The sequence below is a fragment of the Streptomyces sp. MUM 2J genome (genome assembly GCF_022414535.1).
Classification (GTDB): Bacteria; Actinomycetota; Actinomycetes; order Streptomycetales; family Streptomycetaceae; genus Streptomyces.
Window position 1 is genome coordinate 56,995 of record NZ_JADWYM010000026.1, and the last position, 45,405, is coordinate 102,399.

A 45,405-nucleotide genomic window follows, 5' to 3' on the forward strand; every position below is an offset into this window, starting at 1 on the left:
CTGCTGGCCCTGCCGCTGGTGCAGAGCACGGCCCGGGCGATGCACGAGGTGGCGACGTTCGATTCGGCGGGCGTCACCGAGAAGTAGCGGGCGTCACCGAGGAGTAGGCGCGACAGCGGGGGTGGTCCGGTGCCCAGCAGCCGGACCACCCGTGCCGACTGCCCCGCCCACCGCTAAAATCCGCACGTCAGGGCCCGCTCCGGAGCTGCAGCGCGCCCCCACCGCACCGCTGTACGAGGAGCCGCACCTCATGGCCGAACACCCCGCGTACCCCGTAGGCCTCCGCCTCACCGGCCGCACAGTGGTCGTCCTCGGCGGCGGCCAGGTCGCCCAGCGCCGCCTTCCGGCCCTGATCGCGGCAGGCGCGGAGATCCTCCTCGTCTCCCCCGAGGCGACGCCCTCGGTGGAGGCGATGGCGGACGCCGGCGAGATCACCTGGGCGCGGCGCCCGTACGCCGAGGGCGACCTGGCCGACGCCTGGTACGCCCTGATCGCCACCAGCGACACCGAGGCGAACGTCCGCGCCTCCGCCGAGGCGGAGCGGCACCGCGTCTGGTGCGTGCGCTCCGACGACGCCGACGCCGCCACCGCCTGGACCCCGGCGACGGGGCACAGCGAGGGCGTCACCGTCGCCGTGCTGACCACGGACGTCAGGGGCCGTGACCCCCGGCACACCGCCGCCGTCCGCGACGCGGTGGTGGAGGGCCTGCGCGACGGCACTCTCGTCGCCCCGCACCACCGCACCCGGACCCCCGGCGTGGCGCTCGTGGGCGGCGGACCCGGCGACCCGGACCTGATCACCGTCCGCGGGCGCCGCCTGCTCGCCGAGGCGGACGTCGTCATCGCCGACCGCCTGGGCCCGCGCGACCTGCTCGCGGAGCTGCCCCCGCACGTCGAGGTGATCGACGCCGCGAAGATTCCCTACGGCCGCTTCATGGCCCAGGAGGCCATCAACAACGCGCTGATCGAGCATGCCAGGCAGGGCAAGTCCGTCGTCCGGCTCAAGGGCGGCGACCCCTACGTCTTCGGCCGCGGCATGGAGGAGTTGCAGGCCCTCGCGGAAGCGGGCATCCCCTGCACGGTCGTCCCCGGCATCTCCAGTTCCATCTCGGTCCCCGGTGCGGCGGGCATCCCGGTCACGCACCGCGGCGTCGCCCACGAGTTCACCGTCGTCAGCGGCCACGTCGCCCCCGGCGACGAGCGTTCCCTCGTCGACTGGCCGTCCCTGGCCAGGCTGACCGGCACGCTCGTGATCCTCATGGGCGTCGACAAGATAGGGCGGATCGCCGAGACGCTCGTCGCGCACGGCAAGTCCCCCGACACCCCCGTCGCGCTGGTCCAGGAGGGCACCACGGTCGCCCAGCGCCGGGTCGACGCCACGCTCGCCACGGTCGAGCAGGCCGTGCGCGCCGAGGACGTCAAGCCACCGGCGGTCATCGTCGTCGGCGAGGTCGTCGCCGTGGGCCCGCGGCCCGCCGCGTGACCGAAGACGGCCGGAGAGACCGTGCCGCGCCGCCGGCACCGCACCCAGACGAGGCAGTGACACCCGTGGCCGAGCCCATCACCATCGACGACCCGGACGACCCGCGCCTGCGCGACTACACCGGTCTCACCGACGTCGAGCTGCGTCGCAGGCGCGAGCCGGCCGAGGGCCTGTTCATCGCCGAGGGCGAGAAGGTCATCAGGCGGGCCAGGGACGCCGGCTACGCCATGCGCTCGATGCTGCTGTCGGCCAAGTGGATCGACACCATGCGCGACGTCATCGACGAGCTGCCGGCACCCGTGTACACGGTCGCCCCGGAACTCGCCGAGCGCGTCACCGGCTACCACGTGCATCGCGGCGCGCTCGCCTCCATGCAGCGCCGCCCGCTCCCGGCCGCCCGCGATCTGCTGGGGTCCGCCCGCCGGGTGGCGATCATGGAGTCGGTCAACGACCACACCAACATCGGCGCGATCTTCCGTTCGGCCGCGGCCCTCGGCATGGACGCCGTCCTGCTCTCCCCGGACTGCGCGGACCCGCTCTACCGCCGCAGTGTCAAGGTGTCCATGGGGGCGGTCTTCTCCGTGCCCTACGCGCGCCTCGACGTCTGGCCCGGCGGCCTGGAGCCGGTCCGCGCGGCCGGCTTCACACTGCTCGCCCTCACCCCCGACGAGCGGGCCGCGACCCTCGACGAGGTGGCCCCCCACCGCATGGACCGGGTCGCCCTGATGCTGGGCGCCGAGGGCGACGGCCTGTCCCGGCGGGCCCTGGCCGCGGCGGACGACCGGGTCCGCATCCCGATGGCCCACGGCGTCGACTCGCTCAACGTGGGCGCGGCGGCAGCGGTCGCCTTCTACGCGGTGGCGACGGGGCGCCCCACCGCCTGAGCCGGGCACCGAGCCCCAGGAGCCCCGCCGCCCGCTGTCCCCCGGGGATCTTCAGGGGGTTTCGCCGTCCGGAGCCGAGAGCGGGCCCGAAGGGCTCCGCCGTCCGGTCCGGGGGCGGCCTCAGGGGTTCCGCCCGGCTCCGGGCAGCAACCCGGGCCCGGCCTCCGGCCGACGGCCACCGTCCGCCGGGGGCGGACGGCCGGGATCGACCTGCACCCGACGTCCGGAGCCGGGGGCGACGCCGTCGCCCCCGCCGAGACCGCGCGCGGGCCCCTGACAGCCCTGCACCACGGCGATGCCGAGCGCGACCAGCAGGGTCACCACGACGAACACGAACAGGCGCTGACGCAGCAGCCGCGGGTTGGCGGGCCGCAGCCCGGTCCCCGTGCCGCGCGGTGCCGGGCGTCCGGCGCCACTGCGCGGCGCCGGACGGCTCCCCGAACGCGGGCCGCCGCGGGACGGGACGGGAGCCGACCGCGCACCCGGCCGGGACGAGGGGCCGCCGCCCCGCCTGGCACCGGACCCGCCGCGGGTGCCGCCCCCGGTGCCGCCGCGCGACGGCACACCGCCGCGGGCCGCGCCCGCCCGTGAACCGGTCGTGCCCCGGGGCGGCGGGGTTCCGGCGCCGCCCGGCTGGGTGCGGCGCTGGGTACGCTCGGGGTAACTGCCGTCGGTGAGCCGCCCGGTGGTCCGCTCCGCCTCCCCGGTCCGCGGTGTGGGCGGGCGCACGTCCGCCACTCCGTGGTGGGCCTCGCGGGTCGCGATCTCCTTCAGCCGCAACGACAGTTCGAGGGTGCTGGGCCGTTCCTCGGGGTCCTTCGCCAGGCACGTCCGGACCAGCGGTGCGAGCGCGTCCGGCACGCCGTGCAACTGCGGCTCCTCGTGCACCACGCGATACAGCATCACCTCGGAACTGCCGTGCCCGAACGGCGAGTCGGCCATGGAGGCGTACGCGAGCGTGGCACCGAGCGAGAAGACGTCCGTGGCCGGGGTGACCGCGGCTCCGCGCACCTGCTCGGGAGCGAGGAAGCCGGGGGAGCCCACCGCGGTTCCCACGTGGGTGAGTGTGGAGGCGCCGGTCGCCCAGGCGATGCCGAAGTCGATGATCCGCGGCCCCTTGGGGGACAGCAGGATGTTGGACGGCTTCAGGTCGCGGTGCACGACGCCGGCCTCGTGCACCGCGACGAGCCCCTCGGACAGGGCGGCCCCGACGGCGGCGACGTCGGCGGCCCCCAGCGGGCCCTCCGCGGCGACCTTGTCGTGCAGGGACGGACCGGGCACGTACTGCGTGGCGAACCAGGGCCGCTCCGCGTCGAGATCGGCGGCGACGAGGCGCGCCGTGCAGCCCCCGCGGATCCGCCGTGCGGCGGACACCTCCCGCGCGAACCGCGACCGGAACTCCTGGTCCTCCGCGAGATCGGGCCGGATCACCTTCAGGGCGACCCGCTGCCCCTTCTTGTCGGAGCCCAGGTAGACGACACCCATGCCGCCCGCGCCGAGCCGCCGGTGAAGCCTGAACGAGCCGACGACGCGCGGGTCCTCGCGCCTCAGGCGCATCATCGCCATGTTCATCCCCGCTGCCCGGTCCGTGTGACGTGCCACAGCTTACGAGTCCCCGGCCGCTCGCGCGCAGAGGCCGCGCCCTCTCGTCCGGATCGGTTACCGAGGCGCGGCAGGAGACTTGAAGAGGGGTCAGCAAGTCGGCGAACAGGCGGGCAGGGGCCGGCCCCGCCCCTCAACCGCCCTTCGGCATGCCGGGGTTGGACCGGCGCGGGACGACCGTGCGATGGGTGGCCGGGTGACCGGGGATGCGACGCGGACCCGGGATGCCGGGCCCGGCGGGGCGGTGCCCGGGGCGGCGCCGCGGGGGCGCCGGGCCGCCGCGCACGTGAGCGAGATCACTCGAAGCGGCCGAGCCGGTCGTGCCGCCCGGCACGCTCCCGGGACCGGACCCGGGAGGAGCGGTACGTAGGCGCCGGCGGAGGGGCGGGACCGCGCGTCCCGTCCGGGTCGACCCCGAGGCCTGGTCCCCCCGTCTCCACCCAGGGGAGTACGCCGCCGGTGGCGGCTCATCCTCCGGGAGGCCAGGCAATCGGTACGAAGGCATGACGACCGGCCCCCGCCGCGGACCTAGATTTGAGGTCGAGCAGCGGGTGGAGCACTCGTCCCCCGAGGTCCGGCACCCGCCGCTCCCGACGACAACCGGAAACGGTCAGGAGAGGGACCATGGCCCACACGGCACCGCGGAGCACGCTCCGCCGGCCGGGACGCGCGGCGTTCCGCCCCCGCCGTACGGGCCGTCGCCACCCTGTGGTGGCGACCGCGATGGTCCTGCCCCTGGCGGCCCTGCTCGTGTACGCCTTCGGCGGCTGGGAGGCAGTGGTCACACAGGCGTCGTCCGTGGGTGTGATGCTGGGGCGCTGAGCGGCGACCCCAGGCCCGGAAGAGCGGTCCGGGCGGGGACATCCACCCATGAAACCCCGTGGGGACGGGGGTGCGGCGGACGGCAAGGATGCCGGCGCAGCTGGGGAGCTGCGCCGGCATTGCTCCGTGCCCGGCGGCTCCGTGCCACATGTCTGCGCTGTCCACAAGACCTGCGGGGCCCGCCCCACGCGGTGTCCCGACGCGCGCCCCGCACCCCGCACCCGCAACCCCGTACCCTCACCCCCAAGCCCCCGCCGCCCCGCAGAGGACCCATGCCCCCAGAGCTCCTCCCCGCCCTCGCCGCCCGGGCCAGGAGCGCGGCCCACTTTGACGGTGCGCCCTGCGTCCGGTGCCGACCGCCCGTCACCCTCGCCGACCGCCCTGACGCCGCCGTCGTCCGCCACGCCGGCGCCGTCGCCAAGGCGCACGCCCCCGGTACCGACCCCGCCGAGCTCGCCGCCCGCCTCGCCACGGCCGCGCGGCTGCCGGGCATCCTGCTGCCCCCGTGCGGCCCGGACCCCGCCGACGTCAACGGCCGCCTCGTGACCTGCTGGCCCTACGGCGCCCCCGTGGACCCCGAGGACCCGGACGCGGCCCCCTGGGAGGCCGCCGCCACCCTCCTCGCCCGACTGCACCGCACGCAGCCCCCGCCCGGCCTGCCCCCCATGCGCGGCCCGGCCAGGGCGGCACGGGCGGTCGCCCGTCTCGAAGCCGCCGCCGGCCGGGGCAGCGCGGGCCGGGTCCCGGCCCGCGCCGTCCTGCACGCCTGGTCCGTCCTTCCCGCGTGGGCCCGCGCCGAGGGACCCGCGCCCGGGCGCGCCTCCCTGTGCCACGGCGATCTCCACCTCGGCCAGTTGGTGCGCCACCCCGCCCCGGACGGCCCCTGGCTGCTGATCGACGTCGACGACCTCGGTCTCGGCGCGCCCGCCTGGGACCTGGCCCGTCCGGCGGCCTGGTTCGCCTGCGGCCTGCTGCCGCCCGACGAGTGGAACCGGTTCCTGACCGCCTACCGCGAGGCCGGCGGACCGGCGGTCCCCGCGGACGGCGATCCCTGGCCCGCCCTGGACGTTCCGGCGCGCGCCCTCACCGTGCAGGGCGCCGCCCGGGCGCTCGTCAGGGCCGCCGAGGGGCGCCGCCCGCCGGACGAGGTGGAGGAGGCCCTGGTGGACGCCTGCGCCCGCATGAGGTCGGCCCCCCTCGGCAGTTGACCCCGAACTTCCCCGACGTAGGGTGCAACCGACCGGGGCCGGACGGAGTCTGTCCCGGGGACAGCGAAGCCGGAGCGAGGAGTTGAGCCGAACCATGCAGTGTCCGAAGTGCCACGCGCCGATGCACACCTTCACCCGCAGCGGGGTGCAGATCGAGCAGTGCAGCAACTGCCGCGGGATCTTCCTGGACTACGGCGAACTGGAGGCGCTGACCCGCCTGGAGTCGCAGTACGCGCAGCCGGCCCCGCCCCCGCCCGCCGCGCCGCAGGCGTACCCGCCCGCCCCGGCCTGGGGCACGCCGCACCACGGAGGTCACCACGGTGGTCACTACGGGCACCGCCGTCACAAGGGCTTCGGCCGGATGCTGTTCTCCAGCTGACCACACACGACGGAGCCCCGGCCGTTCGAGACGGCCGGGGCTCCGGGCGGTGGACGATACTGGGATTGAACCAGTGACCTCTTCCGTGTCAGGGAAGCGCTCTCCCGCTGAGCTAATCGTCCTCACTGTGACTCCGTGGTCACAGGGCGTGCGCGATACTGGGATTGAACCAGTGACCTCTTCCGTGTCAGGGAAGCGCTCTCCCGCTGAGCTAATCGCGCGGGGGATCCGAAGATCCAGTGGACGATACTGGGATTGAACCAGTGACCTCTTCCGTGTCAGGGAAGCGCTCTCCCGCTGAGCTAATCGTCCTTGGAGGTGGAGACGGGATTTGAACCCGTGTAGACGGCTTTGCAGGCCGTTGCCTCGCCTCTCGGCCACTCCACCAGGAGTGTAGGGGATCGGGACGACCCCTACTTCCTTCGAGCGGACGACGAGGCTCGAACTCGCGACCTCAACCTTGGCAAGGTTGCGCTCTACCAACTGAGCTACGTCCGCTTGTCGTTTCGGTTCCGCTTCCGCGTCCCGGCGACGTGTTGAACTCTAGCGGATTCCTGGGCCAGCACAAAAACGCGTTTGTGCAGCGTGCTGCGGTGCGCCCCCGCAGGGACCCGCTCGGGCCCCGGGCGGGACGGCCGGGGGCCCGCCTCCGGGCCCCCGCCATAGACTCGACAGCGTGCTCGACCTGCCTCCTCTCGCCCGCTTCGGCGACCGCCTCGCCACCGGCCTCCTCGACGTCACCAGCGACCCCGCAGCCCTGGACTCCACCGGCTTCTGGGCCGTCGTCGCGGACTTCGAGGGTCGTCTGACCTGCGCCCGCTTCCGTGACGTGGGTACGGAGCCGGTGCCCGCGCCGGTGCCGGGCCGGTGGCGCGGGCCGGCCGCGGACGGGTGGACCTCCTCCCTCGACCGCGCCGCCTACACCGCGGGCGTGCGCCGCATCCGCGAGCACATCGCGGCCGGCGAGGTCTACCAGGCCAACCTCTGCCGGGTGCTGTCCGCACCCGTCGCACCCGGCGCGGACGTGGACGCCCTGACCGCGCTGCTGGCCCGGGGCAACCCGGCACCGTACGCGGGAACGATTCGGCTCCCCGGGCACGGCGTGGAGATCGCCACCGCCTCCCCCGAGCTGTTCCTCCGCCGCGACGGGCGGATCGTGGAGTCCGGACCGATCAAGGGCACCGGGCGCACGGAGGCGGACCTGCTGACCAAGGACTACGCCGAGAACGTGATGATCGTGGACCTGGTCCGCAACGACCTCTCGCGCGTGAGCGCCACCGGCAGCGTCACCGTGCCCGACCTGTGCGCCGTGGAGAAGCACCCCGGACTCGTCCACCTGGTCTCCACGGTCCGGGGCCGGCTGCGGGACGGCGCCGGCTGGCCGGAGCTGCTGGACGCCGCCTTCCCGCCCGGCTCGGTCACCGGCGCGCCCAAGTCGAGCGCCCTGCGGATCATCGATGCCCTGGAGACGGCACCACGGGGCCCGTACTGCGGCGGCGTCGGATGGGTCGACGCCGACCGGCGGACCGGCCAGCTGGCCGTCGGCATCCGCACCTTCTGGATCGACCGCGCCGCGGGGGCGCTGCGTTTCGGCACCGGGGCGGGGATCACCTGGGGCTCGGACCCCGAGGGGGAGTGGCGGGAGACCGAGCTGAAGGCCTCGCGGCTGCTCGCGGTAGCGTCGGGGGCATACCAGGCGAGTGGAGTGAGTGGAGAGGGACCGGACACGTGAAGATCTGGCTCGACGGCGGGCTGCAGGACATCGAGTCCGCCCGCGTCTCCGTCTTCGACCACGGGCTGACCGTGGGCGACGGCGTCTTCGAGACCGTGAAGGCGGTGGACGGCGCGCCGTTCGCGCTGACCCGGCATCTCGACCGGCTGACCCGCTCCGCGCGCGGCCTCGGTCTGCCCGACCCCGACCTCGACGAGGTCCGCCGCGCCTGCACCGCCGTGCTGCGCGCCAACCCCGTGCCGCTCGGCCGGCTGCGCATCACCTACACCGGCGGCCACGGCCCCCTCGGCTCCGACCGCGGCGAGCACGGGCCCACCCTCGTCGTCGCCGTCGGCGAGACGACCCGCCGCCCCGACTCCACCGCCGTGATCACGGTCCCCTGGACCCGCAACGAGCGCGGCGCGCTCACCGGCCTGAAGACGACCTCGTACGCCGAGAACGTGGTCGCCCTGGCCCGCGCCCACGAACACGGCGCCTCCGAGGCGCTCTTCGCCAACACGGTCGGACGGCTCTGCGAGGGCACCGGCTCCAACGTCTTCGTCGTCCTCGACGGCGAGATCCACACCCCTCCGCTCGCCTCCGGCTGCCTCGCGGGCATCACCCGCCGGCTGGTCGTGGAGTGGACCGGCGCCCGGGAGACCGACCTCCCGATGGACGCCCTGGGCCGCGCCGAGGAGGTCTTCCTGACCTCGACCCTGCGCGACGTGCAGGCCGTCCACAGCGTCGACGGCCGCGAACAGCCGGCCGCGCCCGGTCCGGTGACCGCCAAGGCCATGCGCATCTTCGACGAGCGCTCCGGGTCCGACCTGGACCCGTGAGTCCGGCGTGACCGGGTGACGGGGACCCGGCCGGGCGGGTAGAACACCCGTGATGACCACGACCCTGCGGCCGGCAGAGCCGCTCCAGCGCGTCGCCGACGGTACGCGTTCACGCCACTACCAGGTGTGCGTGAACAGCCGTCCCGTCGGCGCGATACACCTCGGCACCGCCCCCTCCTTCGGCGATTCCACGGCCCGCATCGTCGACCTGCGGATCGACGGGCCGGACCGCCGCCGGGGCCGGGGCACCGTCGCCGCTCTCGCCGCGGAGGAGGTGGCGCGGGGCTGGGGCTGCCGGGAGATCGAGACGAGCGTGCCCGCCGGGGCTGCCGCGGCGCTGCGGCTGTTCGAGACGCTGGGGTACGTGCCGCGCAACCGCGGGATGCGGAAGCGGCTCGCCGGCACCGCGCCCGAGCTGCCCGCCGGCAGCTGCGCGCGCCCCATGACGCCGGCCGAGTTCGAGCCCTGGCACACCCGTTCCCGAGAGGAGTACGCCCGCCTGTGGATCGAGCGCGGTGTGCCCGGGGACGCGGCGTACGCCAAGGCGCGCCGGGACCACGAGACCCTGCTGCCGCGGGGCCGGACCACCGAGGGCATGCTCTTCAGCGTCCTGGAGCACGAGGGCACCCGGGTGGGCACCCTCTGGCTGGCGCTGCGCGACGACGACGCGTACGTCTTCGACGTCGAGGCCGACGCGGCCCACCGGGGGAGGGGGCACGGCCGGGCGCTCATGCTGCTCGCGGAACGCCAGGCGATCGCCGCCGGCCGGCGCGTCCTCGGCCTCAACGTGCACGCCGGGAACACCCCGGCCGAGCGGCTCTACACGTCGCTGGGCTACGAGACGACCCGGTGGACCCTGTGCAAACCGCTGCTGTGACCGGCCGGGCGGGCGCCTGATCAGGCGGGCTGCCCGGCCAGCAGCCGGTCCGTGATCTCCGTGATCCGCTCGAGCAGGCCCTCCTGGCTCGTGCCGCCGTCGAGCCGCTGCCCGCCGATGACGTATGTCGGGGTACCGGTGACGCCGATCGCCTTGCCCTCGGCCTGGTCGGCGTCGACGATCAGGATGTGCCGGCCGTCGATCAGCGCGGTGTCGAACTCCTCGGCGTCCATGCCGAGTTCGCGGGCCACCTCCACCAGGAACGGCTCTCCCCGCCGGTCCAGTTCCTCGACCCGGCCGAGAACCGCCTCCGTGTACGCCCACCCCCGGCCCTGCTCCGCCGCCTCCTCCACGGCCTGCGCCGCGGCGAAGGAGTGCTTGTGCTTCTCCAGCGGGAAGTGCCGCAGCCGCAGCTCCATCCGGTCGCCGTAGCGGGCCCGCAGGGCGCGCAGATCGTCGAGGGCGGCACGGCAGTCCGGGCACTGCAGTTCGCACCAGACGTCGAGGACGACGGGCCCGGACGGCGCGGCGGAGGAGAGAGGGGAGGACTCGTTCATGGGCCCAGTCTTCCAGCCGTGGCGGACAGCACCCAATTCCGGCCGGGTGCGGCACCGCCCCGCGCCGGACCGCCGCACCGTGCTCCGCCGCGGGGCCCTCCCCCGGTGCCAGCTCCGGCCCGGCACCTGCGGAGGACATGACCCGGAGATGTCCCTGATGTCTGCCCGGAGGATGGCCCGGGGGGCCGGGAACGGTGCAGGATGGAAGGGGGAGACGCCCCCGCCCGACCGAGCCCCGCCTGGAGGACCGGATGATTGCCGAAACCGTCTGTTCCGCCGTGTCCGCGGCCGGCCTGGGCATCGCGGCGGTCACCGCCTACCGGAAGCGGTTCCTCGCCGCCGCCCGCATCGCCGCGTATTCCCTGATCCCGATCGGCCTGGTGATGACCGGCACCGTCGAGTGGGCCGCTGACACCGCCTTCAGCCCGACGGCCTGGGCCGGCGTCGTCGTCCTCGGTGCGGCCTGGGCCCTGTTCGCCACCACCCGCGCCGTCGAGCGCCGCCGCGGCGGCACGCGCGACGAGCGCAAGGAGGCCCGCAAGGCGCAGCGCGACGCCGTGGCCCCGGCAGCGTCCGCGCCCTCCCTCGGCCCGGGCGACCGCTCGTCCGGCCGGCCCGCGTCCGCGGGGCGCGCGGACTCCTCGGACGACTTCTCCGACATCGAGGCCATTCTCAAGAAGCACGGCATCTGAGGGGCGGCGCTCCGGACGGAGACACAGAAGGATCACTCCGTACCGAAAGCGGTCACGGTCGGTGCACGGCCTGATCGCGGTGTGATCGCGCCGTGAAGCGGACATCACGGAATCCGGCGAACTCCCGCTCTTTCCGGGCGTGTTGATCGCGCGAGGCGGTCGGATTGCGCCATCATCGCCCGCGAGATGCTGGACACGACACAGAGCGACGCCGCGCCACCTCAGGACGAGCCGCGCGGATGCCTCTTCGCCCTTTCCCAGCCACCGCTGATGATCTTTCTTGCGGTGATCGGGTGTCTGCTGCTCATGGGTGCGCTGCACGACCTGCTGCTGCTGTGAGCCGTACCCGCGGTCCCCGGCGCCACCCGCCGGGTACCGCGATCCACCAGCCGGCGGGCTTTCGTGGGGCTCTCGCGCCGCACCGCGACGCGGACACGTCAGCCCGCGGCTTCCTTGCGGCGTGCCCGGTAGGCCGCCACGTGCAGCCGGTTGCCGCAGGTGCGGCTGTCGCAGTAGCGGCGCGAGCGGTTGCGCGAGAGATCGACGAAGGCCCGCCGGCAGTCCGGGGCCTCGCAGCGGCGGAGCCGCTCCTGCTCACCGGCGACCACGAAGAACGCCAGCGCCATCCCGCCGTCGGCCGCCAGGTGGTCGGCGACCGACGCGCCCGGGGCGAAGTAGTGCACATGCCAGTCGTAACCGTCGTGGTCCGTCAGCCGGGGGGTGGTGCCCGCGGCGGCGACCAGTTCGTTGATGAGGCCGGCCGTGGTCCGTGCGTCAGGCGCCGCGAAGATGCCCGCGAACCGTCCGCGGACCCTGCGGACGGCCGACAGGTCGAACTCCGACAGCGTCCCGACGTCGCTGACCTGGTGGTTCCGCACGAAATCCGTGAGGGCCGCGATGTCCGGCAGCCCGTCCGCCGCCGTGTCGTCCTCCGGCGCGGTGTTCACCAGATCCACCACGGCTTCCAGCGCACACCGGGTGTCGTGGGTGATCAGCACGATTCGCTCCCTGGCCTGGGGGTCGGGCGGGCGCCCGCTGATGCTGGCCGATGGTAGTGGCTCGCGGCCTGGGAGCACCGGGCGAGTCCCCGCCCCGGGATGACCGTAGAACGCGGCGGACGGCGCAGACGTTCCCGTGGCGGGCCCGGGGCGTCCGGCCACCGGCCGCCCGTACGGGACGGCGCCGCCCCGCGGAGATCCCGCGGGACGGCGCCGTCGCTCACCGTATGTGGTTGTCCGGGCCCGTGCCGTCTCCCCGAGTGGACGGCGCCGGGCGGCTTGGTGGGGGTTTCGGTCCCTAGCTCTCCGCGAGGATGTGGGAGAGCTCCTGGTCGAGATCGAAATGGCGGTGCTCCGTACCGGGCGGCACCGCCGCATCGGTCCGCTTCAGGAAGGACTCCAGGGCCCGCGCCGGGGCCTCGAGCAGGGCCTCACCCTCCGGAGAGCTCAGGGCGATGCAGACGACGCCCTGGCCGTGGCTGCGCGACGGCCAGACACGGACGTCGCCCGTGCCGGTGGGACGGTGAAGCCCCTCGGCGAGGAGGTCGCGGGCGAACACCCACTCGACGGTCTCCTCGGCTCCGGTGTGGAAGGTGGCGTGCACGGCGTAGGGGTCGGCCGTGTCGTACCGCAGGCCTGCGGGGACAGGCAGGGAGGACTCGCTCGACACAACGAGGCGCAGGTGCAGCTCGCAGCTGACCGTGGTGTTCATAAGCGCCAGGGCCTTTCGCTCAGTGTGCGCTCGGGGATTCGCACGTCGGCGAAATCGACATGCCACCTACGGTGCCGTTGTAAACCCCTCTGAGTGTTTTGCCTGTCTTTACGTAACTCTTCCGGCCGAGGACCCGTTCGCCCACTACGGCCATTCCGGTGACCGGTTTCTCTCCGGTAGGGTTTCGACGTATGAATACGGGGAGTGACGAGCCGGGCGAGGCGGCCGTGGCGACAGACGGGGCGAAGGTGGGCGAGGACGAGACCGGCGGGACGGCCGGCGAGCAGGGGCTCGGTTCGCGGGCGCCGGAGTTCGTCAAGGCGCGGCGGGCGCTGCACGTCAGCTGGCAGGTCGGGGTCTTCGTCGTCGGCCTGGCGGTCGTCGTGGCCGGCGTCATCATGCTGCCGCTGCCCGGCCCCGGCTGGGTCGTGATCTTCGGCGGCATGGCGATCTGGGCGACGGAGTTCGTCTGGGCCCAGCTGGTGCTCCGCTGGACCAAGCGCAAGGTCACCGAGGCAGCCCAACGCGCCCTGGACCCAGAGGTGCGGCGCCGCAACATCATCCTCACGGCGACCGGTCTGGTGATCGTGGTCGCCATCGTCGGCGTCTACCTGTGGAAGTTCGGTCTCGTGATGCCCTGGAAGATCGAGGACCAGTGACCGGCAGGTCGGGCGACGGTACCCGGCCCGGCCGTGACCTGGGGCGAGGGCCGGTGGCAAGGGCCGCGTCCCTGCCTCCGCCGCACCCGCCGGGGGTGGTCACAGGCACCCCCTGACATGGGGTAATGTTCTTCCTGCGTCCGGGCGATTAGCTCAGTGGGAGAGCGCTTCGTTCACACCGAAGAGGTCACTGGTTCGAACCCAGTATCGCCCACCCAAAACACCGGCCCACCTGCCAGACGGCAGGTGGGCCGGTGTCGTCGTTCACGCGGAGTGGCGCCGTACCGCGGTGATCCGGCTCCCTCGCCGACCGGTCGGGATGCCACCCCTGCCGCCCCGCCCGCCCCGACCGGCTCCGTCCCCGCCCCTGCCCGGCCGTCACCCGGAGCGCGCCGACGGGCCCCCTCGGCCGATGCCGCCCCCCGGCCCGCCTACGGCGCCCTGGGGCACCCACCCGGAAGACGCCCCTCCGCGTCGTCGACGCACCTCCGCCCCACGGCTGCAGCGGCAAGCGCTGCCCGAAGCGGATGAAATGGATCAAGCAGATCAAGCAGATCAAGCAGATCAAGCAGATCGAGCGGGTCGAGCAGATCGAGCAGATCAAGTGGGTCAAGCAGGCCAGGCGGATCACGAGCGGTGGAGGTGCTGGGGGAAGCCACGGCAGCGGGGGAGGAGGAACGCAGACGCGGCCGCCGGATGCACGATCCTCCACGCGGCCGGAACCTCGACGCCACGTCGGCTCCGCCTCCGTGACGGGGTGGGGAGGCGATGCCGGATTCCCGTGCGCGGATCGGTGACGATCCGTTACTCAAAAGGGGGCCGCGGGGTGTCGGAAGAGGATCAACAGGTTCATCCGCATCGTCGAGAAGCGGCTCCAGGAGATCAGGGTGAAGTGCGACTTCCAGGACCCCTCGCATTCCGGGAGAAGTTCCGGATGCAGGCCCGGGCGGAAATTCACCGGACATATTCCGGAACACCGCCCCCTTTCTGCGGAAGTACGGCGCGCGAGTCGCCCTTCGACCCGTCAACTCCCGGACGGACACCGGGATTCCGTGCACCCGACCCCTCCACGATGCCGCCCCGTGGCCGTCCCGGGCCGACGGCACGCACCACCGCGCCCCGCCTCGACCACCCCGGCCGCGGTCGTCGACGCACGCACCGGGACCTACCCGTGCCTTCGTCGGAACGGCAGGGCCTCTTCATCGTGAGCACCCCGGGCGGGACCGGGTCGACGTCACGGAGGCGACCATCGGACTCAACCGTCGCAGGAGGGCCGGCCACCAGGGCCCCGCCACACACCCGTCCCCGACGGCGCGCTCCTGCGAGGCCGCGCTCGAGATCTCCAGCCCAACGGCCCGGTGGAGGGGGCCGGGTCACGGCTCGCGCCCACCCGTCCCGGCTTCCGGCAGGACCGCATGCCCCCTGTCGCCGCCGAGGTTCGGGCCGCGTGAACCTGACCGGGACACGGCCTGGGGCGGCGCGGGCCCCTCGACGCCCGGGACCTGCGCCGTTCGGTGGCCCGGTCGCCGGGCGACGTCGTGGCCACCGACGCCTGGACGGGCCGCGTCGCCTGCCGGAGTGCTGCCGGTGTGACAGGGGGTTGTTCACCGGCTCGGGCGCCCGGCACGGCTCCGGTCCTCCGCCACGGGTGGCGCCGCGCCCGCACCGGCGTGCGACGGCCGCGTACCGCGGTCGTCCGATGGCGCGTGCAGAGCGACCGGGGCCCGTGGGGTCAGGCCCTCGTCGCTTCCTGCTGCCGGGTCTACGTGATCAACCCCGGCAGGACCGCACGGTCGCACCACGGCGAACTCCATGCCGCCTGACGTTCAACCTGACGTTCAACGCCATGGGGTGTCCGACACCAGACGGTGGCTTCCCGGGATTCAGGGCGCGGGCCGTCCGCCGCCGGGCTGGAGTCCCGCCAGCATCTGTTCGAGCGCGGCCTGGTCCGGTCCCACCCACGGCGGGGCCCCGGCCGCCGAACCCAGTCTGTCGATCAACGTCCCCGTGATCCCGACGGCCGGCGGCAGATGTGCGGAGAGGACGAACTCCGGCTCCCTCTCCCGTATCGGCTGGAAGGTGCCGAGGAACTTCTCGGCATCCACGTTCTGCGTCCACGGGCTGTCCACCGCTGCCCACAGCAGCTGGGCGGCCCGCAGATCCTCCTCGCCGACGGTACCGACGTCATCGGCCTGTGCCAGCTCGGCGTTGAGCATCGGCCCACCGAAGCAGTCGGAGCTGAAGCAGGCCCCCGTCCGGTCGTCGAAGAAGCCGACCGTGCTCGGGCTGTCGTACAGGGGCGGCCTGAACGCCGTGAGGGTGCGGTCGCCGACGTCCATGGTCTGTCCCGGGTTGATCAGATGGAGGCGGTCGAGGGGCAGCGGCCGCTCACAGGACATCAGTCCCACGGACAGGAACGTGGTCACCACACGAGCCTCGGGCGCCGCGTCCAGCAGATCGAAGATTCCACCCGTGTGATCCCGGTCGGGGTGGGTGAGCCAGATCCATCGCACATCAGCGGGATCGAGAACGGAACCGACCACCTCCAGGAAGTTCCGGTCGGGGAGCCCGAGCCCGGTGTCGACGACAACGGGCTGGGAGGCGAACAGCACAAAGGCGTTCACCGGAAGGTGACCGATTCCCGGCACCTCAAGGCTGTCACTGAGAACGCTGATGTCCGAGCGGACCTTGTGAGTCGGCATGTCGCTTCTCCGCGCCCCCGGGGATGGTGATCGCGCCGTGCCTGCACATTCCATCGTCGCCGCTTCTCCTGGGGGCCGCATCCGCTACGGCACCGGGGCAGGCGCTGCGGAGGCAGGTGGTTCACGAGCGGACCCGAGCACGGCTTCGAACGGACCCTGAAGGACGCCTGCCCCACACGTCCGGGAGCTCCACGTGCCTGCGCCCGGTGAGCCGGGCCACCGAAGGGGAGGATCCCTAGTCCATCCTCCCCAGCACCTCCCGCACCCGCCGCACGTCCCGCAGGCGTCGTTCGTACGTCGCCCCGACCGCGAGCAGCAGCAGCCCGGCGAGGGCCGGAGGCACCCAGCGCGGGAGGGCGCCGACGACCTGCACCAGATACGGGGCGAGTTCGTGCAGTGCGTCCAGGACGAGCACGGTGCCGCCCAGGGCGAGCGGTGCCCGCAGCCGGTGGCGGGCGCCCAGCAGCGTGACCGCCAGCGCCGCCGCCCCCAGCAGCAGGGGGCGCAGCCAGTGCGGGTCCGCCCACGCGGCGGCCAGGCTCGGCAGGAACGCCACGGCGAGGCCCGGGCCGTACGCCGTCCAGGACGAGGTCCCCGGATCGCGGCGTCGGCGCAGGACCCCGACGGCGAGGGCCGGGACGGCCGCCGGCAGCGTGTACGCCTCCGGCGTCGTCACGTCCCAGGCGACCAGGCGCACCCAGGCGGCCAGGACGAACAGGGAGGCCGCGGCAGGGCCGAGCGAGCGGCGGTCGGGGCGGACCGCCGTCGCGGAGACGATCACCGCGCAGAGCGTCAGCACCAGCGACAGCGTCGACGGGTGCGGCGCCGCGAGCCCGACCGCAAGGAGCCCGGCCACGGCGCCGGTCACCTCGACCGGCACCCGGGTCCCCGCCTGTGTGGTCCGCGCCGCGAACAGCGCCGCGACGGCCGGCACCACCAGGACGAGCAGTGCGGTGGTCTGCGGTGCCCAGCCCGCCGCGGCACCCGTCGCGCACGCCAGACCGGTGCCGCCGGTGAGGGCGGCCGGCGCGGTGACGGGGGACAGAGCCGGTCTCCAGGACGCCGCCGCGAAGAACACGGTGACACAGGCCAGCACGGCCAGGGTCGCGGGCCGCGACGCCAGGGAACCGAGGACGAGGGGCACGGACGTGACCACCGCCAGCACGACGACGGCCACCGCCGTGCCGCCCGGCGCCTCCCCGGGCGACGGCCGCACCGCCGCCGCTGCCGCCAGCAGCCCCGCCGTCACCGCACCCAGCACCGCGAGGCCCGCCGTGTGGGGAACATCCAGCACCGGGGGAAGGACCAGCACCGATGCCCAGCCCAGAACCAGCGCACCGGTGACCGTCCGGGGCCGCGCCACGGTGCCGCGTCCCGCGCACAGCAGCACCGCGGCGACGGCTGCCGGCACCAGCGGAACCGTCTGCGCGTACGGAGGCCAGTCCAGACCGGCCGTCGCGGTCTCCCGCGCACCGTCCGGCGCGCCGGACCAGATCCGCGGCACCCACCCGGCCGGGCCCAGCAGGGCGACCCCCACGAGGGGCACCGCGCTCAGCACGGCGAGACCCTGCACGGCCCCCGAGGCCACGGCCGCGCCGCGTCGCAGCGGCTCCGGCACGCGGCCCGGACGCACCGCAGCCGGCAGGGCGATGCCGCAGGCGAGGTACACCGGGACCGTCCACACCCCGGGCAGCGCCGACCGTGCCGTGCCGCCGGCCGCGGCGACCGTGAGCAGCCCGGCGACGACCGCGAGTCCGACCCCGTGCTCCTCGGACACCACCCGCCGGGACGCCACGAGCGCGATCCCGGCGGCCAGGAGGAGGAGCGCCGCCGCGCGGGCGGCGGCGCCCGGACCCGGGGCCGTCCAGGACAGCCAGGCCGCCGTCAGGGCGCCCCCGGCCCCCAGGCCGCACACCCCCAGGGCGGCCGTCACGCGTACGGCGGGTACGGACGCCCGCAGCGCCGCGGCCGTGTCGGCCCCGGCCGTCACCAGCGCCGCCGCCGCGAGGCCGTACACCCCCGCGTCCGCCGCCACCGCCCACAGCAGCAGCGGCAGTTGCGCGGCACCCAACGCGGCCGGCAGCGGCAGCCGCAGCCCGCCGGCCGGCGGTAGCAGACCGTACGCCGCCCAGCCGGCCGCCAGCACGACCGCCGCGACCGCCGCATACGCGGCGCCGCCCGCCTGCGCGAAGGCGACCCGGTGCAGCGCGTACGCGTCGAGCACCGTCAGCGCCAGCCCCAGACCCGCCACCGCCTCGGCGGTCGACCCCAGCCCCCGCGACCGCAGCGGCACCGGTGCGGCCAGTACCGCGGCCGTGACCCCGCCCAGCGCGAGGGACCGCCCGACGATGCCCAGGCTGCCCCAGCCGACCACGGTGAAGGCGATCGCCGCGACCGTCAGCAGGACACCGCCCAGCAGGAGCAGCACGTTCTGCACGCGTGGCACGGCGGCCTCGGGACCCGGCGGGGCCGGCACGGGCGGGTGGCCGGGCGTCGGCGGGACCGCCCGCAGCACTCCGAGCAGCCAGGCCCGCCGTGCCAGCAACCGGGCCCGGCGGGCGTCGAGTTGCAAGAGCTCGGCGTCGATGAGCCGCAGCTCCTCGGCCGGCGGCGGAAGGTGGGTCATGCCGGGCAAGTGTGGTCCCCATCACGCCGTACGGCATGAGTGCGGATACTCAGAACGTACTCATGTCCCCGGGTCCGCGGCGGCGGGCGGAAGCGCGGGCAGACTCTCCCCATGGACTGGACCCACTACCGCTTCCGCAGCCTCTGGTCCCTTCCGGGCCCGCCCGACGTCGTCTACGCCGTCCTGGAACGGGCCGAGGACTACCCCCTCTGGTGGCGCCAGGTGCGCGAGGTGACCCCGCTCGACGACACCACCGGCGCGATCACCGTCCGCTCGCTGCTGCCCTACACCGTGACCTTCACCGCGCGGCAGGTGCGCCGCGATCCGGCGGCAGGGGTGCTGGAGGTGGCGATGTCCGGCGACCTCGACGGCTGGGCACGCTGGACGGTCGCCGCCGGCCGCGGCGGCACACTCGCCCGCTACGAGCAGGAGGTCGTCGTGCACAAGCCGCTGCTCAGACGGCTGGCGGTGCCGGGGCGGCCGTTCTTCCGCCTCAACCACCGGCTGATGATGCGCTCGGGGCGGCGTGGTCTGCTGGCCCGTCTGCGAGCGGTTTGAACGAAGGCCGCGGGGACCTGTATTGTTCAGTGCGTTCCCGGGCGATTAGCTCAGTGGGAGAGCGCTTCGTTCACACCGAAGAGGTCACTGGTTCGAACCCAGTATCGCCCACCACCGGGAGAACCGGTCCGCCGCAGCGGACCGGTTTTTTCATGCCGTTCACCCCGCCGCACCGCCTCCTCATGCCGCCGTCGGGATGTCCGGACGCAGCGGCCAGGCCGGATCCACCGACTCCTCCACGCCGCTGCGCGCGAACCACGCCTGCAACCCCCGCGCCTGCGCCGCGTGCCAGGTCGCCTGGAGGGTGTGCAGCTGGGCGGGGGAGAGGCGCTCCAGCCGGGAGGCGAAGCGGCGGCCCACGGCCCGTACGACCTCCAGCGCGGCCTGCGCGTCCGCCGCCGCGTCGTGCGCCTCGTCGAGCGTGACGCCGTAGTGCGCGCACAGGTCGGTCAGGGTGCGGCGGCCCTTGCGGTAGCGGTCCAGGTGCTTGTCCATCACCCGGGGGTCCAGCACGAGCAGCGGCACCGACTCGAACCAGCGGCCCAGCGGCGACGCGCGGTGCCGGCGCAGCTCGCGGTCGAGCAGGGTCAGGTCGAACGGCGCGTTCATCACCACCAGTGGGCGGCGCGCCATGGCCTGTTCGGCCAACTGCTCGGCTATCTCGTGCATCACCGGCGCCGGCCAGCGACCGTTGCGCTGCAGATGATCCTCCGTCAGCCCGTGCACCGCCGTCGCCGCCCCGGGCACCGGCACCCCCGGGTTCACCAGCCAGCGGCTCACCCGCGGCCGGTAGCCCGGACCGTCCTGGACGACGAGGGCGGCCGACACGATCCGGTCGGTCTCGACGTCCACGCCCGTGGTCTCCGTGTCGAACGCGGCCAGAGGCCCCTCGTACCAGCACGTCATCTTCGGACAACCCCTCGTTCACCTTCGGCAGTTGACATACCGTCCGCTGCCCCGTTCGGTGATACCCGGGCTGTTTGCGCCGTACGCCGGCAGGACACAACAGGAGTACGGGTCTTTGCAGTTCAGCGGCCCGCAGTTGGGTAAGTCCTGGCGTGGAAGGCTGTTGGACATGGCGATAGCGCAGCCCGAGCGGGGCGGGCTGCTGCCCGACCGCACGGGTCCCCACCGCGGCACACTCGCCACCACCGCCTGCATGGAGACACTGCAGGTGGGCTATCTGCACGCCGTCGCGGCGGCGGCGGGATGCTCGCTGTCGCAGCCCTTCCCCGACAACGGCATCGACTGGCACGTCAGCCACAGCGCCCCCGGCCACACCGTCGACGACGAGGTGACGGTCAAGGTGCAGCTGAAGGCCACCTACCAGGTCGCCCCCGACCCGCCGGGCCGGTTCTTCTCCTTCACCCTCGACAACGACCATCTGCGCAAGCTCGCCCGCACGCCCGTGTCCGTGCACAAGATCCTCGTGGTCATGCTGGTGCCCCGGTCCCGGGACGACTGGCTTCGCGCCAGCCACGACCGCCTCGACCTGCGGCACTGCTGCTACTGGGTCAACCTCGCCGGGCAGCCGGTCACCGGCCGGCACCGCACCACCGTGCGGATCCCGACCTCGCGGATCTTCGACGACCGCGCGCTGTGCGAGATCATGACCCGCGTCGGGACGGGAGGCAGGCCATGACCCACCATCCCCGCCACGAGCCCCCGCAGCCGGCCGGCCGGGCCGGCGGCCACTCCGCCGGCGGCGACCCGTCCGCCGGACGGCGGCCGCTCCCGGAGCCCGCCGACGTGGACCCGGCCGTCCTCGGCGCCCTGCTGCTGCGGCACGGCTGGCGGCGGCGCGGCGGCGCCCCGGGACGTTACGGCCGCTGGACCCCGCCCGGCCCCGACACCGGCACCAGTCTGCTGGTGCCCGAGAACCCCGAGAACCCCGAGAACCCCGAGAACCCCGAGAACGGGGCCTTCCCCGACAGCGAGGACCTGCTCGGCGAGGCCCTCCAGGCCCTTGCCCGCAGCACCGCGCCCGGTGCCCGCGAGGTGCTGCTCTCGCTCGCCGTGCCCAGCGACGAGGTCCGCTGGTGGCGGGACGTACCCGGCGGGCAGGCGGGCGTCACCGCGTGGACCGTCGAGGAGCAGCTGCGGACCGCCGCACGCCGGATGCTCCTCGCGGGCGCCCTCGCCACCCGCGCCCGCGCCGGCTACCACGGCGCCCGGCACCGCAGGGCCGCCGCCGCGCTGCTGGAGACCGTGCTGGTGGCCGCCGCGGACGGCGGGGCCCACCTGGCCGCCTTCCTTCCCGTCGGCACCGCCCGCCCGCTCGCCGTCCGCCTCCACCAGGCCCTGCACGCCGCCCGCGAGGCCGTGGACTACCGGCGGGCCACCGGTGGCATGGACGCCTTCGACGCCGCGGTCGAGGCCGGTGTCAGCCGTGAGCTCACCGAGGCACTGATCGCCCTGGTGCGCGGCACCGAGGGCGCCCGGGTCGGCATCGCCTGGGCGCCGGCCGCCGGTGTCCCCGATGACGGCGCGGCGAGCACCGAGCCCGTCGAGTTCTCGCCCGGCGACCTGCCCGTGCTCCGCGAGGCCGGCACCCGCTACCTGTCCGCCGAGCCGTCGGTGCCGGTGCGGATCACCGGCACCGTGGTGCGGATGCGCCGCTCCCAGCCGCGCGGCGAGGGTTCCGTGCGGCTGCACGTCATCGCCGGGGCCGACGTCCCGCACGTCCGGCTCACCCTCGGCGAGGAGGACTACCGCGTCGCCGGCCACGCCCACCTGGTCGGGCTGCCGGTGCGGGTGCACGGGCGGCTGGAGAGCCGGGGCGGCTTCCGCCGCCTCACCGCCGCCGGTGGTGTCGTCCCCGTGCAGGTCGAGGAGGCGGAGCGGGACCGGTTGTTGAAGGAGCTCCAGGAGAACCTGGACTTCTTCGAGGAGGCGTGCGGAGGAGACGGCACGGCCTGACCTCCGATACTCGTTTAGCGGAGGGCCGCCCCGGGTCGGTACGATCCGTACCCATGCGTGCGCTCCGGTATGGCGCCGCACCCCGCCTTCAGTCAGGAGAGACCGGTGTCAGACGTCCGTGTGATCATCCAACGCGATTCCGAGCGGGAAGAGCGCGTGGTGACGACGGGCACTACGGCTGCCGACGTCTTCGCCGGTGAGCGCTCGATCGTCGCCGCCCGCGTGGGCGGCGAGCTGAAGGACCTCACCCACCAGCTGTCCGACGGTGACGAGGTCGAGGGCGTCGAGATCTCCTCCGAGGACGGCCTGAACATCCTGCGGCACTCCACCGCGCACGTGCTGGCCCAGGCCGTGCAGGAGATCTTCCCCGAGGCCAGGCTGGGCATCGGCCCGCCGGTCAAGGACGGTTTCTACTACGACTTCGACGTCGAGAAGCCGTTCACGCCCGAGGACCTCAAGGCCGTCGAGAAGAAGATGCAGGAGATCCAGAAGCGCGGCCAGCGCTTCGCGCGCCGCGTCGTGACCGACGAGCAGGCGCGCGAGGAACTCGCGGACGAGCCGTACAAGCTGGAGCTGATCGGCCTCAAGGGCTCCGCGTCCTCCGACGACGGAGCGGACGTCGAGGTCGGTGCCGGCGAGCTGACGATCTACGACAACCTGGACGCCAAGACCGGCGAGCTGTGCTGGAAGGACCTCTGCCGCGGCCCGCACCTGCCCACCACCCGGCTGATCCCGGCGTTCAAGCTGATGCGCAACGCGGCCGCCTACTGGCGCGGCAGCGAGAAGAACCCGATGCTCCAGCGCATCTACGGCACCGCCTGGCCGTCCAAGGACGAGCTGAAGCAGTACCTGGACTTCCTCGCCGAGGCCGAGAAGCGCGACCACCGCAAGCTCGGCAGCGAGCTGGACCTGTTCTCCATCCCGGAGCAGATCGGCTCCGGCCTCGCCGTCTTCCACCCCAAGGGCGGCATCATCCGCCGGGTCATGGAGGACTACTCGCGGCGTCGCCACGAGGAGGAGGGCTACGAGTTCGTCTACACCCCGCACGCGACGAAGGGGAAGCTCTTCGAGACCTCGGGCCACCTGGACTGGTACGCCGACGGCATGTACCCGCCCATGCAGCTCGACGAGGGCGTGGACTACTACCTCAAGCCCATGAACTGCCCGATGCACAACCTGATCTTCGACGCGCGCGGCCGCTCCTACCGTGAACTGCCGCTGCGCCTGTTCGAGTTCGGGACCGTGTACCGGTACGAGAAGTCGGGCGTCGTGCACGGCCTGACCCGCGCCCGCGGATTCACCCAGGACGACGCGCACATCTACTGCACCCGCGAGCAGATGTCGGAGGAACTCGACAAGACGCTCACCTTCGTCCTCGGCCTGCTGCGGGACTACGGTCTGACCGACTTCTACCTGGAGCTGTCCACCAAGGACCCGGAGAAGTTCGTCGGCTCCGACGAGGCCTGGGAGGAGGCCACCGAGACCCTCCGCCAGGTCGCCGAGAAGCAGGGGCTGCCGCTGGTGCCCGACCCGGGCGGCGCCGCCTTCTACGGTCCGAAGATCTCCGTCCAGGCCAAGGACGCCATCGGCCGCACCTGGCAGATGTCGACCATCCAGCTCGACTTCAACCTGCCGGAGCGCTTCGACCTGGAGTACACCTCCGCGGACGGCTCCAAGCAGCGCCCGGTCATGATCCACCGCGCGCTCTTCGGCTCCATCGAGCGGTTCTTCGCGGTGCTCCTGGAGCACTACGCGGGCGCCTTCCCGGCCTGGCTGGCCCCCGTGCAGGCGATCGGCATCCCGATCGGCGACGCGCACGTGGAGTACCTGCAGCAGTTCGCCGCGGAGGCGAAGCGCAAGGGGCTTCGGGTGGAGGTGGACTCCTCGTCCGACCGTATGCAGAAGAAGATCAGGACCGCGCAGAAGCAGAAGGTCCCCTTCATGATCATCGTGGGTGACGACGACATGAACGCGGGCACGGTCTCGTTCCGCTACCGCGACGGCTCGCAGGAGAACGGCATCCCCCGCGCCGAGGCGCTGGCGAAGCTCCTCGACGTGGTGGAGCGCCGCGTCCAGGTCTAGGGGGTGCCGGGAAAGTCCCGCACAGCGTCCACGGCGCCCGGCACGCGCTCTCGCCGCACCGGCCGTAAGCCCGAGTACAGCCGGTGCGGGGAAGCCCCGCACCGGCTCGCCGGACCCGTCAAATCGCCGGGTCCCCGCGTGTGCCGGAAGGGCTCCCGGGGGATCCCGGGGGCCTTTCCCCTCGGCCCTCGCCGACGCCATATGCTGCACGTCATGACGAATGAGCCGGAACAGCAGTGGGGAGTGGGAACGCCCGACGCGTTCCAGCGCTTGTGGACGCCTCACCGGATGGCCTACATCCAGGGCGAGGGCAAGCCGACCGGACCGGGCGCCGACGAAGGCTGTCCCTTCTGCTCCATCCCGGCCAGGTCCGACGAGGACGGGCTGATCGTCCGGCGTGGTGAGCACGTGTACGCGGTGCTCAACCTCTACCCCTACAACGGCGGCCACCTCATGTCGGTGCCCTACCGTCACGTAGCCGACTACACCGACCTCACGGACGAGGAGACCGCCGAGCTGGCCGACATGACCAAGCAGGCCATGACCGCCCTGCGCGCGGCCTCCGGTGCCCACGGCTTCAACATCGGCATGAACCAGGGCAGCGTGGCGGGCGCCGGCATCGCGGCCCACCTGCACCAGCACGTCGTGCCCCGCTGGGGCGGGGACACCAACTTCCTGCCGGTGATCGGCCACACGAGGGTGCTGCCTCAGTTGCTGGCCGACACCCGCAAGATGCTCGCCGAGGCGTGGCCGGGGGCCTGACCCGCGGGCCGGGCCCGGCCCGCGCCGCGCCGGGGGTCGGGGGCGGGGCCGACGGGGTCCGGGGAGCGGCCCACCGGGACGGTCGCCCGGACCCGCCCCGGCGGGCCGGACGCCCGCCCCCGGCGGACCGGTCGGGAGCGGGTGCCCGCACCGCGCGGCGAAGCACGAACCCGCCCGAAGCGACCCACACGCCTTGTGCGGGAGCAGGCGGGAATCCCGAGCCTTTGGGCCCGGGAGGATGTCAGGCGTCGTACACGTCGGCCTTGCGCGGCGACGGGTCCTGCACCGCTGTGCTGAGGGCCGCCGACCGCGCCCCGAACTTCTCCGTGTCGACCCCGTTCTCCTGTAGCACCTTGATCGCCGCGGAGTGCACGACCCTCAGCACCGGCGTGGCCGCCCGCAGCGCGTCGTCGGCCATGAACCGGTGGCGCCAGGGCTGATCGGCCCAGGCGTGCCGCAGCCCGAACGGCTCCGGCAGGGCGATCGTGCCGCCCAGCCAGTTCAGCAGCGGCGGATACCAGGTCAGCGGCGCCCGGACGGCGAGCCGTACCACCTCGTCGGTGGTGACCAGCGGCAGCTTCACCGTGCGGGTCTCCCACGGCTTGAACGACTTGGTCACCTGCTTGCTGGGTGCCTCGGGCTTGCTGGTGAACAGGGAGTTCACCGGGCCCAGGGCGTGTCCGGTGACCTCGATGCGCAGCGTCTCGTGCAGAACCGTCACCGTGATCAGCATGGTGATGACCAGCTGGCCGTCCCACAGCGTCCACTGCACCCCCAGGTAGTGCCGGTCGCCCGCCCCGAACTGCTGCTTGTTGCAGATCTCCTGGACGGCGTGCGGCTTGACCTGGTAGGCCTCGACGTCCGTGCCCTCGGGCCGGGAGACCGCCCCGGCGTTCTCCCCGATGGGCGAGACGATCCAGTGCCGTATGGACGGGGTGGGGAAGCCACCGGTGTTCAGTGGCCCGCGCTCCAGCATGCGCAGCTGGTCGTGGATGGCCCGGACGACGTCCCAGCTGCGGAAGGGGTGGATCTCCCGCACGGCGTCGGCCGGCACCAGGTTCTCGGCGAGCTGCCAGACCCCCCAGCGGGTGCCCATGCCGAGGATGCCCTTCGGGCCGGCGTAGAAGACGGAGTTCGACTGCTGTTCGGCGCTGAGCCGGGCCAGGGACTGGCGCAGTTCCTCGGCCGCCGTCTCGCGTGGGCCGGTCGGCACCGCCTCGGGTATCTTCGCGCCCACGCTGCTGCCCGACAGCAGGCCGTCCCAGCGCTCCCGGAGGTCCCGGGCGGTGCGCTCGCAGATCCGCCGCGCCCAGTACCAGCCGATGACCGGCATGACCACGCACGCGCGTGCGTACCAGGCCCAGAATCCGGTGAAGGGCATCCTGACGAAGAAGACCACGGCGAGCACGGCGACGCCGACCAGCAGGGTGGTGCCGAGGGCGGAGGCCCGCCGGTCCTCCCGCTTGGCGACGCTGCTGCGGATCTGGAAGACGAGCAGCCAGACCAGCAGCCCCGGCAGGAAGAGCAGCCCGCACACCACCATGATCGTGCTGAGTCGGTTGTCACGGTCCCGCCGGATGTTGTTGGCCGCCAGGCAGTGCTCGACGACCGCCTGCGGTTCGGTGCCGAAGGACTGGACGAGCGGCTTGCGGCCACCGCCCAGCATGCGGTTCACCACCGCGTGGGAGAACGCCTCGCCCAGGTTGGGCCGGAAGACCGTGGCCCATGACCGGCCCGCTTTCACCGCCGTCTGGTGCCACTCGTTGTCGGCCTTCTTGATGTCCTCCACCGGGCTGTCCCGGTAGGCCGCCGAGGCCAGCGCGAAGGTCGCCGTCTGGCCCTCGTCGCCGGTGCGTGGCACCTGTGGTCCGAAGACGTCCGCGTAACCGCTCTCCACGGTCACATCCCACCCCCGATCGCCGCACGGTCGCTTCTGCGGCCTTCCCGACTTCCGTCCTGCGCACACCTGTTGATCAGGTCATCAGCGTATCCGCATGCGGCAGCGGACGGCCGGCGGACGGCCGAAGACGCCCGCCGACGCGGAACGAGCGCCCCGCGCACGCCGCTTGGGTGCGCCGGGCGTCGACTACGAGGCCTCGCGCGCCTGTTCGCGTACCCGCTCGGCGACCTGCACGGGCATCGGTTCGTGCCGGGCGTAGCGGCGGCTGAAGCGCGCCGTGCCGTGCGACAGCGACCGCAGATCGACCGTGTAGCGACCGATCTCGATCTCCGGCACCTCGGCGCGCACCAGGGTGCGTCCCCCGGCCGTCTGCTCGGTGCCCAGCACCCGGCCGCGCCGCCCGGACAGGTCACTCATCACGGCACCCACGTACGCGTCGCCGACGAGTACGCTCACCTCGGCGACCGGCTCCAGCAGGTGGATGCGCGCGTCGGCGGAGGCCTCCCGCAACGCGAGCGCGCCGGCGGTCTGGAAGGCGGCGTCGGAGGAGTCCACGGAGTGCGCCTTGCCGTCCAGCAGGGTGATGCGGACGTCGATGAGCGGATACCCGGCGGCGACCCCCTTGGCGGCCTGCGCCCGCACCCCCTTCTCGACCGACGGGATGAACTGCCGGGGCACCGCTCCGCCGACCACCTTGTCGACGAACTCGATGCCCGAGCCGCCGGGCAGCGGCTCCACCTCGATCTCGCAGATCGCGTACTGGCCGTGCCCGCCGGACTGCTTCACATGCCGCCCGCGGCCCGCCGACCTCGTCGCGAACGTCTCCCGGAGGGACACCCGGTGCGGGACGACGTCGACCTGGACGCCGTAGCGCGTGCGCAGCCGTTCCAGAGCGACGTCCGCGTGCGCCTCGCCCAGGCACCACAGGACCACCTGATGGGTGTCCTGGTTCTGCTCCAGTCGCATGGTCGGGTCCTCCGCGACCAGCCGGGCCAGCCCCTGGGAGAGCTTGTCCTCGTCGGGCTTGCTGTGCGCCTGGATCGCGAGCGGCAGGAGCGGGTCGGGCATCTGCCACGGCTCCACCAGCAGAGGGTCGTTCCTGGCCGACAGCGTGTCCCCGGTCTCGGCGCGGCCGAGCTTCGCCACGCACACCAGATCTCCGGCGACCGCGTGCGTCACCGGCCGCTGCTGCTTGCCGAACGGCGTGGACAGCGCGCCGACGCGCTCGTCGACGTCGTGGTCCTCGTGCCCGCGGTCCGTCATGCCGTGCCCGGAGACGTGGACGGTGTCGTCAGGGCGCAGGGTGCCGGAGAAGACACGGATCAGGGACAGCCGGCCCACGTAGGGGTCGGAGGAGGTGCGCACGACCTCCGCGACCAGCGGTCCGCCCGGGTCGCACGGCTCCAGCTCGCGCGGCTTGCCGTCGATCGTGGTCACCGCGGGGGTGGGGTGCTCGAACGGGGTCGGGAAGCCGCCGGTGACCAGTTCCAGGAGCTCCACCGTGCCCAGGCCCTGGCGGGCGCCCTCGGCCGCGGGGGCGGCGGCCAGGACGGGGAAGAAGGAGCCGCGTGCCACGGCCCGCTCCAGGTCGTCCACCAGCGTCTCGACGTCGACCTGCTCGCCGCCGAGGTAGCGGTCCATGAGGGTCTCGTCCTCGCTCTCCGCGATGATCCCCTCGATGAGCCGGTTGCGGGCCTCGTCGATGAGCGGCAACTGGTCCCCGCCCGGCTCGGACTCCTTGCGCTCCCCGGTCGAGTAGTCGAACAGCTTCTGCGACAGCAGGCCGATCAGCCCGGTCACCGGCGCGTGCCCGTCCGGGCCCTGCGGCCCGTGCAGCGGCAGGTAGAGCGGCAGCACCGCATCGGGGTCGTCGCCGCCGAAGGCCTCCGCGCAGATCCGCGTCATCTCCTCGAAGTCCGCCCGGGCGGACTCCAGGTGCGTCACGACGATCGCCCGGGGCATGCCGACGGCCGCGCACTCGTCCCAGACCATGCGGGTGGAGCCGTCCACGCCGTCGGAGGCCGAGACGACGAAAAGGGCCGCGTCCGCCGCGCGCAGACCGGCCCGCAGTTCCCCGACGAAGTCGGCGTATCCGGGGGTGTCCAACAGGTTGATCTTGATGCCGTTCCACTCGACGGGCACCAGGGACAGCTGCACGGAGCGCTGCTGCCGGTGCTCGATCTCGTCGTAGTCGGAGACGGTGCCGCCGTCCTCCACGCGGCCCGCCCGGTTCACCGCGCCCGCCGTCAGCGCGAGCGCCTCCACCAGCGTCGTCTTGCCCGATCCGGAGTGGCCGACCAGCACCACATTCCGTACGGACTGCGGATGGTCGGCCGCCGTTGCCCTGCCGGCGGCCCCGGGGTGGGTGTGTGCCTTGTCGCCCATGATCCTGCCTCCCGTGCACGGTGAGGTCACTGTGGGCGCGGACACGCGGAACCCTCCACGGGAGGGGGCAGCCCCGTCCGGGCGGCTCCGGCGACGCCCGCGTTCTTCGAGCTTTCCACTCCCGTCACGGTGCGTCCATACGACGGACGCGATCGCGCCGCCTGGAGGGCGCCCGCCTGCCATCCGCCGGATCCGGCCCCCGGGAGCGGGTGCCCGCCCCTCGTCCGGACGCGCGCGTGACTACGATGGGCCAGCCGGTGGCCAGCAGGGGCCGCTCGGCCACACCGACCCTCGGGAAGGCCATGCTGAACAAGTACGCGCGTGCATTCTTCACGCGTGTTCTCACACCGTTCGCCGCGTTTCTCATCCGGCGGGGCGTCAGCCCCGACACGGTGACGCTCATCGGCACCGCGGGCGTGGTCGCGGGCGCGCTGGTCTTCTACCCCAGGGGCGAGTTCTTCTGGGGCACGGTCGTGATCACGCTGTTCGTCTTCTCCGACCTGGTCGACGGCAACATGGCGCGCCAGCTGGGCCGGTCCAGCCGCTGGGGCGCCTTCCTGGACTCCACCCTCGACCGGGTCGCCGACAGCGCGATCTTCGGCGGCTTCGCGCTCTGGTACGCGGGCGGCGGGGACGACAACGTCCTGTGCGCGGTGTCGATCTTCTGCCTGGCCAGCGGCCAGGTGGTGTCGTACACCAAGGCCCGCGGCGAGTCGATCGGGCTGCCGGTGGCCGTCAACGGGCTCGTCGAGCGCGCCGAGCGTCTGGTGATCTCCCTGGTCGCCGCCGGGTTCGCGGGACTGCACAAGTTCGGGGTGCCGGGCATCCAGTACCTGCTGCCGGTCGCCCTGTGGATCGTCGCCGTCGGCAGCCTGGTCACGCTGATCCAGCGGGTGGTCACCGTCCGCCGGGAGTCCGCCGAGGCGGAGGCCGCCGCGGCGGCCCAGCCGGAGGACCGGGGCAGGGAGACGGCGACATGAGCGCCCGGGACCGGCTGACCGACGCGCTGTACGGACTCGGCTGGGGCACCGTCAAGAAGCTCCCCGAGCCGGCCGCCGTACGCCTCGGCCGCACCGTCGCCGACCTGGCCTGGAAGCGGCGCGGCAAGGGGGTGCTGCGGTTGGAGCGCAACTACGCGCGCGTGGTGCCCGGCGCGAGCCCCGAGCAGCTCGCGGAGCTGTCCCGCGCGGGCATGCGCTCGTACCTGCGCTACTGGATGGAATCCTTCCGACTCCCGGCCTGGAGCGCCGAGCGGGTCAGGACCGGCTTCGACCCCAAGGACGTCCACCACCTCACCGACGGGCTGGCCGCCGGAAACGGGGTCATCCTGGCCCTGCCGCACCTGGCCAACTGGGACCTCGCCGGGGCCTGGGTCACCACCGCCCTGGAGACGCCCTTCACCACCGTCGCCGAGCGCCTGAAGCCCGAGACCCTCTACGACCGCTTCGTCGCCTACCGCGAGGGCCTCGGCATGGAGGTCCTTCCGCACAGCGGCGGCACCGCCTTCGGGACGCTGGCCCGCCGCCTGCGTGACGGCGGGCTGGTCTGCCTGGTCTCCGACCGCGACCTGTCCGCCTCCGGCGTCGAGGTCGAGTTCTTCGGCGAGACCGCCCGCATGCCCGCCGGACCCGCCCTGCTCGCCCAGCAGACCGGGGCGCTGCTGCTGCCGGTCACGCTCTGGTACGACGACTCCCCGGTCCTGCAGGGCCGGGTCCACCCCCCGATCGAGGTACCCGCGTCAGGCACCCGGGCCCAGAAGACGTCTGTCATGACACAGGCGCTGGCCGACGCCTTCGCCACGGGGATCGCGGACCATCCGGAGGACTGGCACATGCTCCAGCGGCTGTGGCTGAAGGACCTCGACCCGGCGAAGGGGCCCCTCTCGTGAGGATCGGCATCGTCTGCCCCTACTCCTGGGACGTGCCGGGCGGCGTCCAGTTCCACATCCGCGACCTCGCGGAGTACTTCATCCGGCTGGGACACGAGGTGTCCGTCCTCGCCCCCGCCGACGACGACACACCCCTGCCGCCGTACGTCGTCTCGGCCGGCCGCGCGGTTCCGGTGCCGTACAACGGCTCGGTGGCCCGGCTGAACTTCGGCTTCCTCAGCGCCGCGCGGGTCCGCCGCTGGCTGCACGACGGCGCGTTCGACGTCGTCCACATCCACGAGCCGACCTCGCCGTCGCTGGGCCTGCTGACCTGCTGGGCGGCGCAGGGGCCGATGGTCGCCACCTTCCACACCTCCAACCCGCGCTCCAAGGCGATGATCGCCGCCTACGCCATCCTCCAGGCCGCCCTGGAGAAGATCAGCGCCCGGATCGCGGTGAGCGAGTACGCCCGCCGCACCCTGGTCGAGCACCTCGGCGGGGACGCCGTCGTCATCCCCAACGGCGTCGACGTCGACTTCTTCGCCAAGGCCGAGCCCCGCCCCGAGTGGCAGGGCGACACCATCGGCTTCATCGGCCGCATCGACGAGCCCCGCAAGGGCTTGCCGGTGCTCATGAGGGCCCTGCCGAAGATCCTCGCCGCCCGCCCCCGGACCCGCCTGCTGGTGGCCGGACGCGGCGACGAGAAGGAGGCCGTCGCCGGCCTGCCCGGGGAACTGCGCTCGCACGTGGAGTTCCTCGGGATGATCAGTGACGAGGACAAGGCCCGCTTCCTGCGCAGCCTGGACCTGTACGTCGCGCCCAACACCGGCGGCGAGAGCTTCGGCATCATCCTGGTCGAGGCCATGTCGGCGGGCGCCCCCGTCCTCGCCTCCGACCTCGACGCCTTCGCCCAGGTCCTGGACGGGGGCGCGGCCGGCGAGCTGTTCGCCAACGAGGACTCCGACGCCCTCGCGGAGGCGGCCGTACGCCTGCTGGACGACCCGGCGCGCCGAGCCGAACTGCGCCGGCACGGCAGCACGCACGTCCGGCGCTTCGACTGGTCCACCGTCGGCGCGGACATCCTGTCGGTCTACGAGACGGTGACGGCGGGTTCGGCGGCCGTCGCCGCGGACGACCGGGCGGAGGGCGGCGGCAGCGGGCTGCGGGCCCGGCTACGCCTGGCGCGCGACTGACGGGGCGGCTCGGGAACCGCCGGAACGGTGGGCGGCTGCCCCGGGAGCGGCAGCGCCACCGTGAGCCCGACCGCAGCGCCGTCGGGTCACCCGGTGGGGCGTAATCTTGCGGCCCGTGACCGCAACCCTGATCTGGATCCTCGTCGCCCTCGTCGCCGTCGGCCTCTACCTGAGCTGGACGGCGGGCCGCCTGGACCGGCTGCACGCCCGGATCGACGCCGCCCGCGCCGCACTCGACGCCCAGCTGCTGCGCCGCGCCTCCGTGGCCCAGGAACTGGCCACCTCCGGTGTCCTGGACCCGGCGGCCTCGATCGTGCTGTACGAGGCCGCGCACGGTGCACGGCAGGCGGAGGAGGAGCAGCGCGAGGTCGCCGAGAGCGAGCTCAGCCAGGCCCTGCGCGCGGTGTTCGCCGAACGCGAGCAGGTGGACGCGGTCCGCGGGGCGCCCGGGGGCGAGGAGGCGGCCCGCGAGCTGACCGAGGCGGTCCGCCGGGTCCCGATGGCCCGCCGCTTCCACAACGACGCGGTCGGCGCGGCCCGCCGCCTGCGCGAGCACCGCAAGGTCCGCTGGTTCCGCCTGGCCGGGCACGCGCCCTTCCCGATGGCCTTCGAGATGGACGACGAGCCTCCGGCCGCCCTGGCCGACCGCTCCGCCTGACGGTTCGCCCGCGGGAAGCGAGGAGCGGGCCAAAACGATCCACCGGCTTGCCATTGGCCCTTGCTGTGGCCTGGTCCCTTCGCGTTTCCTCGACCTGCAAACTCTCTTCCCTTCAGTGAGGTCAACCCGTGTCGATCACCGAGAACCAGGCTCCCGAGACCGGCACCGCGCGCGTGAAGCGCGGTATGGCGGAGCAGCTCAAGGGCGGCGTGATCATGGACGTCGTCACGCCGGAGCAGGCGAAGATCGCCGAGGATGCGGGCGCCGTCGCCGTCATGGCCCTGGAGCGGGTCCCTGCCGACATCCGCAAGGACGGCGGCGTGGCCCGGATGTCCGACCCGGACATGATCGAGGGCATCATCGACGCCGTGTCGATCCCGGTCATGGCCAAGTCCCGCATCGGCCACTTCGTCGAGGCCCAGGTCCTGCAGTCGCTCGGCGTCGACTACATCGACGAGTCCGAGGTCCTCACCCCGGCCGACGAGGTCAACCACTCCGACAAGTGGGCGTTCACCACCCCGTTCGTCTGCGGTGCTACCAACCTCGGTGAGGCCCTGCGCCGCATCGCCGAGGGCGCCGCGATGATCCGCTCCAAGGGCGAGGCCGGTACCGGCAACGTCGTCGAGGCCGTCCGCCACCTGCGCCAGATCAAGAACGAGATCGCCAAGCTGCGCGGCTTCGACAACCACGAGCTGTACGCCGCCGCCAAGGAGCTGCGCGCCCCGTACGAGCTGGTCAAGGAGGTCGCCGAGCTCGGCAAGCTGCCGGTCGTGCTGTTCTCCGCCGGCGGTGTGGCCACTCCGGCCGACGCGGCCCTGATGCGCCAGCTCGGTGCCGAGGGAGTCTTCGTGGGCTCCGGCATCTTCAAGTCCGGCGACCCGGCCAAGCGCGCCGCGGCCATCGTGAAGGCCACCACCTTCTACGACGACCCGAAGATCATCGCGGACGCGTCCCGCAACCTCGGCGAGGCCATGGTCGGCATCAACTGCGACACGCTCCCCGAGGCCGAGCGCTACGCCAACCGCGGCTGGTAAGCGACCCTCACACACTCATGAATACTCCGGTCATTGGCGTCCTGGCCCTCCAGGGCGACGTACGGGAGCACCTCACCGCCCTGGCCACGGCCGACGCCGTGGCCAGGGCGGTGAGGCGCCCCGAAGAGCTCGCCGAGGTCGACGGCCTCGTCCTCCCCGGCGGCGAGTCCACCACCATCTCGAAGCTGGCCGTCCTGTTCGGGCTGATGGAACCCCTCCGAGCGCGCGTACGCGGCGGCATGCCCGTCTACGGCACCTGCGCCGGCATGATCATGCTCGCCGACAAGATCCTCGACCCGCGTTCGGGCCAGGAGACCATCGGCGGCATCGACATGATCGTGCGCCGCAACGCCTTCGGACGGCAGAACGAGTCCTTCGAGGCCGCCGTCGACGTCCGGGGCGTTCCGGGCGATCCTGTGGAGGGCGTCTTCATCCGCGCGCCGTGGGTGGAGTCCGTCGGCGCCGGGGCCGAGGTGCTCGCCGAGCACGACGGCCACATCGTCGCCGTCCGTCAGGGCAACGCGCTGGCCACGTCGTTCCACCCGGAACTGACCGGCGACCACCGCGTGCACTCCCTGTTCGTCGACATGGTGCGCGCCGATCGGGCAGCCGAGTCCTTGTAGGATCTCTGGAGTTCGTTGCAGAGATGGGTTACGCGAAGGAGACAGGCAGATGTCCGGCCACTCTAAATGGGCCACGACGAAGCACAAGAAGGCCGTCATCGATGCCAAGCGCGGCAAGCTCTTCGCGAAGCTGATCAAGAACATCGAGGTCGCGGCGCGCATGGGCGGCATCGACCTCGACGGCAACCCGACGCTGTACGACGCCGTCCAGAAGGCCAAGAAGCAGTCGGTCCCGAACAAGAACATCGACTCCGCGATCAAGCGCGGCGGCGGTCTCGAGGCCGGCGGCGCCGACTACGAGACGATCATGTACGAGGGCTACGGCCCCAACGGCGTCGCGGTGCTCGTCGAGTGCCTCACCGACAACCGCAACCGTGCCGCCTCCGAGGTCCGCGTCGCCATGACCCGCAACGGCGGGTCCATGGCCGACCCGGGTTCGGTGTCGTACCTGTTCAACCGAAAGGGCGTCGTCATCGTCCCGAAGGGCGGACTGGCCGAGGACGACGTGCTCGGCGCGGTCCTGGACGCGGGTGCCGAGGAGGTCAACGACCTCGGCGAGTCCTTCGAGGTCCTCAGCGAGGCCACCGACCTGGTCGCGGTCCGCACCGCGCTCCAGGAGGCCGGCATCGACTACGACTCCGCCGAGGCCAACTTCGTCCCGACCATGCAGGTCGAGCTGGACGAGGAGGGCGCGAAGAAGATCTTCAAGCTGATCGACGCGCTCGAGGACAGCGACGACGTGCAGAACGTCTTCGCCAACTTCGACGTCAGCGACGAGATCATGGAGAAGGCCGGCGCGTAGGCCGCCGCGCGGGCCTCGCCTCCGCGGGCCGACGGGACACCTGTCGGCGCCGACTCCAACGGGCCGACGGGACATCCACCCGGCGCAGCTCCGACGGGCCGACGGGACATCCCGTCGGCCCGTCGCGTTGACTGGCGTGGGTGCGGGGCGTTGTCGGTGGCACCCGATAGCCTGCACGAACAGGCAGTCGAAGGGAGGGGCGCGGTGCGCGTACTGGGGGTGGACCCCGGGCTGACCCGGTGCGGGATCGGCGTCGTCGAGGGAACCGCGGGGCGTCCGCTCACCCTGCTCGGCGTCGGAGTCGTCCGCACCCCCGCGGACGACGACCTCGGCCACCGCCTCCTCGCCGTCGAGCAGGGCATCGAGCGGTGGCTGGACGAGCACCGGCCCGAACACATGGCGGTGGAGCGCGTCTTCAGCCAGCACAACGTCCGCACCGTGATGGGCACCGCCCAGGCCAGCGCTGTCGCCATGCTCTGTGCCGCGCGCCGCGGCATCCCCGTCGCCCTGCACACCCCCAGCGAGGTCAAGGCCGCCGTGACCGGCAGCGGACGCGCCGACAAGGCGCAGGTCGGCGCCATGGTCACACGGCTCCTCCGGCTCGACGCGCCCCCGAGGCCGGCCGATGCCGCCGACGCGCTCGCCCTCGCCATCTGCCACATCTGGCGCGCCCCCGCCCAGAACCGACTCCAGCAGGCGGTCGCCCAGCACGCCGCCCCCGCAACGAAAGGCCGGACGGCATGATCGCCTTCGTCAGCGGCACGGTCGCCGCGCTCGCCCCCGACGCCGCGGTCGTCGAGGTCGGCGGTGTCGGCATGGCAGTCCAGTGCACTCCGGACACGCTGTCCACGCTGCGGATCGGCCGGTCCGCCAAGCTGCACACCTCGCTCGTGGTCCGCGAGGACTCCCTCACGCTGTACGGCTTCGCCGACGACGACGCCCGGCAGGTCTTCGAACTGCTGCAGACCGCGAGCGGTGTCGGCCCGCGACTGGCGCAGGCCATGCTCGCCGTGCACGCGCCGGACGCGCTGCGCCGGGCCGTCGCCACCGGCGACGAGAAGGCCCTCACCGCCGTCCCCGGGATCGGCAGGAAGGGTGCCCAGAAGCTGCTGCTGGAGCTGAAGGACCGGCTCGGCGAACCCGTCGGCGGCCCCGTCGTCGGCGCACCGGTCACGCAGGGCTGGCGCGACCAGCTGCACGCCGCACTGATCGGCCTCGGCTACGCCACCCGCGAGGCCGACGAGGCGGTCGCCGCCGTGGCGCCGCAGGCCGAGGCGGCCGGAGCCGCGCCTCAGGTCGGATCGCTGCTGAAGGCCGCCCTGCAGACCCTGAACCGTGCCCGCTGACCTGCGCCACCCGCGAGGAGAACCTCAGTGAACTGGGACGACACGACCGACGCCGCCCCTTCCGCAGGGCCCGCCGGCCCCGCCGCGGAGCGGCTGGTGGACTCGGTCGCCGACCGGGAGGACCAGGCCGTCGAGGCCGCTCTGCGGCCCAAGGACCTGGGTGACTTCATCGGTCAGGAGAAGGTCCGCGAGCAGCTCGACCTCGTGCTGCGCGCCGCCCGCGCCCGCGGTGCCACCGCCGACCACGTACTGCTCTCCGGTGCCCCCGGCCTCGGCAAGACCACCCTCTCCATGATCATCGCCGCCGAGATGGGAGCCCCGATCCGCATCACCTCCGGCCCCGCCATCCAGCACGCCGGCGACCTCGCGGCGATCCTGTCCTCCCTCCAGGAGGGCGAGGTCCTCTTCCTCGACGAGATCCACCGCATGTCGCGGCCCGCCGAGGAGATGCTCTACATGGCCATGGAGGACTTCCGTGTCGACGTCATCGTCGGCAAGGGCCCGGGCGCCACCGCCATCCCGCTGGAGCTGCCCCCGTTCACACTGGTCGGCGCCACCACCCGGGCAGGCCTGCTGCCGCCCCCGCTGCGCGACCGCTTCGGCTTCACCGCGCACATGGAGTTCTACGGACCCGCCGAGCTGGAGCGTGTCGTCCACCGCTCGGCGCACCTCCTCGACGTCGGGATCGAGTCGGACGGCGCCGCCGAGATCGCCGGCCGCTCCCGCGGCACGCCCCGCATCGCCAACCGCCTGCTGCGCCGCGTGCGCGACTACGCCCAGGTCAAGGCCGACGGAGTGGTCACCCGCGAGATCGCCGCGGCGGCCCTGGCCATCTACGAGGTGGACCCCCGCGGCCTCGACCGTCTGGACCGGGCGGTGCTGGAGGCGCTGCTGAAGCTGTTCGGAGGCGGTCCCGTGGGGCTGTCCACGCTCGCGGTCGCCGTGGGGGAGGAGCGTGAGACCGTCGAGGAGGTCGCCGAACCCTTCCTCGTCCGGGAGGGCCTGCTGGCCCGCACCCCCCGCGGCCGCGTCGCCACTCCCGCGGCGTGGGCCCATCTCGGCCTCACCCCGCCCGGAACGGGAATCGGACAAGGGGACCTGTTCGGGGCGTGACGGCTTTGTGACCTGGATGTCATTGGCCGGGTCAGGAACCCAGGTGCCATGCTGAGCGTTGTTCCTTGCGCGCGGACTCGCTTAGACTCCGCCGATGCCGCCCTCGCCGGCGGTACACATACCCCCATCCACCAGGCCGCTGTTCGCCGCGGTCGTGCGAAGGAATTCCGTCCCGTGAATAACATCGGCATGCTCCTCCCGTTCATCGTGCTCATCGGGGCCATGTTCCTCATGACCCGCTCGGCCAAGCGCAAGCAGCAGCAGGCCCAGCAGATGCGCAATGAGATGCAGCCCGGCAGCGGTATCCGCACCATCGGGGGCATGTACGCGACGGTCAAGGAGGTCAACGAGGACACGGTCCTCGTCGACGCCGGCCCCGGCGTCGAGCTCCTCTTCGCCAAGAACGCGATCGGCGCCGTTCTCACCGACGACGAGTACAACCGCATCGTCCACGGCATCGAGCACGACCTGAAGTCCGACACCGACGTCGTCCCGGACGACGCCTCCTCCCTCACCGGGGCCGACGAGCCCGCCGACGCTGCCGCCGCCTCCGATGCCCCGGCCGTCGACCTCGGCAAGGAGGACGAGGCCGAGAAGCCGTCCGACGACACCGAGGCCAAGGCCACGGCGGACGCCGAGCCGAAGAAGACCGACGGCGGCTCCGAGGCGAAGTAGTCACGTGTCGCGGTACGCGGGCCGGTCCCGCGCACCGCGACACGTGCGCTTCTCGCAGGGGGTCCCCACACACGTCATGGCCGCCCGCGCCAGCGCGGCGCGAGGCGGCCCGAGAGGGAGTACGAGAAGGTGGCAGCACCCAAAAAGGGCCGGAGCGCGAGCGCCCAGAGCAAGCCCTGGCGCTCGCTGGCCCTGATCCTGATCGCCATCGCGGCGCTCACCGGAGGCATGTTCGCCTCCGGTGACACCACCCCGCGACTCGGCATCGACCTTGCCGGCGGCACGAGCATCACGCTCAAAGCGGTGAACGAGCCCGGCAAGCCGAACGCGATCAACAAGGCGAACATGAAGACCGCCGTCGGTATCATCGAGCGGCGTGTCAACGGCCTCGGCGTCTCGGAAGCGGAGGTGCAGACCCAGGGGAACGAGAACATCGTCGTCAACATCCCCCGGGGCACCAACGAGAAGCAGGCCCGTGACCAGGTCGGAACCACGGCCAAGCTCTTCTTCCGGCCCGTGATCACCGGCCAGCCGGCTCCCGCGCAGAAGTCCGCCAGCCCGTCGTCCTCCCCGTCGTCCCCGGGTGGGACCGGCTCCGGCAAGTCCACCGAGCCCAGCGCCCCGGCCACCTCGACCGCCTCGTCGCCGGCCGGCTCCACCAGCCCGAGTCCCTCGGAGACCAAGCAGGGCCGCTCCCTGTCGGGCGGTCTGCTGGCAGCGGACGACAAGGCGTCGTCCTCCCCGTCCCCCTCCACCAGCGGCTCCTCCTCGCCGAGCCCGTCCACCTCCGCCCCGGCACCGAGCACCACGGACGCCTCGGCCGGCCTGGAGGCACAACTGGCGGCCCTGGACTGCTCCACCCCCGAGGCCCGCGCCGCCGCGAGCGAGAAGGCCAGGGCGGCCAAGGAGACCGACAGCATCGTCGCCTGCGATCCCCGGGCCCAGTACAAGTACGCGCTCGGCCCGGTCGCGGTGAAGGGCGAGCGGATCAAGTCGGCCGACGCGGTCTTCGACACCCAGGCGGCCCAGGGCTGGATCGTCCAGATGGACTTCGACGGCACCGGCGCCAAGCAGTTCGCCGACGTCACCGGCGAGCTGGCCGCCAAGGCCCCGCCGCAGAACCAGTTCGCCATCGTCCTCGACGGTGAGATCGCGTCCGCCCCGTCCCTGAGCGGAGCGATCACCGGCGGCAGCGCCCAGATCACCGGAGGGTTCACCGAGCAGACCGCTCGCGACCTGGCCAACATGCTGTCGTACGGCGCGCTCCCGCTCTCCTTCCAGGAGCAGAGCGTGACCACCGTGACCGCCGCCCTCGGTGGTGAGCAGCTGCGCGCCGGCCTGATCGCCGGCGCCATCGGTCTCGCCCTGGTGATCATCTACCTGGTCACCTACTACCGGGGTCTCTCCTTCATCGCGATCTTCTCGCTGCTCGTCTCCGCGATCCTCACCTACGTGATCATGTCGCTGCTCGGCCCGGCGATCGGCTTCGCCCTGAACCTGCCGGCGGTGTGCGGTGCCATCGTCGCGATCGGTATCACAGCGGACTCGTTCATCGTCTACTTCGAACGCATCCGCGACGAGATCCGCGAGGGCCGTACGCTGCGCCCCGCCGTCGAGCGGGCGTGGCCACGGGCCAGGCGCACCATCCTGGTCTCCGACTTCGTGTCGTTCCTCGCCGCCGCGGTGCTGTTCATCGTCACCGTCGGCAAGGTCCAGGGCTTCGCGTTCACGCTGGGTCTGACCACCGTCCTCGACGTCGTGGTGGTCTTCCTCTTCACCAAGCCGCTCATGACCATCCTCGCCCGCCGGAAGTTCTTCGCGGACGGCCACAAGTGGTCCGGCCTCGACCCGAAGAGCCTGGGTGCCAAGCCGCCGCTGCGCCGCACCCGCCGTCCCGCCGGTCCCGTCGCCGGCCCTGCCGAGACGAAGGAGGCGTGAGCATGTCGAAACTCGGCAGCATCGGCGCTCGACTGCACCGCGGTGAGATCAGCTACGACTTCGTCGGCCACCGCAAGATCTGGTACGGCGTCTCCATCCTGATCACCATCACGGCCATCCTCGGCCTGGCGGTGCGCGGGCTGAACATGGGGATCGACTTCGAGGGCGGCGCCGTCTTCGTCACCCCGAAGACCAGCGTCTCCGTCGCCCAGGCGGAGGAGTACGCGCGGGACGCGGCCGGCCACGAGGTGGTCGTGCAGAAGCTCGGTACGGGCGGTCTGCGCGTCCAGATCGCGGGCATGGACACGGCCCAGTCCGACGAGGTCAAGCGTGAACTCGCCCAGGACCTCAAGCTCGACCCGGAGAAGATCAACGCCGACCTCGTCGGTCCCAGCTGGGGCGAGCAGATCGCCAACAAGGCCTGGCAGGGCCTGGCGATCTTCATGATCCTCGTGGTGATCTACCTGGCGATCGCCTTCGAGTGGCGCATGGCCGTCGCGGCACTCGTCGCCCTGATCCACGACATCACCATCACCGCCGGCATCTACGCCCTCGTCGGATTCGAGGTCACGCCCGGCACGGTGATCGGCCTGCTCACGATCCTCGGTTACTCGCTGTACGACACGGTCGTCGTCTTCGACTCCCTCAAGGAGCAGACGAAGGACATCACCAAGCAGACCAGGTCCACCTACAGCGAGATCGCCAACCGTTCGATCAACGGCACCCTGGTCCGCTCCATCAACACCACGGTCGTCGCGCTGCTGCCGGTCGCCGGTCTGCTGTTCATCGGCGGCGGCTTCCTCGGCGCCGGAACCCTCAACGACATCTCGCTCTCGCTGTTCGTCGGCCTCGCGGCCGGTGCCTACTCCTCGATCTTCATCGCCACGCCGCTCGTCGCCGACCTCAAGGAGCGCGAGCCGCAGATGAAGGCCCTCAGGAAGCGGGTCCTGGCCAAGCGCGCCCAGGCCGCCGCCGCGGAGGAGACGGCCGGGGCCCGGGCCGCGGCCGGTGGGCCCGAGGACGCCGCCCCGGCGGTCGTCGGGCCGCGCAACCAGCCCACCTCCCGCGGCCGCGGCCGGGGCCGACCCTCGGGGAAGCGCCCGTGACCGACATCGAGGAGCTGCTGCTCAGCCGCATCCGCGATGTGGCCGACTACCCGGAACCGGGGGTGATGTTCAAGGACATCACCCCGCTCCTGGCCGACCCGGCGGCGTTCACCGCGCTCACCGACGCGTTCGCGGAGATCGCCGAGCGCACCGCCGCCACCAAGATCGTCGGCCTGGAGGCGCGTGGGTTCATCCTCGGCGCTCCGGTGGCCGTCCGCGCCGGACTCGGCTTCGTCCCCGTCCGCAAGGCGGGCAAGCTTCCGGGAGCCACCCTCAGCCAGGCGTACGACCTGGAGTACGGCTCGGCGGAGATCGAGGTCCACGCCGAGGACCTGTGCTCCGGCGATCGCGTGCTCGTGGTCGACGACGTCCTGGCCACCGGCGGCACCGCGGAGGCGTCCATCCAGCTCGTCCAGCGCGCGGGCGCCGAGGTCGCCGGCGTCGCCGTGCTGATGGAGCTGGGTTTCCTCGCCGGCCGCGGCCGGCTGGAGACGGCTCTGCGCGGAGCGCCGCTGGAGTCGCTGCTCACGGTCTGAGAGGCGTGCGACGCCCCTGGGGCGGGCCCGGAGGAATCCGGCGCCCGCCCCAGGCGTTTCTCCGGTAGACGGCCCTCACATCGGCCTGAAGGCGATCCTGGAGCCCAGGATCGCTACGATGGGGACTCCGGAGCCTGACCGGGGCACCCGGATCGCGCACGAGGAGCCCTCTTGCCAGACGAGGCCCAGCACCTGACCGCCGCCAAGCCCGAGTCCGCCTCGGCAGCCGCGGCCAAGCCCGCGCCGAGCGCGCCGCACGCGAAGAACGACACCCGCGGGCCGATCGAGCATGCCCAGTCCGCGCCCGTCGAGCGGCCCGCGGAGCAGGCGCGTCCCAAGCCGGCCCCGCCCCAGAGCCCCACCCCGGCGGTCCGCCCCAACGTCGGCCAGCCGGCCCGCAGCGGCTCCTCCAACCGGGTCCGCGCCCGCCTCGCGCGGCTCGGTGTGCAGCGCGCGAACCCCTACAACCCGGTGCTCGAACCGCTGCTGCGGATAGTGCGCAGCAACGACCCCAAGATCGAGACGGCGACGCTCCGGCAGATCGAGCGCGCCTACCAGGTCGCCGAGCGCTGGCACCGCGGCCAGAAGCGCAAGAGCGGCGACCCCTACATCACCCACCCCCTCGCGGTGACGACGATCCTCGCCGAGCTGGGGATGGATCCGGCCACGCTTATGGCGGGGCTGCTGCACGACACCGTGGAGGACACCGAGTACGGCCTGGAGGACCTGCGCCGTGATTTCGGCGACGTCGTCACCCTCCTCGTCGACGGCGTCACCAAGCTGGACAAGGTCAAGTTCGGTGAGGCGGCCCAGGCCGAGACCGTGCGCAAGATGGTCGTCGCCATGGCCAAGGACCCGCGCGTCCTGGTCATCAAGCTCGCCGACCGCCTGCACAACATGCGCACCATGCGCTACCTCAAGCGCGAGAAGCAGGAGCAGAAGGCGCGCGAGACCCTGGAGATCTACGCGCCGCTCGCCCACCGCCTGGGCATGAACACCATCAAGTGGGAACTGGAGGACCTCGCCTTCGCGATCCTCTACCCCAAGATGTACGACGAGATCGTGCGGCTGGTCGCCGAGCGCGCCCCCAAGCGGGACGAGTACCTGGCCAAGGTGATCGACGAGGTCCAGTCGGACCTGCGGGGCGCCCGCATCCGGGCCACCGTCACCGGCCGCCCGAAGCACTACTACAGCGTCTACCAGAAGATGATCGTCCGCGGCCGTGACTTCGCGGAGATCTACGACCTGGTGGGCATCCGCGTCCTGGTGGACACGGTCAGGGACTGCTACGCCGCTCTCGGCACCGTGCACGCGCGATGGAACCCGGTCCCCGGCCGGTTCAAGGACTACATCGCGATGCCCAAGTTCAACATGTACCAGTCGCTGCACACGACGGTCATCGGCCCCAGCGGCAAGCCGGTCGAGCTGCAGATCCGCACCTTCGACATGCACCGCCGCGCCGAGTACGGCATCGCCGCGCACTGGAAGTACAAGCAGGACGCCGTCGCCGGAGCCTCCAAGGTGCGCACCGACGCGCCCCGCTCTTCCGGCAAGGACAAGGACGCCATCAACGACATGGCGTGGCTCCGGCAGCTCCTCGACTGGCAGAAGGAGACCGAGGACCCCGGGGAGTTCCTGGAGTCGCTGCGCTTCGACCTCTCCCGCAACGAGGTCTTCGTCTTCACCCCCAAGGGGGATGTCATAGCGCTGCCGGCGGGCGCCACCCCCGTGGACTTCGCCTACGCCGTCCACACCGAGGTCGGTCATCGCACGATAGGAGCACGGGTCAACGGCCGCCTGGTGCCGCTGGAGTCGACCCTCGACAACGGCGACCTGGTGGAGGTCTTCACCTCCAAGGCGCCCGGCGCCGGTCCGTCGCGGGACTGGCTCGGCTTCGTCAAGTCCCCGCGGGCCCGCAACAAGATCAGAGGATGGTTCTCCAAGGAGCGCCGTGACGAGGCGATCGAGCAGGGCAAGGACGCCATCGTCCGTGCCATGCGCAAGCAGAACCTGCCCATCCAGCGGATCCTGACCGGCGACTCCCTGGTCACGCTCGCGCACGAGATGCGCTACTCGGACATCTCCGCGCTGTACGCGGCGATCGGCGAGGGCCACGTCTCCGCGCAGCACATCGTGCAGAAGCTCGTCCATGCACTCGGCGGCGAGGAGGCGGCCACCGAGGAGATCGACGAGGCGGTCCCGCCGACCCGCACCCGCAGCCGCAAGCGGCGCGGCAGCCAGGACCCCGGCGTCGTCGTCAAGGGCGTCGACGACGTGTGGGTCAAGCTGGCCCGCTGCTGCACTCCGGTTCCCGGCGACCCGATCATCGGCTTCGTCACCCGGGGTAGTGGCGTATCGGTTCACCGCAGCGACTGCGTCAACGTGGAGTCACTGTCCCGGGAGCCCGAGCGCATCCTGGAGGTGGAGTGGGCGCCCACCCAGTCCTCGGTCTTCCTCGTGGCCATACAGGTCGAGGCCCTGGACCGCTCCCGGCTGCTCTCCGACGTCACCCGCGTCCTGTCCGACCAGCACGTCAACATCCTGTCCGCCGCCGTACAGACCTCCCGCGACCGGGTCGCGACCTCCCGCTTCACCTTCGAGATGGGCGATCCCAAGCACCTGGGACACGTCCTGAAGGCCGTACGCGGCGTGGAGGGCGTGTACGACGTCTACCGCGTGACGTCGGCCCGCCGGCCCTAGTTTCCGGGCTGGGGGGTGTTTCGGAGGTCCCGCGCAGCATCCACGGCGCCCGGCACGCACTCTCGCCGCACCGGCCGCAAGCCCGAGTACGTCCGGTACGAGGTCCTTCGTCCGGCACGCCGAGAGCACGCACCGGACACCGCGGGCACCGCACCGGACTCTCGAAACACCCCCTGGGCCCACATCGGGCGATCACTCGTACGAGTGAGAGCGGCGTCCGCCGCACCGGGAGGGACTCACGGGCGGAAGCACCGGACGCCGCTCGCCGTACGGGAGGTCTGCGGGTCCGCGGGCGTCCCGGCGCGGGGAGCGGCCCCGCGCGGCGAGCACGCCGAAGGCCCCCGTACAGCGCGTACGGGGACCTTCGGCGTGGACGGTCGCGGCGAGCGGCTAGGGAGCGTATTGCGTCGTGATCAATCTGCGAGATCTGCCTGCGCGGCAGGGTTTGGACCGGTAG

At 72.7% G+C, this 45,405-nt stretch carries 42 protein-coding genes and 7 tRNA genes (1 of these 49 only partly in view); 35 read left to right on the forward strand and 14 right to left on the reverse strand.

The annotated features are described in order from the left end of the window. From cobT to I3F54_RS20925, 3 genes are all read left to right on the forward strand, one after another. A protein-coding gene (cobT, locus tag I3F54_RS20915) for a nicotinate-nucleotide--dimethylbenzimidazole phosphoribosyltransferase (RefSeq protein WP_240120361.1) crosses the window boundary here: on the forward strand, positions 1-87 show its 3' portion. The gene continues 4,323 nt to the left of window position 1, outside the view; 87 of the gene's 4,410 nt are visible here — the last part of the coding sequence; its start codon lies off the left edge, out of view; its stop codon occupies positions 85-87. 163 nt (positions 88-250) lie between these two features. Then, the gene (gene cobA / locus I3F54_RS20920; protein WP_240120362.1) at positions 251-1,483 is read left to right on the forward strand and encodes a uroporphyrinogen-III C-methyltransferase; all 1,233 of its coding nucleotides are present in this window, start codon (positions 251-253) and stop codon (positions 1,481-1,483) included. 65 nt (positions 1,484-1,548) lie between these two features. Then, complete coding sequence (locus tag I3F54_RS20925) at positions 1,549-2,367, forward strand: RNA methyltransferase (protein WP_240120363.1); 819 nt, start codon at positions 1,549-1,551, stop codon at positions 2,365-2,367. Positions 2,368-2,487: 120 nt separating this feature from the next. Here the strand turns inward: I3F54_RS20925 and I3F54_RS20930 are convergent, their stop codons facing one another. Continuing rightward, positions 2,488-3,939, reverse strand: a complete 1,452-nt coding sequence (locus I3F54_RS20930; RefSeq protein WP_240120401.1) for a serine/threonine-protein kinase — start codon at positions 3,937-3,939, stop codon at positions 2,488-2,490. Positions 3,940-4,593: 654 nt separating this feature from the next. Between I3F54_RS20930 and I3F54_RS20935 the strand changes: the two genes are divergently transcribed. From I3F54_RS20935 to I3F54_RS20945, 3 genes are all read left to right on the forward strand, one after another. Next, entirely contained in the window at positions 4,594-4,791 is a 198-nt protein-coding gene (locus I3F54_RS20935) for a hypothetical protein (RefSeq protein ID WP_240120364.1), read from the forward strand. 272 nt (positions 4,792-5,063) lie between these two features. Next, positions 5,064-5,999: a phosphotransferase family protein gene (locus I3F54_RS20940; protein ID WP_240120365.1), complete on the forward strand. Its 936-nt coding sequence runs from the start codon at positions 5,064-5,066 to the stop codon at positions 5,997-5,999. A gap of 94 nt (positions 6,000-6,093) precedes the next feature. After that, positions 6,094-6,378 (forward strand): zf-TFIIB domain-containing protein, encoded by a 285-nt coding sequence (locus tag I3F54_RS20945; protein ID WP_240120366.1) that lies wholly within the window; start codon positions 6,094-6,096, stop codon positions 6,376-6,378. A 50-nt stretch (positions 6,379-6,428) separates the two neighbouring features. Here I3F54_RS20945 and I3F54_RS20950 read toward each other — a convergent pair. From I3F54_RS20950 to I3F54_RS20970, 5 genes are all read right to left on the reverse strand, one after another. After that, positions 6,429-6,500 (reverse strand) — tRNA-Val (locus I3F54_RS20950). 27 nt (positions 6,501-6,527) lie between these two features. Beyond that, a tRNA-Val gene (locus tag I3F54_RS20955) sits at positions 6,528-6,599 on the reverse strand. 19 nt (positions 6,600-6,618) lie between these two features. After that, positions 6,619-6,690 (reverse strand) — tRNA-Val (locus I3F54_RS20960). Position 6,691: 1 nt separating this feature from the next. Then, positions 6,692-6,765 (reverse strand) — tRNA-Cys (locus I3F54_RS20965). Positions 6,766-6,803: 38 nt separating this feature from the next. Next, positions 6,804-6,876: transfer RNA gene (locus tag I3F54_RS20970), tRNA-Gly, on the reverse strand. A gap of 178 nt (positions 6,877-7,054) precedes the next feature. On the opposite strand from I3F54_RS20970, the gene I3F54_RS20975 reads away from it, so the two are divergent. The 3 genes from I3F54_RS20975 to I3F54_RS20985 are packed head-to-tail and all read left to right on the forward strand — an operon-like array spanning position 7,055 to position 9,805. Further along, on the forward strand, positions 7,055-8,110 hold the full coding sequence (locus I3F54_RS20975) for a chorismate-binding protein (RefSeq protein WP_240120367.1): 1,056 nt from the start codon (positions 7,055-7,057) through the stop codon (positions 8,108-8,110). Beyond that, on the forward strand, positions 8,107-8,928 hold the full coding sequence (locus tag I3F54_RS20980; protein ID WP_240120368.1) for an aminotransferase class IV: 822 nt from the start codon (positions 8,107-8,109) through the stop codon (positions 8,926-8,928). The genes I3F54_RS20975 and I3F54_RS20980 overlap by 4 nt, the downstream gene beginning before the upstream one ends. A gap of 52 nt (positions 8,929-8,980) precedes the next feature. Then, positions 8,981-9,805 carry an N-acetyltransferase gene (locus I3F54_RS20985; RefSeq protein ID WP_240120369.1) on the forward strand — a complete coding sequence of 275 codons (825 nt, stop codon included), beginning with the start codon at positions 8,981-8,983 and terminating at the stop codon, positions 9,803-9,805. 20 nt (positions 9,806-9,825) lie between these two features. On the opposite strand, the gene I3F54_RS20990 is transcribed toward I3F54_RS20985, so the two are convergent. Continuing rightward, positions 9,826-10,362 (reverse strand): DsbA family protein, encoded by a 537-nt coding sequence (locus I3F54_RS20990; RefSeq protein WP_240120370.1) that lies wholly within the window; start codon positions 10,360-10,362, stop codon positions 9,826-9,828. 251 nt (positions 10,363-10,613) lie between these two features. On the opposite strand from I3F54_RS20990, the gene I3F54_RS20995 reads away from it, so the two are divergent. Next, complete coding sequence (locus I3F54_RS20995; RefSeq protein ID WP_240120371.1) at positions 10,614-11,054, forward strand: hypothetical protein; 441 nt, start codon at positions 10,614-10,616, stop codon at positions 11,052-11,054. 186 nt (positions 11,055-11,240) lie between these two features. Next, entirely contained in the window at positions 11,241-11,393 is a 153-nt protein-coding gene (locus tag I3F54_RS21000; RefSeq protein WP_205383711.1) for a hypothetical protein, read from the forward strand. Between the two features lie 98 nt (positions 11,394-11,491). On the opposite strand, the gene I3F54_RS21005 is transcribed toward I3F54_RS21000, so the two are convergent. Both I3F54_RS21005 and I3F54_RS21010 read right to left on the reverse strand, forming a co-directional pair. After that, positions 11,492-12,052, reverse strand: a complete 561-nt coding sequence (locus I3F54_RS21005; RefSeq protein ID WP_240120372.1) for a CGNR zinc finger domain-containing protein — start codon at positions 12,050-12,052, stop codon at positions 11,492-11,494. Positions 12,053-12,350: 298 nt separating this feature from the next. Continuing rightward, the gene (locus I3F54_RS21010) at positions 12,351-12,764 is read right to left on the reverse strand and encodes an SsgA family sporulation/cell division regulator (protein WP_004002642.1); all 414 of its coding nucleotides are present in this window, start codon (positions 12,762-12,764) and stop codon (positions 12,351-12,353) included. A 191-nt stretch (positions 12,765-12,955) separates the two neighbouring features. On the opposite strand from I3F54_RS21010, the gene I3F54_RS21015 reads away from it, so the two are divergent. The 3 genes from I3F54_RS21015 (at position 12,956) to I3F54_RS21025 (ending at position 14,220) form a co-directional block, all read left to right on the forward strand. Next, positions 12,956-13,423, forward strand: coding sequence for a TIGR02611 family protein (locus I3F54_RS21015; RefSeq protein WP_240120373.1), 468 nt, complete (start codon positions 12,956-12,958; stop codon positions 13,421-13,423). Between the two features lie 142 nt (positions 13,424-13,565). Further along, positions 13,566-13,637, forward strand: a tRNA-Val gene (locus I3F54_RS21020). A gap of 313 nt (positions 13,638-13,950) precedes the next feature. Next, entirely contained in the window at positions 13,951-14,220 is a 270-nt protein-coding gene (locus I3F54_RS21025) for a hypothetical protein (RefSeq protein WP_240120374.1), read from the forward strand. 1,086 nt (positions 14,221-15,306) lie between these two features. Here I3F54_RS21025 and I3F54_RS21030 read toward each other — a convergent pair. Both I3F54_RS21030 and I3F54_RS21035 read right to left on the reverse strand, forming a co-directional pair. Further along, entirely contained in the window at positions 15,307-16,125 is an 819-nt protein-coding gene (locus tag I3F54_RS21030; RefSeq protein ID WP_240120375.1) for an MBL fold metallo-hydrolase, read from the reverse strand. A 235-nt stretch (positions 16,126-16,360) separates the two neighbouring features. Then, complete coding sequence (locus tag I3F54_RS21035) at positions 16,361-18,751, reverse strand: SCO7613 C-terminal domain-containing membrane protein (protein WP_240120376.1); 2,391 nt, start codon at positions 18,749-18,751, stop codon at positions 16,361-16,363. A gap of 111 nt (positions 18,752-18,862) precedes the next feature. Between I3F54_RS21035 and I3F54_RS21040 the strand changes: the two genes are divergently transcribed. Continuing rightward, a complete protein-coding gene (locus I3F54_RS21040; protein ID WP_240120377.1) occupies positions 18,863-19,309 on the forward strand; it encodes an SRPBCC family protein in 447 nt (148 codons plus the stop codon). A 39-nt stretch (positions 19,310-19,348) separates the two neighbouring features. Beyond that, positions 19,349-19,423 (forward strand) — tRNA-Val (locus I3F54_RS21045). Positions 19,424-19,489: 66 nt separating this feature from the next. On the opposite strand, the gene I3F54_RS21050 is transcribed toward I3F54_RS21045, so the two are convergent. Then, complete coding sequence (locus I3F54_RS21050) at positions 19,490-20,215, reverse strand: 3'-5' exonuclease (protein ID WP_240120378.1); 726 nt, start codon at positions 20,213-20,215, stop codon at positions 19,490-19,492. A gap of 169 nt (positions 20,216-20,384) precedes the next feature. Between I3F54_RS21050 and I3F54_RS21055 the strand changes: the two genes are divergently transcribed. From I3F54_RS21055 to I3F54_RS21070, 4 genes are all read left to right on the forward strand, one after another. Further along, on the forward strand, positions 20,385-20,951 hold the full coding sequence (locus I3F54_RS21055) for a DUF4365 domain-containing protein (RefSeq protein ID WP_240120379.1): 567 nt from the start codon (positions 20,385-20,387) through the stop codon (positions 20,949-20,951). Continuing rightward, positions 20,948-22,228 (forward strand): hypothetical protein, encoded by a 1,281-nt coding sequence (locus I3F54_RS21060; protein ID WP_240120380.1) that lies wholly within the window; start codon positions 20,948-20,950, stop codon positions 22,226-22,228. The genes I3F54_RS21055 and I3F54_RS21060 overlap by 4 nt, the downstream gene beginning before the upstream one ends. Before the next feature lie 105 nt (positions 22,229-22,333). Further along, a complete protein-coding gene (gene thrS, locus I3F54_RS21065; RefSeq protein ID WP_240120381.1) occupies positions 22,334-24,310 on the forward strand; it encodes a threonine--tRNA ligase in 1,977 nt (658 codons plus the stop codon). A 201-nt stretch (positions 24,311-24,511) separates the two neighbouring features. Continuing rightward, positions 24,512-25,072 (forward strand): HIT domain-containing protein, encoded by a 561-nt coding sequence (locus tag I3F54_RS21070; protein ID WP_240120382.1) that lies wholly within the window; start codon positions 24,512-24,514, stop codon positions 25,070-25,072. Between the two features lie 241 nt (positions 25,073-25,313). Here the strand turns inward: I3F54_RS21070 and I3F54_RS21075 are convergent, their stop codons facing one another. Continuing rightward, a complete protein-coding gene (locus tag I3F54_RS21075; RefSeq protein WP_240120383.1) occupies positions 25,314-26,975 on the reverse strand; it encodes a hypothetical protein in 1,662 nt (553 codons plus the stop codon). A gap of 183 nt (positions 26,976-27,158) precedes the next feature. Continuing rightward, positions 27,159-29,357 carry an elongation factor G-like protein EF-G2 gene (locus I3F54_RS21080; protein WP_240120384.1) on the reverse strand — a complete coding sequence of 733 codons (2,199 nt, stop codon included), beginning with the start codon at positions 29,355-29,357 and terminating at the stop codon, positions 27,159-27,161. A gap of 245 nt (positions 29,358-29,602) precedes the next feature. Between I3F54_RS21080 and pgsA the strand changes: the two genes are divergently transcribed. From pgsA to I3F54_RS21155, 15 genes are all read left to right on the forward strand, one after another. After that, the gene (pgsA, locus tag I3F54_RS21085; protein WP_240120402.1) at positions 29,603-30,337 is read left to right on the forward strand and encodes a phosphatidylinositol phosphate synthase; all 735 of its coding nucleotides are present in this window, start codon (positions 29,603-29,605) and stop codon (positions 30,335-30,337) included. Beyond that, positions 30,334-31,245 (forward strand): phosphatidylinositol mannoside acyltransferase, encoded by a 912-nt coding sequence (locus tag I3F54_RS21090; RefSeq protein WP_240120385.1) that lies wholly within the window; start codon positions 30,334-30,336, stop codon positions 31,243-31,245. Before pgsA ends, I3F54_RS21090 begins: the two co-directional genes overlap by 4 nt. Next, complete coding sequence (locus I3F54_RS21095) at positions 31,242-32,417, forward strand: glycosyltransferase family 4 protein (protein ID WP_240120386.1); 1,176 nt, start codon at positions 31,242-31,244, stop codon at positions 32,415-32,417. The genes I3F54_RS21090 and I3F54_RS21095 overlap by 4 nt, the downstream gene beginning before the upstream one ends. Positions 32,418-32,532: 115 nt before the next feature. Beyond that, positions 32,533-33,075 (forward strand): hypothetical protein, encoded by a 543-nt coding sequence (locus tag I3F54_RS21100; protein WP_240120387.1) that lies wholly within the window; start codon positions 32,533-32,535, stop codon positions 33,073-33,075. A gap of 185 nt (positions 33,076-33,260) precedes the next feature. Beyond that, positions 33,261-34,109: a pyridoxal 5'-phosphate synthase lyase subunit PdxS gene (gene pdxS, locus I3F54_RS21105; protein ID WP_234367582.1), complete on the forward strand. Its 849-nt coding sequence runs from the start codon at positions 33,261-33,263 to the stop codon at positions 34,107-34,109. A gap of 17 nt (positions 34,110-34,126) precedes the next feature. Beyond that, positions 34,127-34,732 carry a pyridoxal 5'-phosphate synthase glutaminase subunit PdxT gene (gene pdxT / locus I3F54_RS21110; protein ID WP_240120388.1) on the forward strand — a complete coding sequence of 202 codons (606 nt, stop codon included), beginning with the start codon at positions 34,127-34,129 and terminating at the stop codon, positions 34,730-34,732. A 49-nt stretch (positions 34,733-34,781) separates the two neighbouring features. Beyond that, positions 34,782-35,534: a YebC/PmpR family DNA-binding transcriptional regulator gene (locus tag I3F54_RS21115; protein ID WP_240120389.1), complete on the forward strand. Its 753-nt coding sequence runs from the start codon at positions 34,782-34,784 to the stop codon at positions 35,532-35,534. 204 nt (positions 35,535-35,738) lie between these two features. After that, positions 35,739-36,278, forward strand: a complete 540-nt coding sequence (gene ruvC, locus I3F54_RS21120) for a crossover junction endodeoxyribonuclease RuvC (protein ID WP_240120390.1) — start codon at positions 35,739-35,741, stop codon at positions 36,276-36,278. Beyond that, entirely contained in the window at positions 36,275-36,880 is a 606-nt protein-coding gene (gene ruvA / locus I3F54_RS21125; RefSeq protein WP_240120391.1) for a Holliday junction branch migration protein RuvA, read from the forward strand. Before ruvC ends, ruvA begins: the two co-directional genes overlap by 4 nt. 27 nt (positions 36,881-36,907) lie before the next feature. Then, entirely contained in the window at positions 36,908-37,993 is a 1,086-nt protein-coding gene (gene ruvB / locus I3F54_RS21130) for a Holliday junction branch migration DNA helicase RuvB (protein WP_240120392.1), read from the forward strand. A 189-nt stretch (positions 37,994-38,182) separates the two neighbouring features. Beyond that, a complete protein-coding gene (yajC, locus tag I3F54_RS21135) occupies positions 38,183-38,668 on the forward strand; it encodes a preprotein translocase subunit YajC (protein WP_240120403.1) in 486 nt (161 codons plus the stop codon). Positions 38,669-38,797: 129 nt separating this feature from the next. Further along, a complete protein-coding gene (gene secD, locus I3F54_RS21140; RefSeq protein WP_240120393.1) occupies positions 38,798-40,606 on the forward strand; it encodes a protein translocase subunit SecD in 1,809 nt (602 codons plus the stop codon). Between the two features lie 2 nt (positions 40,607-40,608). Beyond that, the gene (gene secF, locus I3F54_RS21145; protein ID WP_240120394.1) at positions 40,609-41,712 is read left to right on the forward strand and encodes a protein translocase subunit SecF; all 1,104 of its coding nucleotides are present in this window, start codon (positions 40,609-40,611) and stop codon (positions 41,710-41,712) included. Then, a complete protein-coding gene (locus I3F54_RS21150) occupies positions 41,709-42,248 on the forward strand; it encodes an adenine phosphoribosyltransferase (RefSeq protein ID WP_240120395.1) in 540 nt (179 codons plus the stop codon). Before secF ends, I3F54_RS21150 begins: the two co-directional genes overlap by 4 nt. Positions 42,249-42,419: 171 nt before the next feature. Next, positions 42,420-44,948, forward strand: a complete 2,529-nt coding sequence (locus I3F54_RS21155; RefSeq protein WP_240120396.1) for a bifunctional (p)ppGpp synthetase/guanosine-3',5'-bis(diphosphate) 3'-pyrophosphohydrolase — start codon at positions 42,420-42,422, stop codon at positions 44,946-44,948. Positions 44,949-45,405 lie beyond the last annotated feature (457 nt).

Coding starts and splice junctions, on each gene's coding strand:
- cobA (WP_240120362.1), top strand. CDS start 251: ATGGCCGAACACCCCGCGTACCCCGTAGGCCTCCGCCTCACCGGCCGC.
- I3F54_RS21000 (WP_205383711.1), top strand. CDS start 11,241: ATGCTGGACACGACACAGAGCGACGCCGCGCCACCTCAGGACGAGCCG.
- I3F54_RS20985 (WP_240120369.1), top strand. CDS start 8,981: ATGACCACGACCCTGCGGCCGGCAGAGCCGCTCCAGCGCGTCGCCGAC.
- I3F54_RS21060 (WP_240120380.1), top strand. CDS start 20,948: ATGACCCACCATCCCCGCCACGAGCCCCCGCAGCCGGCCGGCCGGGCC.
- I3F54_RS21025 (WP_240120374.1), top strand. CDS start 13,951: ATGAAATGGATCAAGCAGATCAAGCAGATCAAGCAGATCAAGCAGATC.
- I3F54_RS21040 (WP_240120377.1), top strand. CDS start 18,863: ATGGACTGGACCCACTACCGCTTCCGCAGCCTCTGGTCCCTTCCGGGC.
- I3F54_RS20945 (WP_240120366.1), top strand. CDS start 6,094: ATGCAGTGTCCGAAGTGCCACGCGCCGATGCACACCTTCACCCGCAGC.
- I3F54_RS20940 (WP_240120365.1), top strand. CDS start 5,064: ATGCCCCCAGAGCTCCTCCCCGCCCTCGCCGCCCGGGCCAGGAGCGCG.
- I3F54_RS20990 (WP_240120370.1), bottom strand. CDS start 10,362: ATGAACGAGTCCTCCCCTCTCTCCTCCGCCGCGCCGTCCGGGCCCGTC.
- I3F54_RS20935 (WP_240120364.1), top strand. CDS start 4,594: ATGGCCCACACGGCACCGCGGAGCACGCTCCGCCGGCCGGGACGCGCG.
- pdxT (WP_240120388.1), top strand. CDS start 34,127: ATGAATACTCCGGTCATTGGCGTCCTGGCCCTCCAGGGCGACGTACGG.
- I3F54_RS21030 (WP_240120375.1), bottom strand. CDS start 16,125: ATGCCGACTCACAAGGTCCGCTCGGACATCAGCGTTCTCAGTGACAGC.
- I3F54_RS21115 (WP_240120389.1), top strand. CDS start 34,782: ATGTCCGGCCACTCTAAATGGGCCACGACGAAGCACAAGAAGGCCGTC.
- I3F54_RS21050 (WP_240120378.1), bottom strand. CDS start 20,215: ATGACGTGCTGGTACGAGGGGCCTCTGGCCGCGTTCGACACGGAGACC.
- I3F54_RS21055 (WP_240120379.1), top strand. CDS start 20,385: ATGGCGATAGCGCAGCCCGAGCGGGGCGGGCTGCTGCCCGACCGCACG.
- I3F54_RS21035 (WP_240120376.1), bottom strand. CDS start 18,751: ATGACCCACCTTCCGCCGCCGGCCGAGGAGCTGCGGCTCATCGACGCC.
- I3F54_RS21090 (WP_240120385.1), top strand. CDS start 30,334: ATGAGCGCCCGGGACCGGCTGACCGACGCGCTGTACGGACTCGGCTGG.
- pgsA (WP_240120402.1), top strand. CDS start 29,603: ATGGGCCAGCCGGTGGCCAGCAGGGGCCGCTCGGCCACACCGACCCTC.
- I3F54_RS20995 (WP_240120371.1), top strand. CDS start 10,614: ATGATTGCCGAAACCGTCTGTTCCGCCGTGTCCGCGGCCGGCCTGGGC.
- I3F54_RS21015 (WP_240120373.1), top strand. CDS start 12,956: ATGAATACGGGGAGTGACGAGCCGGGCGAGGCGGCCGTGGCGACAGAC.
- yajC (WP_240120403.1), top strand. CDS start 38,183: ATGCTCCTCCCGTTCATCGTGCTCATCGGGGCCATGTTCCTCATGACC.
- I3F54_RS21080 (WP_240120384.1), bottom strand. CDS start 29,357: ATGGGCGACAAGGCACACACCCACCCCGGGGCCGCCGGCAGGGCAACG.
- pdxS (WP_234367582.1), top strand. CDS start 33,261: ATGGCGGAGCAGCTCAAGGGCGGCGTGATCATGGACGTCGTCACGCCG.
- secF (WP_240120394.1), top strand. CDS start 40,609: ATGTCGAAACTCGGCAGCATCGGCGCTCGACTGCACCGCGGTGAGATC.
- ruvA (WP_240120391.1), top strand. CDS start 36,275: ATGATCGCCTTCGTCAGCGGCACGGTCGCCGCGCTCGCCCCCGACGCC.
- I3F54_RS21010 (WP_004002642.1), bottom strand. CDS start 12,764: ATGAACACCACGGTCAGCTGCGAGCTGCACCTGCGCCTCGTTGTGTCG.
- I3F54_RS21070 (WP_240120382.1), top strand. CDS start 24,512: ATGCTGCACGTCATGACGAATGAGCCGGAACAGCAGTGGGGAGTGGGA.
- I3F54_RS20930 (WP_240120401.1), bottom strand. CDS start 3,939: ATGAACATGGCGATGATGCGCCTGAGGCGCGAGGACCCGCGCGTCGTC.